Source organism: Alkalibacillus sp. S2W, assembly GCF_046764385.1.
Lineage (GTDB): Bacteria > Bacillota > Bacilli > Bacillales > Alkalibacillaceae > Alkalibacillus > Alkalibacillus almallahensis.
Genome location: NZ_CP177234.1, coordinates 576,318 through 633,988 on the forward strand (window position 1 = coordinate 576,318; position 57,671 = coordinate 633,988).

General features: G+C 38.9%; 58 protein-coding genes and 2 riboswitches (2 of these 60 cut by a window edge). Of the genes, 39 read left to right on the plus strand and 19 right to left on the minus strand.

Translation table 11 applies throughout. The features are described from left to right. The 6 genes from ACKXGF_RS03140 to ACKXGF_RS03165 all read left to right on the plus strand — a co-directional run. Window positions 1–948, plus strand: the 3' portion of a protein-coding gene (locus tag ACKXGF_RS03140) for an AAA family ATPase (protein WP_411954824.1). The gene continues 9 nt to the left of window position 1, outside the view; the window shows 948 of its 957 coding nt (coding positions 10–957); its start codon lies off the left edge, out of view; its stop codon occupies window positions 946–948. 4 nt (window positions 949–952) lie between these two features. Then, the gene (locus tag ACKXGF_RS03145; protein WP_411954825.1) at window positions 953–2,221 is read left to right on the plus strand and encodes a DUF58 domain-containing protein; all 1,269 of its coding nucleotides are present in this window, start codon (window positions 953–955) and stop codon (window positions 2,219–2,221) included. After that, on the plus strand, window positions 2,218–4,452 hold the full coding sequence (locus ACKXGF_RS03150; RefSeq protein WP_411954826.1) for a DUF4129 domain-containing transglutaminase family protein: 2,235 nt from the start codon (window positions 2,218–2,220) through the stop codon (window positions 4,450–4,452). Before ACKXGF_RS03145 ends, ACKXGF_RS03150 begins: the two co-directional genes overlap by 4 nt. 43 nt (window positions 4,453–4,495) lie before the next feature. Further along, window positions 4,496–4,597, plus strand: a riboswitch (purine riboswitch). Between the two features lie 122 nt (window positions 4,598–4,719). Beyond that, a complete protein-coding gene (locus ACKXGF_RS03155; protein ID WP_411954827.1) occupies window positions 4,720–6,057 on the plus strand; it encodes an NCS2 family permease in 1,338 nt (445 codons plus the stop codon). Window positions 6,058–6,552: 495 nt separating this feature from the next. Continuing rightward, window positions 6,553–7,119 (plus strand): DUF2179 domain-containing protein, encoded by a 567-nt coding sequence (locus ACKXGF_RS03160; protein ID WP_411954828.1) that lies wholly within the window; start codon window positions 6,553–6,555, stop codon window positions 7,117–7,119. Continuing rightward, window positions 7,091–7,273 carry an NETI motif-containing protein gene (locus tag ACKXGF_RS03165; RefSeq protein WP_411954829.1) on the plus strand — a complete coding sequence of 61 codons (183 nt, stop codon included), beginning with the start codon at window positions 7,091–7,093 and terminating at the stop codon, window positions 7,271–7,273. The genes ACKXGF_RS03160 and ACKXGF_RS03165 overlap by 29 nt, the downstream gene beginning before the upstream one ends. 74 nt (window positions 7,274–7,347) lie before the next feature. Here the strand turns inward: ACKXGF_RS03165 and ACKXGF_RS03170 are convergent, their stop codons facing one another. Next, window positions 7,348–7,674 (minus strand): DUF2892 domain-containing protein, encoded by a 327-nt coding sequence (locus ACKXGF_RS03170; RefSeq protein WP_411954830.1) that lies wholly within the window; start codon window positions 7,672–7,674, stop codon window positions 7,348–7,350. An 81-nt stretch (window positions 7,675–7,755) separates the two neighbouring features. Here ACKXGF_RS03170 and ACKXGF_RS03175 point away from each other — a divergent pair, with 81 nt between their 5' ends. From ACKXGF_RS03175 to ACKXGF_RS03195, 5 genes are all read left to right on the plus strand, one after another. Continuing rightward, window positions 7,756–9,504, plus strand: a complete 1,749-nt coding sequence (locus ACKXGF_RS03175) for an adenine deaminase C-terminal domain-containing protein (RefSeq protein WP_411954831.1) — start codon at window positions 7,756–7,758, stop codon at window positions 9,502–9,504. Window positions 9,505–9,540: 36 nt separating this feature from the next. Further along, on the plus strand, window positions 9,541–10,626 hold the full coding sequence (locus ACKXGF_RS03180) for a DUF3048 domain-containing protein (protein WP_411954832.1): 1,086 nt from the start codon (window positions 9,541–9,543) through the stop codon (window positions 10,624–10,626). Window positions 10,627–10,641: 15 nt separating this feature from the next. Then, complete coding sequence (locus ACKXGF_RS03185; protein ID WP_167261812.1) at window positions 10,642–10,947, plus strand: YerC/YecD family TrpR-related protein; 306 nt, start codon at window positions 10,642–10,644, stop codon at window positions 10,945–10,947. A 226-nt stretch (window positions 10,948–11,173) separates the two neighbouring features. Next, window positions 11,174–11,458 carry a hypothetical protein gene (locus tag ACKXGF_RS03190; protein ID WP_411954833.1) on the plus strand — a complete coding sequence of 95 codons (285 nt, stop codon included), beginning with the start codon at window positions 11,174–11,176 and terminating at the stop codon, window positions 11,456–11,458. Between the two features lie 107 nt (window positions 11,459–11,565). After that, window positions 11,566–11,868, plus strand: coding sequence for a GRAM domain-containing protein (locus ACKXGF_RS03195; RefSeq protein WP_411954834.1), 303 nt, complete (start codon window positions 11,566–11,568; stop codon window positions 11,866–11,868). Between the two features lie 119 nt (window positions 11,869–11,987). On the opposite strand, the gene ACKXGF_RS03200 is transcribed toward ACKXGF_RS03195, so the two are convergent. Continuing rightward, a complete protein-coding gene (locus tag ACKXGF_RS03200) occupies window positions 11,988–13,085 on the minus strand; it encodes a branched-chain amino acid aminotransferase (RefSeq protein ID WP_411954835.1) in 1,098 nt (365 codons plus the stop codon). A 240-nt stretch (window positions 13,086–13,325) separates the two neighbouring features. Here ACKXGF_RS03200 and ACKXGF_RS03205 point away from each other — a divergent pair, with 240 nt between their 5' ends. Together ACKXGF_RS03205 and ACKXGF_RS03210 are read left to right on the plus strand one after the other, a co-directional pair. After that, entirely contained in the window at window positions 13,326–14,774 is a 1,449-nt protein-coding gene (locus ACKXGF_RS03205) for a carbon starvation protein A (RefSeq protein ID WP_411954836.1), read from the plus strand. A 12-nt stretch (window positions 14,775–14,786) separates the two neighbouring features. Next, the gene (locus ACKXGF_RS03210) at window positions 14,787–15,536 is read left to right on the plus strand and encodes a 2-keto-4-pentenoate hydratase (protein ID WP_411954837.1); all 750 of its coding nucleotides are present in this window, start codon (window positions 14,787–14,789) and stop codon (window positions 15,534–15,536) included. 214 nt (window positions 15,537–15,750) lie between these two features. Here ACKXGF_RS03210 and ACKXGF_RS03215 read toward each other — a convergent pair whose 3' ends face one another. Together ACKXGF_RS03215 and ACKXGF_RS03220 are read right to left on the minus strand one after the other, a co-directional pair. Beyond that, the gene (locus ACKXGF_RS03215; protein ID WP_411954838.1) at window positions 15,751–16,098 is read right to left on the minus strand and encodes a fluoride efflux transporter FluC; all 348 of its coding nucleotides are present in this window, start codon (window positions 16,096–16,098) and stop codon (window positions 15,751–15,753) included. Further along, window positions 16,095–16,457 (minus strand): fluoride efflux transporter FluC, encoded by a 363-nt coding sequence (locus ACKXGF_RS03220; protein WP_411954839.1) that lies wholly within the window; start codon window positions 16,455–16,457, stop codon window positions 16,095–16,097. The genes ACKXGF_RS03215 and ACKXGF_RS03220 overlap by 4 nt, the downstream gene beginning before the upstream one ends. A 118-nt stretch (window positions 16,458–16,575) precedes the next feature. Further along, window positions 16,576–16,740, plus strand: a riboswitch (M-box (ykoK) riboswitch). Between the two features lie 148 nt (window positions 16,741–16,888). On the opposite strand from ACKXGF_RS03220, the gene mgtE reads away from it, so the two are divergent. The 4 genes from mgtE (at window position 16,889) to ACKXGF_RS03240 (ending at window position 20,548) form a co-directional block, all read left to right on the plus strand. Continuing rightward, window positions 16,889–18,256: a magnesium transporter gene (gene mgtE, locus ACKXGF_RS03225; protein ID WP_411955548.1), complete on the plus strand. Its 1,368-nt coding sequence runs from the start codon at window positions 16,889–16,891 to the stop codon at window positions 18,254–18,256. Window positions 18,257–18,532: 276 nt separating this feature from the next. After that, window positions 18,533–18,967, plus strand: a complete 435-nt coding sequence (locus tag ACKXGF_RS03230) for a PH domain-containing protein (RefSeq protein WP_411955549.1) — start codon at window positions 18,533–18,535, stop codon at window positions 18,965–18,967. Between the two features lie 110 nt (window positions 18,968–19,077). Further along, complete coding sequence (locus ACKXGF_RS03235; RefSeq protein ID WP_411954840.1) at window positions 19,078–19,326, plus strand: hypothetical protein; 249 nt, start codon at window positions 19,078–19,080, stop codon at window positions 19,324–19,326. A 343-nt stretch (window positions 19,327–19,669) separates the two neighbouring features. Next, window positions 19,670–20,548, plus strand: coding sequence for a GNAT family N-acetyltransferase (locus ACKXGF_RS03240; protein ID WP_411954841.1), 879 nt, complete (start codon window positions 19,670–19,672; stop codon window positions 20,546–20,548). A 152-nt stretch (window positions 20,549–20,700) separates the two neighbouring features. Here ACKXGF_RS03240 and ACKXGF_RS03245 read toward each other — a convergent pair whose 3' ends face one another. The 3 genes from ACKXGF_RS03245 to ACKXGF_RS03255 form a co-directional block, all read right to left on the minus strand. Beyond that, window positions 20,701–21,450: a GNAT family N-acetyltransferase gene (locus tag ACKXGF_RS03245; protein ID WP_411954842.1), complete on the minus strand. Its 750-nt coding sequence runs from the start codon at window positions 21,448–21,450 to the stop codon at window positions 20,701–20,703. A 298-nt stretch (window positions 21,451–21,748) separates the two neighbouring features. After that, a complete protein-coding gene (locus tag ACKXGF_RS03250; protein ID WP_411954843.1) occupies window positions 21,749–21,913 on the minus strand; it encodes a hypothetical protein in 165 nt (54 codons plus the stop codon). Between the two features lie 219 nt (window positions 21,914–22,132). After that, entirely contained in the window at window positions 22,133–23,515 is a 1,383-nt protein-coding gene (locus tag ACKXGF_RS03255; RefSeq protein ID WP_411954844.1) for a glycine--tRNA ligase, read from the minus strand. Between the two features lie 403 nt (window positions 23,516–23,918). On the opposite strand from ACKXGF_RS03255, the gene ACKXGF_RS03260 reads away from it, so the two are divergent. The 5 genes from ACKXGF_RS03260 (at window position 23,919) to pruA (ending at window position 31,809) form a co-directional block, all read left to right on the plus strand. Further along, window positions 23,919–24,614, plus strand: a complete 696-nt coding sequence (locus tag ACKXGF_RS03260; RefSeq protein WP_411954845.1) for a heptaprenylglyceryl phosphate synthase — start codon at window positions 23,919–23,921, stop codon at window positions 24,612–24,614. Between the two features lie 14 nt (window positions 24,615–24,628). Continuing rightward, entirely contained in the window at window positions 24,629–26,875 is a 2,247-nt protein-coding gene (gene pcrA, locus ACKXGF_RS03265; protein ID WP_411954846.1) for a DNA helicase PcrA, read from the plus strand. Between the two features lie 16 nt (window positions 26,876–26,891). Next, window positions 26,892–28,892, plus strand: a complete 2,001-nt coding sequence (gene ligA, locus ACKXGF_RS03270) for an NAD-dependent DNA ligase LigA (protein WP_411954847.1) — start codon at window positions 26,892–26,894, stop codon at window positions 28,890–28,892. 12 nt (window positions 28,893–28,904) lie between these two features. Then, window positions 28,905–30,083 carry a CamS family sex pheromone protein gene (locus ACKXGF_RS03275; protein WP_411955550.1) on the plus strand — a complete coding sequence of 393 codons (1,179 nt, stop codon included), beginning with the start codon at window positions 28,905–28,907 and terminating at the stop codon, window positions 30,081–30,083. Between the two features lie 178 nt (window positions 30,084–30,261). Further along, the gene (gene pruA / locus ACKXGF_RS03280; RefSeq protein ID WP_411954848.1) at window positions 30,262–31,809 is read left to right on the plus strand and encodes an L-glutamate gamma-semialdehyde dehydrogenase; all 1,548 of its coding nucleotides are present in this window, start codon (window positions 30,262–30,264) and stop codon (window positions 31,807–31,809) included. A gap of 172 nt (window positions 31,810–31,981) precedes the next feature. On the opposite strand, the gene ACKXGF_RS03285 is transcribed toward pruA, so the two are convergent. Beyond that, window positions 31,982–32,344 (minus strand): SLAP domain-containing protein, encoded by a 363-nt coding sequence (locus tag ACKXGF_RS03285; RefSeq protein WP_411954849.1) that lies wholly within the window; start codon window positions 32,342–32,344, stop codon window positions 31,982–31,984. 99 nt (window positions 32,345–32,443) lie between these two features. On the opposite strand from ACKXGF_RS03285, the gene ACKXGF_RS03290 reads away from it, so the two are divergent. Both ACKXGF_RS03290 and ACKXGF_RS03295 read left to right on the plus strand, forming a co-directional pair. Beyond that, window positions 32,444–32,896: a DUF2269 family protein gene (locus ACKXGF_RS03290; protein ID WP_411954850.1), complete on the plus strand. Its 453-nt coding sequence runs from the start codon at window positions 32,444–32,446 to the stop codon at window positions 32,894–32,896. A 25-nt stretch (window positions 32,897–32,921) separates the two neighbouring features. Then, on the plus strand, window positions 32,922–34,037 hold the full coding sequence (locus ACKXGF_RS03295) for an NAD(P)/FAD-dependent oxidoreductase (RefSeq protein WP_411954851.1): 1,116 nt from the start codon (window positions 32,922–32,924) through the stop codon (window positions 34,035–34,037). Window positions 34,038–34,092: 55 nt separating this feature from the next. Here ACKXGF_RS03295 and ACKXGF_RS03300 read toward each other — a convergent pair whose 3' ends face one another. The 3 genes from ACKXGF_RS03300 to pepF all read right to left on the minus strand — a co-directional run bounded on the left by ACKXGF_RS03300 (window position 34,093) and on the right by pepF (window position 37,199). Continuing rightward, window positions 34,093–34,527 carry a VOC family protein gene (locus ACKXGF_RS03300; protein WP_411954852.1) on the minus strand — a complete coding sequence of 145 codons (435 nt, stop codon included), beginning with the start codon at window positions 34,525–34,527 and terminating at the stop codon, window positions 34,093–34,095. A gap of 75 nt (window positions 34,528–34,602) precedes the next feature. Beyond that, complete coding sequence (locus ACKXGF_RS03305; RefSeq protein ID WP_411954853.1) at window positions 34,603–35,280, minus strand: diphthine--ammonia ligase; 678 nt, start codon at window positions 35,278–35,280, stop codon at window positions 34,603–34,605. Between the two features lie 110 nt (window positions 35,281–35,390). Continuing rightward, window positions 35,391–37,199, minus strand: coding sequence for an oligoendopeptidase F (gene pepF, locus ACKXGF_RS03310; RefSeq protein ID WP_411954854.1), 1,809 nt, complete (start codon window positions 37,197–37,199; stop codon window positions 35,391–35,393). Window positions 37,200–37,461: 262 nt separating this feature from the next. Here pepF and gatC point away from each other — a divergent pair, with 262 nt between their 5' ends. The 9 genes from gatC to ACKXGF_RS03355 all read left to right on the plus strand — a co-directional run bounded on the left by gatC (window position 37,462) and on the right by ACKXGF_RS03355 (window position 46,249). Next, a complete protein-coding gene (gatC, locus tag ACKXGF_RS03315) occupies window positions 37,462–37,752 on the plus strand; it encodes an Asp-tRNA(Asn)/Glu-tRNA(Gln) amidotransferase subunit GatC (RefSeq protein ID WP_411954855.1) in 291 nt (96 codons plus the stop codon). A 17-nt stretch (window positions 37,753–37,769) separates the two neighbouring features. Continuing rightward, complete coding sequence (gene gatA, locus ACKXGF_RS03320; protein WP_411954856.1) at window positions 37,770–39,248, plus strand: Asp-tRNA(Asn)/Glu-tRNA(Gln) amidotransferase subunit GatA; 1,479 nt, start codon at window positions 37,770–37,772, stop codon at window positions 39,246–39,248. Then, window positions 39,245–40,675, plus strand: a complete 1,431-nt coding sequence (gene gatB, locus ACKXGF_RS03325; RefSeq protein ID WP_167261756.1) for an Asp-tRNA(Asn)/Glu-tRNA(Gln) amidotransferase subunit GatB — start codon at window positions 39,245–39,247, stop codon at window positions 40,673–40,675. Before gatA ends, gatB begins: the two co-directional genes overlap by 4 nt. Before the next feature lie 31 nt (window positions 40,676–40,706). After that, a complete protein-coding gene (locus tag ACKXGF_RS03330) occupies window positions 40,707–41,075 on the plus strand; it encodes a VOC family protein (protein ID WP_411954857.1) in 369 nt (122 codons plus the stop codon). A 56-nt stretch (window positions 41,076–41,131) separates the two neighbouring features. Beyond that, window positions 41,132–42,019, plus strand: coding sequence for a diacylglycerol kinase (locus ACKXGF_RS03335; protein WP_411955551.1), 888 nt, complete (start codon window positions 41,132–41,134; stop codon window positions 42,017–42,019). A 310-nt stretch (window positions 42,020–42,329) separates the two neighbouring features. Next, on the plus strand, window positions 42,330–43,715 hold the full coding sequence (gene rlmD, locus ACKXGF_RS03340; RefSeq protein ID WP_411954858.1) for a 23S rRNA (uracil(1939)-C(5))-methyltransferase RlmD: 1,386 nt from the start codon (window positions 42,330–42,332) through the stop codon (window positions 43,713–43,715). Between the two features lie 323 nt (window positions 43,716–44,038). Next, window positions 44,039–44,620 carry a hypothetical protein gene (locus tag ACKXGF_RS03345; protein ID WP_411954859.1) on the plus strand — a complete coding sequence of 194 codons (582 nt, stop codon included), beginning with the start codon at window positions 44,039–44,041 and terminating at the stop codon, window positions 44,618–44,620. 180 nt (window positions 44,621–44,800) lie between these two features. Continuing rightward, the gene (locus tag ACKXGF_RS03350) at window positions 44,801–45,091 is read left to right on the plus strand and encodes a hypothetical protein (RefSeq protein WP_411954860.1); all 291 of its coding nucleotides are present in this window, start codon (window positions 44,801–44,803) and stop codon (window positions 45,089–45,091) included. A 156-nt stretch (window positions 45,092–45,247) separates the two neighbouring features. Then, window positions 45,248–46,249: a tRNA dihydrouridine synthase gene (locus ACKXGF_RS03355; RefSeq protein WP_411955552.1), complete on the plus strand. Its 1,002-nt coding sequence runs from the start codon at window positions 45,248–45,250 to the stop codon at window positions 46,247–46,249. A 170-nt stretch (window positions 46,250–46,419) separates the two neighbouring features. On the opposite strand, the gene ACKXGF_RS03360 is transcribed toward ACKXGF_RS03355, so the two are convergent. Next, window positions 46,420–46,689 (minus strand): YesK family protein, encoded by a 270-nt coding sequence (locus tag ACKXGF_RS03360; protein WP_411954861.1) that lies wholly within the window; start codon window positions 46,687–46,689, stop codon window positions 46,420–46,422. A gap of 70 nt (window positions 46,690–46,759) precedes the next feature. After that, window positions 46,760–47,146: a DUF3021 family protein gene (locus ACKXGF_RS03365; RefSeq protein WP_354219770.1), complete on the minus strand. Its 387-nt coding sequence runs from the start codon at window positions 47,144–47,146 to the stop codon at window positions 46,760–46,762. Between the two features lie 239 nt (window positions 47,147–47,385). Here ACKXGF_RS03365 and ACKXGF_RS03370 point away from each other — a divergent pair, with 239 nt between their 5' ends. Further along, entirely contained in the window at window positions 47,386–48,135 is a 750-nt protein-coding gene (locus tag ACKXGF_RS03370; RefSeq protein WP_411954862.1) for an SDR family NAD(P)-dependent oxidoreductase, read from the plus strand. A 149-nt stretch (window positions 48,136–48,284) separates the two neighbouring features. On the opposite strand, the gene ACKXGF_RS03375 is transcribed toward ACKXGF_RS03370, so the two are convergent. The 5 genes from ACKXGF_RS03375 to ACKXGF_RS03395 form a co-directional block, all read right to left on the minus strand. Next, complete coding sequence (locus ACKXGF_RS03375) at window positions 48,285–49,097, minus strand: hypothetical protein (RefSeq protein ID WP_411954863.1); 813 nt, start codon at window positions 49,095–49,097, stop codon at window positions 48,285–48,287. A 321-nt stretch (window positions 49,098–49,418) separates the two neighbouring features. Then, window positions 49,419–49,844, minus strand: a complete 426-nt coding sequence (locus tag ACKXGF_RS03380; RefSeq protein ID WP_411954864.1) for a DUF3997 domain-containing protein — start codon at window positions 49,842–49,844, stop codon at window positions 49,419–49,421. A gap of 153 nt (window positions 49,845–49,997) precedes the next feature. Further along, window positions 49,998–51,095, minus strand: coding sequence for an MFS transporter (locus tag ACKXGF_RS03385; RefSeq protein ID WP_411955553.1), 1,098 nt, complete (start codon window positions 51,093–51,095; stop codon window positions 49,998–50,000). Between the two features lie 4 nt (window positions 51,096–51,099). Further along, window positions 51,100–52,223, minus strand: a protein-coding gene (locus ACKXGF_RS03390) for an IS3 family transposase (protein WP_411954786.1) whose coding sequence is annotated in 2 segments (ribosomal slippage) — window positions 51,100–51,974 and window positions 51,974–52,223 — 1,125 coding nt in all. Because the reading frame shifts where the segments join, the coding sequence is not laid out codon by codon here. A 381-nt stretch (window positions 52,224–52,604) separates the two neighbouring features. Then, window positions 52,605–53,642 carry a DUF2332 domain-containing protein gene (locus ACKXGF_RS03395; RefSeq protein WP_411954865.1) on the minus strand — a complete coding sequence of 346 codons (1,038 nt, stop codon included), beginning with the start codon at window positions 53,640–53,642 and terminating at the stop codon, window positions 52,605–52,607. Between the two features lie 493 nt (window positions 53,643–54,135). Between ACKXGF_RS03395 and ACKXGF_RS03400 the strand changes: the two genes are divergently transcribed. The 4 genes from ACKXGF_RS03400 to ACKXGF_RS03415 all read left to right on the plus strand — a co-directional run bounded on the left by ACKXGF_RS03400 (window position 54,136) and on the right by ACKXGF_RS03415 (window position 56,475). Further along, window positions 54,136–54,579, plus strand: a complete 444-nt coding sequence (locus tag ACKXGF_RS03400; RefSeq protein ID WP_411954866.1) for a LytTR family DNA-binding domain-containing protein — start codon at window positions 54,136–54,138, stop codon at window positions 54,577–54,579. A 13-nt stretch (window positions 54,580–54,592) separates the two neighbouring features. Then, window positions 54,593–54,997: a DUF3021 family protein gene (locus ACKXGF_RS03405; RefSeq protein ID WP_411954867.1), complete on the plus strand. Its 405-nt coding sequence runs from the start codon at window positions 54,593–54,595 to the stop codon at window positions 54,995–54,997. A 257-nt stretch (window positions 54,998–55,254) separates the two neighbouring features. After that, the gene (locus ACKXGF_RS03410) at window positions 55,255–55,617 is read left to right on the plus strand and encodes a DUF488 domain-containing protein (protein ID WP_411954868.1); all 363 of its coding nucleotides are present in this window, start codon (window positions 55,255–55,257) and stop codon (window positions 55,615–55,617) included. 132 nt (window positions 55,618–55,749) lie between these two features. After that, the gene (locus tag ACKXGF_RS03415; protein WP_411954869.1) at window positions 55,750–56,475 is read left to right on the plus strand and encodes a hypothetical protein; all 726 of its coding nucleotides are present in this window, start codon (window positions 55,750–55,752) and stop codon (window positions 56,473–56,475) included. Between the two features lie 140 nt (window positions 56,476–56,615). Here ACKXGF_RS03415 and sda read toward each other — a convergent pair whose 3' ends face one another. Beyond that, entirely contained in the window at window positions 56,616–56,750 is a 135-nt protein-coding gene (sda, locus tag ACKXGF_RS03420) for a sporulation histidine kinase inhibitor Sda (protein ID WP_411954870.1), read from the minus strand. Window positions 56,751–57,041: 291 nt separating this feature from the next. On the opposite strand from sda, the gene ACKXGF_RS03425 reads away from it, so the two are divergent. Next, window positions 57,042–57,671 carry the start of a protein adenylyltransferase SelO gene (locus ACKXGF_RS03425; protein ID WP_411954871.1) on the plus strand. It continues 828 nt past the right edge of the window, so only the first 630 of its 1,458 coding nucleotides appear in the window; its start codon is at window positions 57,042–57,044; the stop codon falls past the right edge of the window.

Here is a 57,671-nt window from a genome sequence, read left to right on the forward strand (position 1 = left end):
GAAGTTACGGAGCAACAATCACAAATTCAAGCTTTAATTGATAATATCGAAACGGTTGTTGTGGGGAAACGAGAAACGGTTGAACTGACAATCGTAGCATTATTAGCTAAAGGGCATGTATTACTAGAGGATGTACCTGGTGTCGGAAAAACAATGCTCGTCCGTGCGATTGCTAAATCACTTGATTTGGATTTTCGCAGAATTCAATTCACCCCAGATTTATTACCATCAGATGTGACGGGCGTGTCGATTTATAATCAACGTGATATGCAGTTTGAATTCCAACCAGGTCCGATTATGGGGAATGTTGTACTGGCTGATGAAATTAACCGAACGTCTCCCAAGACACAATCTGCTTTACTAGAAAGTATGGAAGAAAAACATGTTACGGTCGATGGCATGACGCGGGAGTTAAGTAGTCCGTTTTTCGTTTTAGCTACTCAGAACCCAATTGAATATGAGGGAACATATCCCTTACCTGAGGCTCAGCTTGATCGCTTTCTTTTAAAATTAAAAATGGGTTATCCCGTCAAACAAGAAGAAATGATGATGTTAGATCGCACAACACATGAACATCCGATTGAAACAGTTCAACCTGTCATGACACAATCAGAGCTACTTGCGAAACAAGAAGAGGTGCAAGGGATTCATGTGAGTCAGTCGGTTAAGCAATATATTGTTGAAATTGTTGCGAATACGCGCAAGTACCCACTTATTCAGTTAGGTGCGAGCCCTCGTGCTTCTATTGCCTTAATGAAAGCAGCTCAAGCTTATGCGTTAGTCCAAGGCCGTGATTACGTGATTCCGGATGATGTGAAATATATGGCTCCTCATGTTCTTGCTCACCGTCTGCAATTAACGGCTGAAGCGAAGTTTGAAGGCAAGTCTGATAAGCAATTATTAGAAGATCTGATTAAGAAAACAATGATTCCTGTAGAAAGAGGATAAAACAATGATTCAATCCATTAAAACAATCGTTACCTTATCCTTAGTAATAGCGCTGATGGCGCTATTATTTACATATAGTATGTTTCAAGGTGGTTTCGTTAGTTGGTTCTTGTTTTTTAGCTTTATCCCCATATTATTATATGCGATTTTTATGATTTTCTATCCAATGGGTTTAATGAAGGTTGAAAGACATGTGCATCAACATTATCTGAAAGCCGGGCAGACTTTGAGAGTAACAGTCACAATTAGAAGACGTATTCCTTTTCCCTTGTTTTATTTAATCGTTGAGGACGAACTTCCAGAAATGGTGACATGGCATGATACGAAGCAGTATAAGTATCGGTTTTTAGGGTATCCAGACCAGTTAAAGAATCGAAATAAGGCGAAGACGGTTATGTTTCCATTCTTGCGTCAAAAATTGCAATTTAATTATGAAATTGATGCAATTCCGCGTGGGCGTCACCACTTTAATCAAATTAAAGTCGTAACAGGTGATTTGTTAGGATTTGTGAGAAGAGAACAACTGGTGAATGTTGATACTTACGTATTAGTGGAACCCGGCGAAATTCCGCTCACTCTGGGTATTGAACAATCGACTTTTGAAGAAGGCCAACAAACGAATTATACGGTGAAAGCCAATCATACGAATCTTGTCTCAGGTGTACGTGACTATGCTCCAGGTGACCAGATGTCTTGGATTGACTGGAAGACGACAGCTCGGAAGCATGCGCTAGTGACAAAGGAATTTGAAGAAGAGAAACAAAAGGACCTCACGATCATTCTGAATGGTCATGCAGAAGAGGATCAGCGTTGGCTGGCATTCGAAGCAGGTGTTGAATTAACTTATTCAATTTCGTTACAAGCGTATGAGGATTATGGAGATGTTAGTGTTGTAGCGTTAGGCAAAATACGCGAAGACGTGACATTAAAGCATGGGAAACAATCATTTGAAAAATTGACTCGCATGCTTAGTCAGATTCAAATGGTGAAAGAGAATCAATTCGCTAAACAGTTGAAGCGAGAAGCGTGGCATTTATCGAAAGATCGTCACCTTGTCATTGTGACGCATGATTTATCAACATCTATTTATCAAACGATCTTACAATTAAAACAACAACAAGTTGATGTACAGCTCGTCTTTGTACGTAGTAAGCATTTAATAGGTCATGATGAGCATCATGGTATGGATCAACTCCATTATGGGGGCGTGCGTGTTACTTGGTTGAATGAGGACCGTTTGATGAAAAGGCAGATTGAGGTGAGCGCATCATGAAGCTAAAACTAGAACAATCGAATCGTTTAGTTAGTTTAGCGCTCTTTGTCGGAAGTATGTTTCTCTTAATGGAATGGGTCTATCCACTAGATATAGTCACAGATACGGGGCAGTCTCATTTATTTATTGTTTTTATTGTTGTCATGTTTGCCTTGTCATTGATTCATTTACCATTCGGGCTAATTTCGGTCATCAAAACAGGGATTTTGCTATTATTTATTCATCATGTCTTTTTCGATACAGCTTTCTTTTCGACTGAATGGTTGAAGCTGTTCTTTGAAGAAATGGTGTTTAATGTCCAAGAATCGGTTCAGCAAAATTGGCAAACATTAACGCCCGTTTTTCGGACGTTTCTCTTTTTAATATTACTATGGATGTTAAGCTATTTATTATATTACTGGTATGTGGTTGTTAAACGTCCACTTGCGTTTATTTTTCTAACAGTATTATATGTGACGGTATTAGACACGTTTACGGTGTATGAAGCTAATATGGCTATTATTCGTGTCTTTAGCTTAAGTGCGCTGTTACTCGTGTTAGCAAACTTTCACCGGATTGTTGAAAGTGAGAGCCTAACAGAACCTAAAGCTCGCCAATTTATTAAATGGTTGGCTCCGATGATCTTAGTGATTGGCATAAGTGCTGCTATTGGTTATGCTGCGCCGAAATATGAACCGCAATGGCCAGATCCAGTCTCATTTATACAATCAGCTTCAGAGAATGGCTTTGGAAGTGGAGCTGGATTTGGCGGCGTTCAGCGTGTCGGTTATGGGGAGCATGATGACCGACTAGGTGGTGGCTTCCAGATGGATGATACGACCGTTTTTTATGCAACAGCTAGTGCTGAACGCTATTGGAAAGTCGAAACGAAGGATGTCTATACAGGCCATGGTTGGGAGCGTTCCAGTGAAGGTGAACGAATCGCGAGTGAGACAGGTCAGTTTCCAGAGATTTCGCAATATGGCGATGTGGTAGCGCGAGAAGAGTCTGGTTTAGATTTACAAATGATTGAACCAGGTAATTTAACTAAAGTTCCTTATATATACGGTACAGAACAAGTGGGAACAACCAATGACCAAATCAATTTTGAATATAATCTCGTAACGAATGAGCTCTTGTCTTTAGATCATGGTGACCAAACGCTTGTAGAGGAAGATTATTCAATACAGGCTGATCGTCCTGATTTCCCAAGGAATGCTATGCGCGAAGTTCCGGTTGCTTATCAAGAGGAATCAGGCATTGATGAATCTTATTTACAGGTTCCAGAAGATTTACCTGACCGTGTTAGTAATCTTGCGGGTATGATTGTATCTGAAGAAGATCAGAATCGTTATGATTATGCCATGGCCATTGAAAACTACTTCAGTGAAAGCGATTATGAATATGCGACTGAAGACGTCGCTGTTCCAGATGAAGATGAGGATTATGTCGATCAGTTCTTGTTTGAAACGAAGCGAGGTTATTGTGATAATTTCTCAACGTCGATGGTTGTGTTGTTACGATCATTAGATATTCCGGCACGCTGGGCGAAAGGGTTCACAGGTGGTGACCGAGCTGTAGAACAAGATGCATTCCCTGAAGCAGGATCCAATGTTTATGAAATTCAAAATAATAATGCCCATTCTTGGGTAGAAGTTTATTTTCCTGACGTTGGTTGGGTTCCATTTGAACCGACGATCGGATTCCAGAACCAAGTTGACGTCTCTACTGGTGAATCGATTGATGATATCTTAGATGACAATCAAGATGATGCACTCGATCAACCAGAATCATCTGAACAACCTGATGTTAATAATCAGCTTGAAGAAGGTGAAGAGGAAAATGATTCTGAAGCGGCTGGTACTAGTGGTGACGCATCTGTTTCACCATGGATTGTTATCTCAATAAGCGTCATCATCGTCGTTCTTGTCGGATTATTGATTTATTATCGTGACCGGTTAGTCTATGCATGGCGAAAACAACGCCTTAAACATCATGTTAACCAGGCGACCATAACTGAATCGTATCAGTTTGTCATGAAGTTACTGGCGAAAAAAGGATATCCATTTAAATCTGGGGAAACATTACGCGAGTATGCTAAACAAGCCGATCAAATTTTAGACGGTCGTAGTATGAGCGAACTAACACATCACTATGAACAATTTATTTATCGCGAAGACTCTTTCCAATCAGAGCAAGCGGAATATTACCGCCTTTGGAAGAAAGTCACGGATTTGATTTTGTCGAAATAGCGGTTGACTAAAGCCTTGTATAAAGATAAAGTAATAGTGTAAACAAAATTTGATATGGAACACTTATATAATATTGGGAATACGGCCCAAGAGTTTCTACCGGACTACCGTAAATGGTCCGACTATGAGTGACTAATAAACGACAGCAGAGGTGTGTGACGTTCTATGCGTTGATACCTTTGTGTCGGTTTGTCCTCGTATGCACTCTTGGCGATTACGCTCAAGGGTGCTTTTTTTGGTGTTTCATAAATGGGGGAGGACAGATTGTTGAAAAATTATTTTCGTTTTGAAGAGTTAGGTACGAATTACCGCCGCGAAATCATGGGTGGGATCACAACGTTTTTAGCGATGGCGTACATATTGTTCGTCAATCCATCCGTACTAGCTTTGTTGGATGTAGAAGAATTACCTGAAGGGGTTACGCGGATGGATCCAGATGCGGTGTTCGTCGCAACAGCTCTAGCCGGTGCAATCGGTACGCTTGTCATGGGGTTAATCGCACGTTATCCGATTGCTTTAGCTCCAGGGATGGGGTTAAATGCGTTCTTTGCTTACACGGTTATTTTACAATGGGGCATTCCATGGGAAACAGCGCTAGCTGGTGTCTTAGCTTCTGGATTAATATTTATGGTCTTAACATTAACGGGTGTGCGTGAGAAAGTTATTAATGCAATCCCGAATAATTTAAAACTAGCAGTTGGTGCAGGTATTGGTGTTTATATTGCGTTTATCGGTTTAACCAACGTAGGGATTATTGAAGCGGATCAAGACACGTATTTAACGCTTGGAAACCTTGAAGATCCATATACATTACTTGCGGTTTTCGGAGTGGTTGCAACAGTTATATTATTAACGCTCGGCTTTAAAGGGGGCGTGTTTTACGGCATGATCATCACGGCGGTGGCTGGAATGCTAGTCGGCTTAATCGACCCACCGTCTGGCATGAATGATGTGGTCAGTGGTGTGCCAAGTTTAGAGCCAACATTTGGAGCGGCATTTGGCAACTTTGGTGAGATTTTTACGCTGCAAATGCTCGTGGTCATTATGACGTTCTTATTCGTGGACTTCTTCGATACGGGTGGAACACTTGTCGCTGTTGCCACACAAGGTGGTATGATGAAAGACGGTAAATTACCACGCGCGAACCGTGCATTATTCTCAGATTCAACAGCAACAGTAGCCGGGTCGATTCTTGGTACATCAACGACGACGTCATTTATCGAATCGACAACAGGTGTTAGTGCCGGTGCTAGGACAGGCTTTGCCTCAGTGGTGACAGCCATTTTATTCCTACTCGCGTTATTCTTCTCACCTCTGTTAGGTATTGTCACGTCAGAAGTGACAGCACCAGCACTGATTATAGTTGGAATTTTAATGGCAGCCAACTTGCGTCATATTGAATGGGATCAATTCGAAATTGCAGTGCCAGCGTTCCTGACGTTAATTGCGATGCCACTGACTTACAGTATCGCAACAGGGATTGCAATTGGTTTTATCTTCTATCCAATTACGATGTTGGTGAAAGGTCGAGCGAAAGAAATACATCCTGTTATGTATATCCTATTCGTGATTTTCCTACTATATTTTATTTTCTTACCTGAATAAAATTTATTAGCTCATGTTCTTCCTGTAGGAGCATGAGCTTTATTTTATCTGAGCTCTTATTTAACTAGGTCGCCGATATTTCAGCTGATCTCGCTGATAAAAATGGGATGGCGCTGATAAATCTTAAATGGCGCTGATAAATTAAGAAAGTCGCTGATATAATTAGAATTGCGCCGATAAATTTAGCTGAGTCGCTGATAAAATTCAAAAGTCGCTGATAAAATCAGAATGCCACTGATATATTCCGCGAGGCACCGATTCTAGAAAAAAGTAGGCTGATCAACAGTTCCTAGCTTAAAATTTTTTGTCACTCATTAGTGAAACATGCAAAAGATCATTTATCATGATTAATTGGTGCAAGCCGTATAATAAATGTTGTGTACAATAATGATGAAGTATTGATAATAAGGGTATTCGCTTGTAATCTGACCGAAAAATCGTTTACGATATGCACTATACAAGCGTTTGGATCTTATTGGAAGAGGAGGGCCCTGAATGTTAGAATCTGGACTTATAATGCTATTGATTATCTTTAGTGTTAACATTGTTTATGTATCCTTATTGACAGTTAGGACTATTTTTACGCTAAAAGGGCAAAAATATATTGCAGCATCCGTTGGTGTATTTGAGATCACCTTTTATACAGTTGGTTTGGGCTTAGTTTTAGAAAATTTAGGCGAAATTCAAAACTTAATCGCTTATGCACTCGGTTTCGGTGTTGGTGTGATTAGTGGTATGAAAGTAGAAGAAAAATTAGCAGTTGGTTATATTACGGTAAATGTGATTTCTTCCGATCCGAGCATCCCATTTACGGAGTCTTTAAGAAATCGTGGTTATGGTGTGACGAGTTGGTATGCTTATGGCATGGAAGGTGACCGTTTAGCGATTCAAGTGCTAACGCCGCGTAAATATGAATTAATGTTATATAAATCAATTAAGGAAATTGACCCGAAAGCATTTATTATTGCTTATGAACCGCGACAAATTCATGGCGGTTTCTGGGTTAAGAAAGTTAGAGGGAGTCGATTGAAGCGTGAAGAAGAAAAAATTCAGAGTGAATGATTATCAATCGATTGATGATTGTTTGAATCAGATGGAATCAGAAGGTTATCGACCGATCAAACGTATAGAAAAGCCAGTGTTTGAAGAACAACAATCAGGTGAAGCTGAGCCTGTTGAACAGGAAATTGTTTTTCAAGCTGTAAAGGATGAATAATTCGATTATGAAAACATACAAAAATCCGAACACGTACAGAAGACGGTTCGGAGTTTTGTATTTGATAGTTGTATTTAATCCGTAACTGGACGATCAGTGGATTGGGATGTTTGGTTTTCTTCCGACGATTGATTATCTTCAGTTGAATCGCCTTCGATGTTCGTTGGATCAGAAAATAAGTTAAATGGTAAATTGGCATTGATTTGCTTTTTCGCCATGTCGGTTACGGGACAATAGCGTACAATACCTTCAGCGACCTTCATAGCTGCCGCAAGAATCAAGAGATAATAACGTTGATGCCACGGACGTTTAGTCGCTTTAATTGTTCCGTAGCTAATAAAAAACAATCCTAATGTTATTCTTACTAATGCATTAATGGTTCCGATGTTTTGTTTTCCCATTTTACCCTTCCCTTCAAGAGTTTAATGTATTAAAATTTTACATAAGTGGATAGTGCACGTTAATAAACGGAGGCATGGATAATGAAAGAACAATTATACAGATGGCGAAATAAACAAATTAGACAACATACCGCCGTGGTTAATGGCGACATTGCACCTACTCTCGTATTAAAAAATGCGACCTACTTAAATGTTTTTCTAAAACAATGGGTAAAAGCGAATATTTGGATATATGAAGATCGCATTGTGTACGTTGGTGACGATATGCCAGACTACGTGTCAGATCGAACGGAAATTAAAGATTGTTCTGGACAGTATCTTGTACCTGGATATGTGGAACCTCATGTGCACCCATTTCAGTTATATAATCCCCATTCATTTGTGGAATATGCATCAAAGCGAGGAACGACAACATTTGTTAATGATAATTTGATGCTTCTTTTATTATTGCAAAAAAAGAAAGCGTTTTCTTTATTGGATGATTCGCAAACATTACCAGTATCCATGTTTTGGAGTGCACGTTTTGATTCGCAATCAGAGTTAAGAGACGAGGAAGAATTAATTAATGATGAGACAGTTTTAGATTGGCTCTCACACGATGCTGTCATGCATGGTGGTGAGTTGACGAATTGGCCTGAAATACTGAGTGAAGATGATCGTGGTTTATATTGGATGCAGGAAACGAAACGTCACCGCAAAGTAGTGGAAGGTCATTTTCCAGGTGCTTCGGTAAAAACATTAGCGAAATTAAAATTACTTGGAGCAGATGGTGACCATGAGTCGATCTCAGGTGAAGAGGTTTATAATCGCGTTAGTTTAGGTTATTATACTGGTTTACGCTACTCTTCTATTCGACCTGATTTACCTAATATTCTGGATGATTTAAAAGCATATAATGGCGATTATTATGATTATTTATTTTTCACAACAGATGGTTCAACACCGTCATTTTATGAACAAGGTGTGATCGATCGCTGTGTAGAAATTGCAATAGAGAAGGGCGTTGAGCCAGAACAGGCTTACGCGATGGCAACCATCAATTCAGCGCGCTATTTCGGAATTGACCATCGACTCGGTAGTATCGCCCCTGGTCGAATCGCGCATATCAACTTCTTAGAAGCCCCAGATCAACCCAAGCCAACAGCTGTATTAGCTAAAGGCGAATGGATTACGTTTGATGGTTATGCATTTCAGCGATTAACGCCTGATATTGAATGGTTGCGTTACGGATTTAATGAGTTGAATATCGATTGGTCGTTACGTAAAGATGATTTGATCTTCTCGTCACCAATTGGTATGAAAATGTTAAATGACGTGATCTTGAAGCCATATCCTGTGAAATCAGAGTCACAAAGCCAGCATTTGCCTGAAGAAGATGATACAGCATATGTGATGCTAATGGACCGCGATGGCGAATGGCGTATTTCTTCATTCTTAAAAGGATATACGAAATCAATCGGCGGTCTCGCGAGTTCTTATTCTAACACAGGTGATATTGTCTTAATTGGCAAAAACACAGACGATATGAATATGGCATTTGAGCGGATGAAAGCGTTAGGCGGTGCGATTGTTGTTGTGAATGATGGTGAAATTATTTACGAATTAGCACTCCCGTTACAAGGGGTGATGTCGGATTTACCAATGGATGAATTGATGGAAAAAGAACGTGAACTAAAAACGCTGATTAAGGATCATGGTTATCCTTATAGTGATCCTGTTTATACATTGTTGTTTTTATCATCAACGCATCTACCTTATATTCGTATTACGCCAAAAGGTTTAATGGATATTAAGAAAAAAGAGATACTCTTTCCTTCTGTTATGCGTTAAAATAAAACTAGACCATTCACAAAAAGGGTGTTGGATATGAAAAAGATGATTTGGCTATGGGCGCTAGTGCTTACAGTAGTGTTAGTAGCTTGTAGTGACGGGGAAGAAAGTGAGAAAGACCAATCAACAGAAGATGAGTCAGCAACAGAAGAGCAAGAGACAGAAGAAACGAATGAAAACGAAGAAACATCGGATGAATCAGAAGAAACGTCAGAACTAGAATTCACGTATCCGTTAACAGGTGAAGAAGCTGACGAAGAAATTAATCGAAGAGCACTTGCGGTAATGGTTAATAATCATCCATCTGCAAGACCGCAAACTGGATTGACAGATGCTGATGTTGTTTATGAGTTTTTAGCTGAAGGATGGATTACCCGATTAGTAGCGTTGTATCATAGTGAAATACCAGAACAAGTCGGGCCAGTTCGAAGTGCGCGTTCGTATTATATTGAAACAGCTAAAGCTCATGATGCACTATACGTTTATCATGGAGCGGCTAACTTTATTGAAGAAGATCTTCGTAATGGCTGGGTTGATAATTTAAATGGAGCCTATCATGATGATGATAAACACTTGTTTAGACGTTCATCTGATCGTCGGGCACCACATAATTCATACGTCTTTTTAAATAATGCCTATGAGGTAGCGTCGAACAAAGGTATAGAAACTGAAATGGATCATGAAGGGTTTAATTTTAAGTCGGTCAATAATGAAGAACCTGTTGAAGGTGAAACAGCTGAATCGGTTAGTGTTAGTTACTCATCTAATCGAAGCGTGTCTTATCAATATGATGAAAGTGAAGGTGGATACATTCGATCAAGTGACGGCCAACAGAACAGTGATTTAGTGACAGGGGACCCGATTGTCCTCGAAAATGTGTTAATATACGAGACAGGGCATGAAGTCATTGATGATGTTGGTCGCCGTGATATCGATATTCAATCAGGTGGCCAAGGATATGCCTTGCAAGAAGGTAAGCTAAAAGAAATCCAATGGGAAACCGTGAACGATGTCATGACACCAATGGTTGACGGTGAACCGTTAGAATTACTACCTGGACAGACATGGGTTAACATCGTACCAGAATCGCCAGGATTAACTGAATCCGTTACATATGAGTAACGAAGGAGGCAAAACATGCAAATTGATAAATTACGCGGTCGCGAATTAGACCAATTATTTGAAGCGATTTTACAATTAAAAGATGTTGAAGAATGTTATCGATTTTTCGATGATGTGGCAACAGTGAATGAGATCCAAGCGTTAGCACAACGTTTAGATGTCGCACGTATGTTACGCGAAGGCCATACGTATCAACGCATTGAGGAAGAAACAAGTGCTTCAACAGCGACAATCTCGCGTGTTAAGCGCTGCTTAAACTATGGCAATGACGCTTATGAATTAGTGCTTGACCGCGTTCATGAAGAAAAATCACAATCATAAATTAAAACTTACCCATTAAGTTTCAGTAGTACAATTTTGGAGAACAAATATTCATTTTCCTTGATTGTACTACTTTTTTTATATGATAAATCGCAAGTAAAACGGTAAAATAATAGTAGAAATTAAAGGATTAAAAGTACATATATGGTAAAATAAGTGGAACAAACTATTCAACGAACATAAGCGAATGATTGTGCATGGGAACAAGATATTTAGGAGGAGTAAGATGCAAGAAAAAGCCAACTTTTGGTCATTTATCTTTTCTATTATTTGTATATTCTTGTTTCTAACAGCAGCATTCTCAGGTTGGATTAGTGATTCTGTAGCAGGGATCCACCCTTTGACCATCGTTTTATGGATAACATTAAGTACATTTCTGCTCGGTATATTTGGTTTATCTGGGATTAGAAACTTGAAGGGACTCTCAAGAAGTGTATTTACAGTCGTTATTACACTTAGTTTATCAATTTTTCTAGGTGTTGTTTTATTAACTGGGAGTTTAGTTAACTAACGGGTGCTTTAGTTGAACATGAAGTTGTTGCATGGATTGTTCCTATTACTTATTGATGTGAATTTTTTAATAGGGTAAGAAAATTAACTTTTAAAGGATGATGTTTTATGTCAGAAGCTTATGAGCATAAAGATGGTGCTAATCTGTTTAAAGGAATAGAAGCTGTTGGCGGAAAATTATATTTAACCAAGGAAGCATTAATTCATCGTCCTCATAAATTCAATATCCAATCAGGAGAGACTGTTATTGAACTAAAAGATATCGCTGAAGTCTTAACCAGAAATACGTTACTAGTTATACCTAATGGATTACTTGTTAAAACAACAGGTGGGAATAAATATAAATTAGTAGTGTTCGATCGAGATAATTGGATCGAAAAAATCAACTTATTCAGACAGGTTTGGAACTGAAAATTTAAGTACAGGCTTCAAAAGGTTGATGTAAAGTTTTTAACGCTGATTTAAGTGGCGCCTGAATCTTAATCAATAAAAACGACCAGCTTAGCTCATTAAGCTGGTCGTTTTTATGTTTAGGACACCTTAGTTGCAACAGTGTTATTCACATTGATAACCCAATCAAACGGATCATCAACTTTTCCGTATTGGATTCCCATGAGTGTATCGTATAGGTTTTTCGCGAGGTGACCAGTTTCGCCATTATTAAACAGCATTTTCTTTTCACCCCAATCGAGTTGTCCAATTGGAGAGATCGCCGCAGCTGTTCCTGTTCCAAAGGCTTCAATTACATTTCCTTTTTCATATTCTGTATAAAGTTCATCAATTATAATGGCGCGCTCTGTCACATGATAGCCCCAATGTCGTAGTAAGGCCATGGCTGAATCACGAGTGATACCGTTTAAGATACTACCGTTTAACTGAGGTGTGACCACTTCATCGCCAATTTTGAAAAAGACGTTCATACTGCCGACTTCTTCGATATATCTCTTCTCAACACCATCAAGCCACAGCACTTGTGCGTAACCATCTTTAGCTGCAACTTCTTGTGCCTTTAAACTCGCAGCATAGTTACCACCTGTTTTCGCTTCACCTGTGCCTCCTCGAACTGCTCGTACGTAATCATTTTCAACAGCAATTTTGACAGGGTTAATCCCTTCTTTATAGTAAGCGCCGACGGGTGAGAGAATAATCATCAATGTATAATTCGTTGAGGGTGCAATACCTAGAAACGGCTGGGTTGAAATAACAGTCGGACGAATATATAGAGACATGCCCTCGCTAGTTGGAATCCAATCTTTTTCAATCTGAATTAATTGTTTTAATGCATACAAAAGAAAATCTTCATCAATTTGAGGGATACAGAGTCGCTCGTTCGATTGATTAAAACGTTGAAGGTTTTTCTGAGGGCGGAAGAGTAGTGGTTCGCCTTCAGGGCTAAGGTAGGCTTTTAGTCCTTCAAACACGGATTGACCATAGTGGAATACCATTGCAGCAGGGTCGATTTGAAGCGGTTGATACGGTGTGATTCGCGCATCATGCCACCCTGATTCCTCGGAGTAATCCATGAGAAACATGTGATCAGTGAATGTTCGACCAAATGAAAGTTCATGATCGAAAGGTTTTTCTTGATAGGAAGTGGTTTTAAAAACAGATAGTGATTGTTCAGCCATGTTGTCATCCCCTTTTAGTCAGAAAATTTTAATGATTATCATAATACACGTTATCGCAGGTTTCAACCCCTTTTATAAATGTAAGCGTTTTTATTTGAAAATTTTAAAAATTCATCATCAAAGGGTTGAAAAGGGTAGGAGATGGGAGTAGAATACAGGTTAAATTTTCTAACGCAAAGCTAAGAAGCATTAATGTTTTAAAGCTTTCTAAAACTAAAGAATTTGAAAGGAGGTCCAGTGATGCTTACATTTCTTGCATCTATCTTATTTTTAATTGTAGGTTACATAACGTACGGAAAGGTGGTTGAACGAATTTTTGGGGCAGACGATTCTCGCGAAACGCCTGCTTACGCGAAGCATGATGGTTTTGATTATAGTCCAATGAGTTGGTGGAAAGGTAGTTTAATCCAGTTATTAAACATCGCTGGGCTTGGTCCGATTTTCGGTGCCATTATGGGTGCCTTATACGGACCAATTGCTTTTGTGTGGATCGTATTAGGATCGATATTTGCGGGGGCTGTGCACGATTATTTCGCTGGCATGATGTCCTTAAGACATAATGGCGAGCAATATCCGGCGCTGGTCGGGAAGTACTTAGGAAAATATGCACAATCATCGATTAATATCGTTTCCATTGCCTTAATGGTGCTGGTGGCAGCAGCGTTTACGGCGGGGCCAGCAGAGCTGATTGCTCAATTAACGCCTTTGACCTTCACTGTTGCGATCATCCTTGTCTTTGTTTATTTATTAGTCGCAGCGGTACTACCGATTAATAAAATTATCGGAAAGGTTTATCCCGTGTTTGGTGGCATATTAATATTTATGGCTTTAGCGATTGGATTCGGCATGTTGTTTTTATTCGAACATCCGATTCCAAATTTAACTTTTGCGAGTATGCATCCTGGTGAATTACCAGTATGGCCACTCATGATGGTGACGATTTCGTGTGGTGCAATTTCAGGCTTTCATAGTACTCAAAGCCCGATTCTCGCCCGAACGATCAAAAAAGAATCAGAAGGTCGTAAAGTGTTTTACGGTGCGATGATTGGTGAAGGTGTGATTGCGCTCGTTTGGGCTGCAGCTGGTATGACGTTCTTTGGAAATACGGGCGGTTTACAAGAAGCAATCACTGCTGGTGGTGCTGCAGGAGTAGTCAACGAAATTAGCCAGACAACGCTTGGGACTTTGGGGGGAATATTGGCGATTTTAGGTGTGATTATTTTGCCGATTACAACTGGCGACACAGCACTCCGATCATCGCGAATGATGTTAGGGGATGTCTTGCGTCAGACGACTAAAAAGTCATTTAATGGTCGCAAGGCAAAGTTGTTTTTAATTATTCCAGTGGCTCTTCCGGCTTTTCTATTATCTCAAATAGACTATTCATTTTTATGGCGTTATGTCGGATGGACCAATCAGCTCGTCGCCACAGTGATGTTGTGGACAGGAGCTATGTATTTGTTAAAACAAGCTAAATTTCATTGGATTTGTAGTGTGCCGGCAACATTTATGACGGGAGTGGTCTCGACGTATATCTTTTATGCGCCAGAAGGGTTTGGCTTAGACTACGGATTATCAATGATTCTCGGTTCGATTATATGGCTAGCTGTGATCAGTTGGTTTGCTTGGCAAGTTTATCAAGAGAAGCGACAAGACTATCCTGCTGTTGCTCGTTCGAACGCAAATTAGGGAGGTGACAAGATGAGCGTAGTTGATCAATTATATAGAGCCTATCATGGAGGCCCTTTGTTATCACGTGTTGAAGTGGGTGTGGAATCGTTAGAGCAAGCCTATGACGTACAAGAGCAACTCGTTGAGAAAGAGGAGAAGCAAGGCAATCCTCTTGCAGGGTATAAAATTAGTTTAACAAGTAGCGAAACACAAGATTTATTTGGCGCAACAGAACCGCTTTATGGTGCTTTGTTAAAAGATTCGATTGCAAATAATGTTGTGGAAATTAATACGCTCAGAGAACCACTGATTGAAGTCGAATTAATGTTTTTAATTGATTCACAGATTGATTCAGATGACGATGAAACAACCATTTTAGACAAAACACGGATTGCACCAGGCATTGAAATTCCTGATTCGCGTTATGAGGATTGGTTTCCAAAGTTAGCTTTGAATCAAATTGTGATGGACCGAGCAGTAGCAGGAAAAGTGGTTGTCGGTGAAGTGCAAGAAGGGTTAACAAAAGCTGATCTCAATGACCTGACCGTACATGTTTTTTTAGATCATCAGTTGTTAGTCACAGGAACGTCTGAAGATGTGATGGGAAATCCGTTAAATGCGGTGAAGTGGCTGGTGGATGCATTAGCTCGAAATGGACAGCATTTAGAAGCTGGCATGGTCGTTTCATCAGGCACCTTTATGCTACCGAAGCAGCTTGAAAAAGGTGTTTACCGAGCAGATTTTGAGCGAATCGGTCAAGTTCAGGTGGAGATCGTTTAGTTTGACGCAACCATATTGAAAAATGATTCAAGTGATTTGAATTATGGTGCAAGGAATTTGAACTTTGAAGCAAGAAACAAAAAGATTGACGCAAGCCATTCGAAATGTGAAGCAATGAACCCAAATTATGGTGCAAACAATCCATAGCAAGATGTACCTCATTCATAAACTTAATCCTAAAAACGTTCATCACCCAAGCGGCGATAAACGTTTATTATTGAATCATCCATGTTGTTAGCGAAAACAAACTGATAGAGCCGAGAATCGTGACGAGTGTGTAAATCCAAAACTGGGTAAAAAAACGTTTCTCAATTAACTGGATGGCTTCAACGCTAAAGGTTGAAAATGTTGTAAATGCACCGAAGAAGCCGACTCCACCTACTAGATAAAAGAAACCTTCTAATTGACTGACCAACGCTAATCCAACTGCACCCAATAAATTCACCACAATCATTGCGAGGGGGAGTGCCTGTTTGGAACGATTTTGCATAATTATTTGACCGATCATATAGCGACTAGCTGCACCTAAACCACCACTGATTGCTAGTAAAAGAATAGTCATACGCGTTCACCTCGACGGCTAAAACCGTATCCGACTAAAGCTAGAAGAAGCCCGCCTGCGACAGATACAAAACTGTAGCCAACTGATGTTAGCCAAGCGTCGTTACTAGCTAAGGCATGCACGTCGCTCGCAAAAGTAGACATAGTCGTAAAACCACCTAAAAGGCCAACGCCGATACCGACTTTAAGCCATTCAGGGATAGATTTTTCAATTGTATAAGCGGTGAATAGCCCTAGAAAGAGACTACCGACCAAATTGACAATCAGTGTAGAGGTGTTTGGAAAGGATAAATCAATCGAATATCTTAATAAAGTCCCTATTGCTCCACCTAAAGCTACAAATAAAGCATTTTTATACATAAAGATCCCTCGAAGTGAGTCATAATGGTTTATTATAGCATATTCGTTAAAGGCACGTGTAGCGTGGTTTAATTGACGTTAAGTTTGTTTTTCATGTATGATATAAAAGTAAAAGTTAATATATCCTCGTTAGGTGAGGCTCCTGTGCGGAGATATGCTACTGCCCAAAAACGTCCAAAGACGCCAATGGGTCAGCAAAAACGATCGACATAAGGTGGTTTTTAACGTAGCTGGTTCATCCTATGCCGCTCAGTGCTAAAGCTCAAACGATTGGAGGAAAAATGCCTGAAGTTAATGATCGTTAGATATCCACTCGCTTTTCTCCATGTTTGAGAGAGGCGAGTTTTGTTTTTATTAATGCTGAATTAATCAAAGTTAATGTAATAACTAAGTGGAACAAAAACAAGCGAGTATAGGAGGTCACAAACTTGATGGTTATGCGACGTAGTACGAAATTAAATTTATATCAACAGTTACAAGAATTGTTACAACAAGGCCATATTGAAACGTTTAGAGAATCGCTCTTATCCTTGCATATTCAAGATCAAGTGGAATGGTTTGAGGGCTTAGAGGATTTAGAATTTAGACAGCGCGTCTATGATACGTTAACCCCCGAAGAATTGGCAGACATATTTCAAGGTTTAGAAGTCGATGAGCAACAAAAAATTATGTCGGAAATGAATCGTGACAAATGGATCTTAACATTGAATGAGATGGCCTCCGATGATGTCGCGGATTATTTGGAAGAACTAGAAGATGAAGAAGTGTCCACTGCTTTAAATGAAATGGATGAAGAAACAGCTGAAAAAGTTCAGCAGATTATGGAGTATCATGAAGAAACAGCTGGTGCGTTGATGGCGACAGAATTCATCGCGATTAAAACGACAGATACTGTTCAACAAGTGATGCTTAATTTAAGAAACGATGCGCCTGAAGCGGAAACGATTTATTATCTATATGTTGTCGATACAGATGGGCGACTTGTAGGCGTTGTCTCATTGCGTGATCTAATTACGAGCGACCCGAGTGAAGTGATCGAAAATGTGATGAGTCAGCGTGTTGTATCGGTTAAATCTTACCAAGACCAAGAAGAAGTCGCGCGCCTTATGCAAAAATACGATTTCTTAGCGACACCAGTTGTCTCAGAGGAAAATCGATTAGTCGGAATTATCACGGTCGACGATATTATCGACGTCATTGAAGATGAGACAACAGAAGACTTTGGCGAAATCTCAGCTGTGCGTGGTGCAACAGGTGCAGATATTACAGCCTGGGAGTCTACGAAAAAACGCGCCCCGTGGATCATTATGCTGATGTTTTTAGGGTTGATCACGGCTGAAGTGATCGGTTATTTTGAGGATACGTTACAAACAATCGTGATCTTAGCTGCGTTTATTCCGTTATTAATGGATGCTGCAGGTAATACGGGAACACAATCACTAGCTGTCATGGTGCGTAATATTGCGCTTGGAACGTTCGATAAACGTAACGTCTGGCAAGTGCTACGACGTGAATTGTTAACTGGGATTATGATTGGAGCCGGAAGTGGCGTAACGATTGCCTTATTAATTATCTTATTCTATGAACAAAACTACGTCATTGCTGGAATCGTCGGCATTTCAATTATGCTGACTTTGAGCGTGTCGACTTTAACTGGTTCAATCATTCCACTCATCATCAATCGATTGAAAATAGACCCAGCTGTCGCATCAGGACCGTTCATTACAACATTGAATGATATATTTGGATTGTTGATTTACTTTACGATAGCGACATCGATGATTGAGTATTTGATGTGATTTAGTGGAGAAATACTTACCATTGATGGGTAGATAGATCAGTGATTTTTTGCGATTATCGGCGAAAATTACGGTTCATCGGCGAAAGTTTCAACTCTATCAGCGAAAATCTTGAACGTTACGGCGAAAATGAGCAGTTTATCAGCGAAATTTATGATTTTATCGGCGAAAGCCGAAATTGACTAAAAAGGACTGCATGTTTAACTAAATAGTTCAATCTTGTAATGTAAACAAAAACAGTAACCCAAAAGGTTAATAGAGAAGAGTGGTTAAGTGATGTATTTTCCAACTAAAAAGGATGTTTTGGCTAGATTATTTTTCTATGGCTTTTTAGCCTTTATTTTATGGATTTATAGCTTTGGTTTTGAGCCTTTTGGTTTGCAGTTGATTATCTATAATAGTCCATTGGGTTTCATCATTACGGGAGCATTATTAGTATTGGTGATCTGGATTTGGTTTGATACGAAATATTATTTAAATAGTGGAGACTTAATAATTAAATTCGGACCATTTAAATGGGTTATTGATATGAATGCTATTAAAAAAATAAGTTATGAAAGAAGCCCTTTTACAGCACCTGCTCTTTCAATTGATCGACTATCAATTCTGTATGGCAATTATAAGGTTATAAGTATTTCACCTAAAAACAAAAATGAATTTATTCACTTACTAAAAACTAATAATCCAGATATCATCTTTGAAGATAATTAAGTATTTGCCATATTTTTAAACCCATTTTTAGACTTTGCCAGACAAAATTTTATTAATCAACTGCCCTAGTATGGTTTAAGTAAACTATAAAAGTAAGGAGAAGATGTTAGATGAACAGTTCAAAACTGCATTATTTAATCGCCTTAATTTCTTATCCCACAATCATCTTGCATTTTCTTTTTAGTGATTATGAAAGTGAAAAGACTGTAACGGGAATTTCATTTTTTTCAATTGCTACTGTTATTTATCTGGTTTTTGTTTATCTGTATTCCAAGAGTGATTTAGGCAAGAAAATAGTGTTATTTGGCTTAATGTTACTTGGTATAGTCTCGGTTATACTGGCTATTGTGACTGTTTAATTCAACTGCAATGACGATTACTGAGCTTGATTCATTGATACAGAATGATCGACTAAACCTGGCCACGATTATTTTTATAAATTGCAAAAACGAGAATCTGCCTGTATTAAGTAGTTCAGTTTAGGAGTACAAATAAGAGATTTGTACTCCTAATTGAGCTGCTTTTTTTATAAGTGAGTGTAGGTTAAACTATCGGCTTTTTGCAATTCAAATTTGATCATTAATCGAGAAAATGTAAAGGTGATATTTTATATATGGTAAAATAAGTTAGAAGACGTTGTTCAACTAATTGAGTAGGATAATTTAACAAGAGATATCTTGTATTTGAGAAGAGGGAGTTAAATTGTTAGAAATTCGAATGATTGATAAAGAAGATCTTGGGTTAGTGTCGGATTTTATATCACAAATGAATGCTAGTGAAGAATCACATATTGGTTATTGCGGGAAAGATAAGAACGAAATTGCAAAATATATGATAAATGATATTTCAGATATTAAATATACTGATAGTTTCGTTGTAGCATACGAAGGTAATAAATTGGTGGGGGTTTTGGGATTTGATGCAGACCTCGATGATAATAGTGCCGAAATATGGGGACCATTTATTTTACGAGAGAAGTGGGATATTGTTTATGAAATGTGGAAGAAAATGACTGATATGCTTCCAAAGAAAATAGACTCATTGGAGATGTTTCCGAATGTGAAAAACACCCGAGTGTGTCAATTATCAAGCTCTCTTTCATTTAAAAAGTATAGTTATGAAACAATATTGGTCTTCCAGTGTAATAATAGCCATGAGTTAAAAAGTACTTCTATAGAAGAGTTGACTCCTGAGTATTACTTAGATATGGTACAACTTCATGATGAAGCTTTCCCTAACACTTATTATAGTGGACAACAAATTATTAAACGTTTAGATGATCATAAAAAAGTTTTTATAATAACTAATGAAGGTCTACTCTGTGGATATATTTATGTTGAGGCGGAACCCGAATTTGGTGAAGCAAGTATTGAATTTTTTGCTGTTGAGAAGTCCGAAAGAGGTAATGGAATTGGAGCGCAATTATTAACTGGTGCTTTAAAGTGGTTATTTACATTTGAGGGCATGGACTCTATCACACTATGTGTCAACTCCGCTAATGTTAATGCTATTAAGTTATATAAAAAAGTTGGCTTTGAACATCTACATGACTTGTACACATTCACTAAAAACATAGGATAAAATTAGTTGGTGATAAATGTGAAGTTGGTTGTGAATAGAATATTATACTTCGATTAACCGGGGCGTTAGTTTTTCCTGACCATCAATAAATATTGTAGATTTGCATATGGAACCACAGTTCCTGTGTAAATCTTGGTCTAACAATGTTTGTTTTAATCCAAATAATGCCTCATCCATACATTAGGTTCAATGTAGACACCCCTATTAGTTGCCTTATCTACATCTAGTGGCGCTAATCCTTCATCTATGATATAGCTTCCCGAAGAAAGTAACTTCATACCAATCCACTCTTCCCATTCTTCAACTGATGCTGGAATGATCATAGAGTTTTCTGCGACTTTTATTATAGAAGCACCAGTCTTGAAATGTGTTCTAATCCAAGGGTCAAAAGGTGTTCCGTCATCTCGAATCCAACTAATGTATTCTTTCATAGGAACAAGCGGGTATTTGTGCTTTAATGAAGGGCGAATAGGAGCTACCATATATTTAAGATTATTTCTAATGGATAAACTTTTCATTTCCTTAACCATTCTCACACTCAAACCATTCCCTCTACACTCTGGATGAATGACAATAGCTAATGCTGACAGTGAATTAGGTTGTAAACTGTTTTCGTCACCTAACATTCCTTTTTCAAAGACTTCATCCCATCCTGTTGGTAAGTTGTCTTCATCACCATCCCAATTAAAAGGAATTGAATTTCCGCAAGCCATGGGTTTAGATTCCTCATTCAAGAGAATGAATTGAAATTCAGGGAACCGGGAAAGTAATTTGTTCCAATACTTTACTGCTATCGGATCCTCTCCCATAAACTTTGGCCACCCTATACTATGTAACTGATCTAATTCACCTTCTAAATCAGGACGCTCTTCTAATGTAACTACGGTATATTTTTCATCCATAAATACAACCTACCTATTCGCTCATTCTTATTAAACAATCATGTCTTTTTAGTTGGACAAGTACTTTATATTAGTTTATTAAAAATCACCATTTATTTGTAATGCTTTTAACGGACTGTTAGACTTCTGAATTGATTTATTCTCGTCTCTAAACAATTCACTATTAATTTAAATGGTTAAATCAATTATAACGCTTTGTTTCAACAAAAAATGAACACCCTCATTCACATAGAACAAGCGTGTTTATAAGGTAATAATATTCATTGATTGCCTGACAGTATTTAAAATTGCCGTTATATTACTCTCTTTCATTTTCCACCTTTTTTTGCTCTAAAGCTAGTTTTTCTCGTTCTAATTTAATTTCTTCAAGTTTCACTTCATTTTTCTTTTTTGATTCATATAAACCAAAGGTGAAAATTCCAATAAAAAGTATCCCCATCAGTAGATAAAATGGAATATCCATACGATCCCCCCCTAATTTGAGTAAGTTATTTAACTTATTTTACCATATAAATGTTAACCATCAAAAAACTTCCTCAAAAGCTACACAAATTGTATTACAATAAGTCTTACGTTTATGACTAATGATTTCGTATTAAAAAAGTAGTTCAATTAAGGGTACAAAATAAAATTTTGTACGCCAAAACTGAACTACCTAATACCAGAATGCTGTCCTTCTTGATTAGTATTGAATTTTATCTTGTAAAAAGTCTTTTAAATCCGCGATTGGCATGCGGGTTTGTTCCATCGTATCACGGTTACGGACAGTGACTTGGCCGTCTTCTTTGGAATCGAAATCGTAGGTGATGCAATAAGGTGTACCGATTTCGTCGTGACGGCGGTAACGTTTACCGATTGAGCCAGCGTCGTCGTAGTCGACCATGAAGTCTTGGGCTAAACCTTGGAAGACTTCTTGTGCTTCGTCAGCTAATTTTTTCGATAATGGGAAGACAGCTGCTTTAAATGGTGCGACAGCTGGATGGAAATGCATCACAGTACGCGATGAACCATCTTCAAGTTCTTCTTCCTCGTAAGCGTCTGTTAAAAATGACAGTGCTAGACGATCTGCGCCTAAGGCTGGCTCGATGACATATGGGATATAACGTTCATTTGTTTCTTGGTCAATATATTCCATGTCTTCACCAGAATGCTCGGCATGTTGTTTTAGGTCGTAATCTGTACGGGAAGCAACACCCCATAGTTCGCCCCAACCGAATGGGAATTCGTACTCTAAATCAGTTGTTGCGTTACTGTAGTGGGATAGCTCGTCTTCATCGTGTTCACGGCGACGAACTTTCTCTTGATCTAGACCTAAGTTGAGTAACCAGTTATGGCAGAAGTCGAGCCAATAATCGAACCAGTTATGTTCTTCACCTGGTTTGCAGAAGAATTCCATTTCCATTTGTTCGAATTCACGAGTACGGAAAATGAAGTTACCTGGTGTGATTTCGTTACGGAAACTTTTACCGATCTGAGCGATTCCGAATGGTAGCTTCTTACGCATCGTACGCTGAACGTTTTTGAAATTGACGAAAATCCCTTGTGCGGTTTCTGGGCGCATATAAATTTCGTCAGATGAATCATCCGTCACACCTTGATACGTTTTGAACATTAAGTTGAACTGACGAATATCCGTGAATTCACTTGATCCACAGTCAGGGCACGTAATGCCTTCTTCTTCAATAATTTTCACGAGTTCATCGAATGGTAAACCGTCAACAACACGCTCTTCACCTTTTGCTTCGAAATGGTTTTCGATTAAGTGGTCGGCACGGTGGCGTGATTTACAGTCTTTACAGTCGATCATTGGGTCGTTGAAGTTACCTAAGTGACCACTTGCTTCCCATGTTTTTGGATTCATTAAAATTGCTGAATCAAGTCCGACATTATACGGTGATTCCTGCACGAACTTTTTCCACCAAGCGTCTTTTAAATTTTTCTTTAGTTCAACACCAAGTGGTCCATAATCCCATGTGTTTGCTAGGCCACCATAGATTTCGGAGCCTTGGAAAATAAAGCCGCGATGTTTACAGTGATTGACGATATGGTCCATTTCTTGAGCCATTTGAAAACCTCCCAAAATAGTTCTTGCGATAGCATTAAAAAACTCCCGCCCATGAGCTAATCGAATAGCTCAGGGACGAGAGTGTATTTCCCGCGGTTCCACCCTGATTGATGTGACGAGCACATCCACTTTCAGGCGATCACTCCAGATTGCCGTTTCACATCACCTTACTTCAGGCTTACACCATCCCTGAATCGCTTGTTGGTAGTGGGTTATGCTACTATTTAATCCTTCATTGTCATCATACGTTTATTAATTTTATTCTCATATATACTAGCATACCATATGTGTTTTCTCAACGTTTTAGCTAACAGATTGTCACTTTTTCTCGTATTGGACAATGAAAGATGAGGGGGTTTTTTGGTATAATAGATAAGGTTAGAAGGATGTTGGAGGAATGACTGTGAGTGAACCGTTTAATAATTGGCGTCACATGTTTAAATTAGACCCGAACAAATACATAACAGAAGATGACCTAAAAGCGGTTTGTCAGTCTGGCACAGATGCGATTATGATTGGTGGCACGGATGATGTCACGTTAGACGATGTTATTCATTTATTAGCACGAGTCAGACAGTATCCCATCCCATGTTTGTTAGAAGTCTCTAATCTTTCGTCGATTGCACCAGGGTTTGATCATTATCTAATCCCGACCGTTTTAAACAGTGGTCATAAACAGTGGATGATTGATCTGCATCATGAAGCGGTGAAAACGTATGGTGATTGGATAGAATGGGACGAGCTGTTTATGGAAGGTTACGTTATGCTAAACCCAGCATCCAAAGCTTATCAATATACGAATGCAACAGCCGTCACTACTGAAGATGTCGTCGCTTATGCGCGCTTAATCGAACATTTAATGCCACTACCGATTATGTATTTAGAATATAGTGGTATTTATGGCGATCCAGCATTAGTAAAGCGGGTGAGTCAGGAACTTGAAAAGACAGTTTTAGTTTATGGTGGCGGAATAGAAACGGCTGAGCAAGCAGAAGAAATGGCTGCTCATGCCCAGATCATTGTCGTCGGTGATGTGATTTACCGCGATATTAACCGAGCGATTGAAACGGTAGAAGCCGTGAAGCAAGTAGAACAATAAAAGGTGGGAACGTCATGAGTATGACAATGAACGATATTCTAAATGCGATGAACCCTGAACAACAAAAAGCGGTTAAACATACAGAGGGACCACTCCTCATTATGGCGGGAGCAGGTAGTGGGAAGACACGCGTCCTCACTCATCGTATTGCTTATTTATTAGCGGAAAAAGGAGTTCAACCTTACAATATATTAGCGATAACCTTTACGAATAAAGCAGCACGCGAAATGAAGGACCGTGTGGAGAAACTAGTTGGCGATGACGCTAAAAGCATTATGATGTCGACGTTCCACTCCCTTTGTGTACGGATTTTACGACGTGATGGTGATCGTATTGGTCTTGATCGTAACTTTGCAATCTATGATGCGACCGATCAGAAGACAGCAATTAAAGAAGCACTACGCATTCAGAATTTAGACCCGAAACAATATGATCCACGTGCGATGCAAGGTGCGATTAGCCAGGCGAAGAACCAACTAATCACACCAAAACAGTTAAAACAAGAAGCGAACAACTATTACGATGAACAAATCGCTTCCGTTTATGACACATACGAGACGATTTTACGTAAAAACAGTGCACTTGATTTCGATAGTTTAATCATGGAAACATTCTTCCTATTCGACCGCGTGCCTGAGGTGCTTAATTATTATCAAAATCGTTTCCAATACATTCACGTGGATGAGTACCAAGACACGAACAAAGCGCAATATCAGCTCGTGAAAAAGTTAGCGGATCGCTTTCAAAATTTATGTGTTGTTGGTGACTCGGACCAGTCGATTTATAAATGGCGTGGGGCTGATATTTATAATATTTTATCCTTTGAGAATGATTATCCCAATGCAAAAACGATTTTCTTAGAACAAAACTATCGTTCAACGAAAACGATTTTGCAGGCAGCAAATGATGTGATTGAACGTAACACGTCACGTAAGCCGAAAGAATTGTGGACGGATAATGATGGTGGCGAACGGATTCGCTTATATGAAGCGCGCGATGAGAAACAAGAGGCGCGATATGTGCTTGATCAAATTCAAGAACTCACGCAGGAACACAGTTTTAGCTATGATGATATTGCGATTTTATATCGAACGAATGCCCAGTCACGTGCGATGGAGGATGTGTTCGTGAAATCCGATATCCCGTATCAAATTATCGGTGGCACGAAATTCTACGACCGTAAAGAAATTAAAGACTTACTTGCATACTTACGATTAATTACGAATCCGAATGATGATATTAGCTTCCTTCGTGTCGTGAATGTTCCGAAGCGCGGTATTGGTAAAACATCAATCGATAAGCTACAAATGCACGCAGAAATGCATGATTTATCACTGTATGAAGCAGTGAAAGATATCGCTCTAGTAGGTGTCAGTAAAAAAGCTGGCCAACAACTGCAAGCGTTTCGTCACCTCATTGAAAACTGGCGATCTCAACAGGAGTTTTTAGGGGTAACTGAAATTGTTGATGAGGTACTATCACGTTCTGGCTATGAGGATATGCTGAAGCAAGACAAATCGCTTGAGTCTCAGAGTCGTTTAGAAAACATAGAAGAATTCAAGACGGTGACGCGTCAGTTTGAAGAAGCGAATGAGGACACGAGTTTGATTGGTTTCTTAACGGATTTAGCTTTAGTGTCGGATTTAGACCAATCAGATGATGATGCGCAAGAACAAGTGACACTTATGACATTGCACGCAGCGAAAGGGCTTGAGTTTCCAGTTGTATTCTTAATCGGACTTGAGGAAAATATTTTCCCACATAGTCGTTCCATCTTTGATGAAGAAGAGATGGAAGAGGAACGTCGTTTAGCTTACGTAGGAATTACCCGTGCGGAACAGCGATTGTATTTAACCTATTCATCGATGCGAACATTATTTGGACGGACACAGTTTAATCAAAAAAGCCGATTTGTCGACGAAATTCCAGATGAATTACGTCAGCAGGAAGGTCAAATTAGTCAAGGTTCTGGGTCATCAAACGAGTCTTTTGAAGACGCCATCCAAGCATTGGCTGATAACAAGAACCAATCCCAGCAGGAGCAAGACAAGCCGAAACGACGGGCGAAGACGATTAAAGAACAACCGGCTGATCCGTCGACATTCCAGGTCGGTGACAAAGTAAAACACCAAAAATGGGGAGAAGGCACAATTGTAAGGGTTGAAGGCACTGGTGGTGACGCAGAAGTTGACATCGCCTTTCCATCACCTGTAGGTATTAAACGATTGTTAGCCCAATTTGCTCCGGTTGAAAAATTATAACGAGGAGTGGCAAGCCATGAATCGCGATGAAGCGAAACAACGTATTGAAGCGTTACAAGATGAGTTGCACCAATATAATTATGAATACCATGTACTAGATAAGCCGAGTGTTACCGATGAGTATTATGATAAAGCATTACGTGAACTGATTAACCTAGAAGAAGAATTTCCTGAGTTTCAAACAGCTGATTCCCCGTCTCAACGTGTAGGTGGACAACCGCTCGATCAGTTCGTTAAAGTCGATCATAATGTGCCGATGCTAAGCTTGGGGAATGCGTTTAATGCCCAAGAATTACGCGATTTTGATCGGCGAGTGAGAGAACGTGTGGGCGATCAAGTGCGTTATGTGTGCGAACTAAAAATCGACGGATTAGCGGTTTCACTTTTGTATGAAAACGGTCAGTTTGTTCGCGGCGCTACTCGCGGTGACGGGAAAACGGGTGAAGATATTACCCAAAACTTAAAAACAGTTAAAAGCATTCCGCTTAAAATTCGCGAAGAGGAAACGATTGAAGTGCGCGGTGAAGTGTTTATGCCTAAGCAATCGTTCTTGTCTCTCAATCAAGCCCGCGAAGAAAACGGGGATGAACCATTTGCTAACCCGCGTAACGCTGCAGCTGGTTCGTTAAGACAGCTTGACCCGAAGATTGCTGCTCGTCGTAATTTGGATATCTTTTTATACAGTGTAGGTGAATGGGAAGCAGCGACAACAGCTTCTCATAGTGAACGACTTGATTATATGAAGGAACTTGGCTTTAAAATTAACCCGCAAACACAGACTTTCGAATCGATTGAGGATGTGATTGCGTATACCGAAGAATGGACGGTTAAACGCCACGAATTGGATTACGAAATCGATGGCATTGTCGTTAAAGTTGATTCAATCGACTTGCAAGAGCGTCTTGGTTTTACAGCGAAAAATCCGCGCTGGGCGATTGCTTATAAATTCCCGGCTGAAGAAGCGGTGACGACGCTTCATGATATTGAATTAAGCGTTGGACGTACAGGAGCAGTGACACCGACAGCCATTTTAGAACCCGTCCAAGTGGCTGGGACAACCGTACAACGGGCGTCCCTTCATAACGAAGATTTAATTATCGAAAAGGATATTCGCTTACATGACACGGTCGTGATTAAGAAAGCGGGCGACATCATCCCTGAAGTCGTACGAGTTGTAACAGAAGAACGAACGGGTGATGAGAAAGTATTCCGCATGCCAGAAAACTGTCCAGAATGTGGTGAGCCACTAGAGAAGGTTGATGGAGAAGTCGCATGGCGCTGTGTTAATCCAAATTGTCCAGCTCAATTAAAAGAGGGGCTCATCCATTTCGTTTCACGTAATGCGATGAATATTGACGGTTTGGGTGAAAAGGTGATTGAGCAACTCTTTGACCACCAATTAATTCAGACGATTGCTGATTTATATAAATTAACGCCAGATGATTTGTTACCACTTGAACGTATGGGTCAGAAATCTGTTGATAATTTACTCAAAGCGATTGAAGCATCGAAGGAGAATTCACTTGAACGTCTGTTATTCGGCCTTGGCATTCGGTTCGTTGGTAGCAAAGCAGCTGATACATTAGCTGCAGAATTTGGTACAATGGATCAGCTCATGACGGCTAATAAAGAGGATCTTGAAGCTATTCCTGATATTGGTGATAAAATGGCGGCATCAATTGCGATGTATTTTGAACAGGAACAAGTCAAACAGCTGATTACGGAGTTGAAATCACTTGGATTGAACATGACGTATTTAGGTGAAACAGTTGAAGCGAGTGAGGACTCACCATTTTATGAGAAAACCATTGTCATCACGGGTAAATTTACGGATATGAGCCGACAAGATATTAAGGCGCAAATAGAAGCATTAGGTGGACAAGTTACGGGTAGTGTTAGCTCGAAAACGGATTTATTAATTGCTGGAGAAGATGCAGGTTCGAAATTTGATAAAGCCCAGGAATTAGATGTGACGGTTTGGGACGAAGCGCAATTGTTAGAAGCATTGGAGGCGTAGTGATTGACACAAATGAGTAAATGGCTTGGATTGCCGTTATTAGTTCTATTAATGGCGGCGTGTAGTCCGAAATTTGATTCGGAAGAGGAAGTCGTTCAAGAAACGGATGAAGAGGAACAAACTGAAGAAGATCAGCAAATGATTGTCTCACCTGATCAGTTAGATACGAATGACTATCGAATGGTTTTACCGTATCAGCCAAGTGCTGCTAGAGGGACAATCACCAATCAAATATCCAACCGTTATGATATAGATGAGTTTGAACAAGGATTGACGCGATTATCGAAGGAGCCTTTTTCACCAGATGACTATCTATTTCAAGAGGGACAATATTTAGATGAAAGTACAGTTTTTGATTGGATTAATGAATTTAACCCTGAACAACCAGAAGATTTAGAAGAAGATTTGGAAGATGCTAATGCAGAAGATGAAGTTGAAGCTTTAGAAGATGAGTTAGAAACATATAAAGAAGAGAATCCACGAGTCGTTTCGCATATTCTAGAACAAAATTATCTAACTCGAGCTGAAGAGAATCGGGTCGAGCTCGGCGGTGTTTCAATCGGCATTGCGCTTAAATCAGATTACCAATTTAGTGTGAATTATGGTCCGACTAATAATGTCGCTATTGATAAAAGTGAAATGTTACAGAAAGGTAAGGAAACAGCGGGACAAATATTAGAGCGTGTTCGTGGAATGGAAGAATTACAAGATGTGCCGATTATGATCGCCCTTTACCGTGAAAATAGTCCAAACGCTTCGGTACCAGGTAGTTTTGTTACAAAAACGGTTGTCGAACCAAATGATATGACGGTTAATGAATGGCAGTCGTTGGATGAGAAAACCATGCTTTTTCCATCAAGTGAAGCAGAGGACAATCATTATGAAGATTCCGAAATGTTCACAGGGTTTAGTCAAGATGTCTCAGACTATTTTCCAAATTATATCGGTGTGATTGGCAGAGGTTTTTATAAAGATGGAGAGCTACAGGAATTGTCGATTAATATTCCGGTAGAGTTTCATGGTAAACAAGAAGTCATCGGATTTACTCAACACGCCTCTTCCTTAATGGCCGAGCACTTTCCGTCATATTTTGATTTGGAGGTAACGGTTGAATCAGCTTCACGTCAGGAAGCTGTACTGTTTAGGGATGCTGGAGCAGAAGACATTACACATCATATTTATCATGACTAATAGATTATCATGAAATTTTATGAGCATACGCCCTCTTATAACACGGCTGTTATGAAGAGGGCGTTACTTTTTATCTGAAAAAACTGCAATTTTATTTGATTAGCTAACAGTGTTCGTTTAAAATAGTTTATGGAAGCGCTGTTATCGGCGCAAAATCGTTTAGAGGAGGCATTTTTCCATGGTACAAGCTTATAAGCATGAACCTTTTACGGATTTTTCGGTAGAAGAGAACGCTAAAAAACAAGAAGCGGCTCTTCGTCAAGTCGAACAAGAACTCGGAAAAGATTATCCACTTATTATCGGTGGAGAACGTATTTATACAGATGCGAAAATTACTTCAATTAACCCTAACAACAAAGGTGAAGTAGTGGGTACAGTATCGAAAGCAGATAAAGAACTAGCAGAAAAATCGATGAATGTGGCGGATGAAACATTTGAATGGTGGCGTAAATCTACTGCAGAGATGCGCGCTGATATTTTATTCCGCGCAGCAGCAATCGTTCGCCGTCGTAAGTATGAATTCAACGCTTGGGCAATTAAAGAGTCTGGTAAAGCGTGGAAGGAAGCAGATGGTGATGTGGCTGAAGGTATTGACTTTTTAGAATATTATGGTCGTCAAATGCTAGAAATCGATAAAGGCGGCGAAGTAAACAGCCGTCCAGGTGAGAACAATCGTTTTGAATATATTCCATTAGGTGTTGGTCTTGTCATTTCACCATGGAACCTACTATTTGCGATTATGGCTGGTACAACGGTTTCACCAATGGTTACTGGAAACACAGTACTATTGAAACCAGCGTCTAACTCACCAGTGATTGCCTATAAGTTTATGGAAGTATTAGAAGAAGCAGGCATGCCATCAGGCGTTGTGAACTACATTCCTGGTAGCGGTAGTGAAGTCGGTGATCACTTAGTTGAACACCCTAACACACGCTTTGTTAGTTTCACTGGTTCACGTGATGTAGGTGTCGGTATCCATGAAAAAGCAGCGAAAGTTCAACCAGGTCAAAAATGGTTAAAACGTACTGTGATTGAAATGGGCGGTAAGGATACGATTGTAGTTGATAGTGAAGCGGACTTAGAATTAGCAGCTCAATCAATCGTACAGTCTGCCTTTGACTTCTCAGGTCAAAAGTGTTCATCTGGTTCACGGGCCATCGTTCATCAAGATGTCTATGATCAAGTGCTAGATCGTGTAGCAGAAATCACAAAAGGACTATCAATCGGTGACACATCGAAAGAGAACTATTATATGGGTGCTGTTATTGATGGTAGTGCTTATGAAAAAATTATGGGCTACATGGAAGTTGGTAAAGAAGAAGGCCGTCTTGTTGTAGGTGGCGATGGTGACGATACAAATGGTTATTACATCAATCCAACCATTTTTGCGGATTTAGATCCAAAATCCCGCATGCAACAAGAAGAAATTTTCGGACCAGTTGTTGGCTTCACGAAAGCAACAGACTTTAACGAAGCAATCGATATTGCGAACAACACGGATTACGGTTTAACAGGTGCTGTAATTTCGAATAATCGCAACCATATAGAAATTGCTCGTGAAGACTTCCACGTCGGTAACCTTTACTTCAACCGTGGTTGTACAGCGGCGATTGTTGGTTATCATCCGTTTGGTGGTTTCGATATGTCTGGTACAGATTCGAAAGCCGGCGGACCTGATTACCTTTACAACTTCATGCAAGCTAAGACAATGTCTGAAATGCTATAAAATTAGTGAAAAACCTCTCAAGGGCGAGCCTTTGAGAGGTTTTTATTCTTTATGCTTCGTTGCATCAAAATATGTGACGCTTGCACCAAATTGAGAGGAATTGATTCAAATTTCATAAGTCTTGCGCCAAAATGCAACAAGCTTGATGCAAAAACGAAAATAGTTGCGCCATTTAGTTATTACCGATCATTTTTAATGCAGCATCTTGGTCAATGTCGCTTGCATAATCTGTGAAAATAAATGTCCACGGCATAGAATGGTGGGCATCTATTTCAATAGGGAGTGTAAATGTACCTGTCGCTTGAGTACCCCACGTCATAGATTGATTTTTAATTGTCACAGGTTGATCCGTACAATTATGAACAAGAGCAGTCACGAGTAAATGATGACGATGATTAAAAGCGTAATTTAATACTGTGAAACTTATTCCTGAGTGATCTTCAAACGATAGGTTTTCAAATTGTGATTTGACCCTTGTTCGGTCCACTTCGGCAATTGTTTTGTCCCATTTTTCTTCAAACATCAACTGTTGCATATCGATCACTCCTTATTACTTGAAATTGTACGCTTGTTGTCATGATTTGTCACGAACAAGGGGGTGTTTTCACGCTATAATAACCTTGGAGGTGTTCCCGTGTCTTTATATGAAAGTTTAGTCCTGATACATATCTTTTCTGCCATTATTGGGATGGGGCCTGGATTCGTTTTAACGCGGGTGACGAAATCGGCGAAAACATTGGCTGAATTAAGACACGGCTATCAAGTCAAACGTCAACTGCACTATTTTGTTATGGTGGGTGGGACATTGCTTCTTGTAACTGGCCTTTGGATGGGAGCATTAAATCCAACGTTATTTCAACAAGGCTGGTATGTCGTCAGTCTCATATTATATTTAATCGCTTTAGCTATGGGCCCGACTGTTTTAAAATGGTACTCGACGCCAATTAAACACTTGTTGGCAGGTGCGACAGGAGACACAATTCCAGCTGATTATGATCGATTAGCCAAAAGATTATACACTGTTGAATATTTCGAAAACACGATATTTATTGTTATTATAATACTAATGATTACAAAACCATTTTAACTGATGAAAAGAAGGGAATGAGCTTATGACAACCGTTGTTGTCGGTGGTGGTATACTAGGTGCTTCAACCGCCTATCATTTAGCCAAAAAAGGTGAAGACGTGACACTAATTGATCGAAAAGATGAAGGTCAAGCGACTGACGCAGCGGCAGGAATTGTTTGCCCATGGTTGTCACAACGTCGAAATAAAGCGTGGTATGAGCTTGTCAAACGAGGTGCGCGCTATTACCCAGATCTTGTCGACCAATTACGTGCGAACGGTATGCGCAAGACAGGTTACAAACAAGTGGGTACGATTAGTTTACATACCGATGAAAATAAGTTAGATCAAATGGTAGAACGCGCAGAGAAAAGAAAAGAAGATGCGCCAGAAATAGGCGAGATTAAACGCTTAACACCAGATGAAGTGCGCGAGATGTTCCCACCTATTTCTGAGGAATACGGTGGCGTCTATGTTAGTGGTGGTGCAAGAGTGGATGGTCGTGCAATGCGCGATGCTCTATTAGCAGGTGCCATTCATTATGGTGCGACCATTCGTACAGGTGAAGCAAGGCTCGTCGCTAAGGGCAATCAAATTAAAAAAGTCGGTATTCAAGGTGAGATTCTTGAAGCTGATCAAGTTATTGATACAGCGGGTGCTTGGTCGAAACAATTAGTCAAACCAGTCGGTATTGATTATGAAGTGACACCACAACGTGCACAAATTGTTCATTTGGATTTAGTTGGAGAAGATACGGGTGATTGGCCAGTTGTCATGCCACCTAGCAACGGTTATTTGTTAACATTTGCAGGCGGTCGCATTGTGGCAGGTGCTACGCGGACTGACTATGCTGATTTCGATCATCGTACGACCGCAAGTGCTATTCGTGATATCTTGGATAAAGCATTAACCATTGCGCCTGGCTTAGAAGACGCCTCGATTTTAGAAACGCGTGTTGGCTTTCGCCCTTACACACCAGGGTTTTTACCGATTATTGGGCCGATGCCAGGCTATGAAGGGTTGTTTGTCGCCAATGGACTTGGCGCAACTGGCTTAACAGCAGGGCCATATCTCGGTTCAGTTTTAGCCGATTTAGCATTAGGTGAAGAGATTGATTTAGATTTATCGCAATATGATGTGAGTGAAGCGTTGAACTCATAAAAAAAGCCTTAAGATTGAATGGATTATCAATCTTAAGGCTTTTTCCATACTAGCATTATTGTTCTTGAGAATTCTCCCACATAGCTGCACGTTCTTCAAAGGTCGTTTCTTCATGCATTTCATGTAACATCCACACATAACCAAATGGATCCATGAAAATCGCATTGGATATACCCATATCAGCCATTTCAGTCACTGGTTGGATTTCGGTACATGCTTGATCCATTGCAAACTGATAGGTCTTATTGATATCCTCAACGGTTACATTGACCCAACTTGTCTTAGGGACCTCAGGTGTTGGTGCTATTAAATACGCCTCGCGATTTTCATCTAATAAATGAAACTGCATGTTGTATAGTGTGAATAAGACTTCGTTCTGACCTTTGGGTAAGTTGGTCGCTTTAACTTCCTCAAGGTCAAACACGTATTCATATAATTTTAAAGCTTCTAAACTGTCGCTTACCACCATATCTAATTCAATACTACCCATAAAACATTCACCTCTGTATGTGTTCAAATTTATCTACTAGTTACTATTTCGTAGTCAATCTATTTTATCCTGCTCTTATGTTGATGAATCCTTGAGTTGTACATCGCGATAAGTGTAAAATGCTCCTTCTATGACTGCGTTACTTAATTGAACAGGTAAGACTTGATGAAATAGAGGACCATCTACAACTAGCGTATGAAATTCTCCGTTTTCACCACAAGGGTCAATTGAATCTGGAAATGCTTGTAATGTTTCGTGATCTAATTGTACTCCTAAGAAGTCGTTAGGAACTCTGGTTGGATCAATGGTGGTGATCCACGTTTTAAAGCCCAATGACAAAAATTCGTTGATTAAGGTTGTGGTTGATTGTTGCCAAAGTGGAAAGATTGCGTCGAGTTGCAAGTTTTCTAATTGATCCTCCCGAAAAGCGCGCACATCAGCTAAGTTAATATCCCCATAAACGATATGAGTGACTCCGTCTCGCTCAGCTTGCCTCAAACCATCATACATACGATCATGATACTCAACGTTTGACGGTGTTGAAGGGAGGTAGATTTTCTGTAGTGGAAGTCCAAGTGCGTCGGCTTGCAGACTAAGTAAAGATTCCTTAGTTTCATGAACACTAGTACGGCGATTGTTCTCATCAATTGTGGCGATTAAACGGTCCACGATGACATCGTCTTGATTTAACATATAGTACAAAGCTAACATCGAATCTTTTCCACCACTATGGGATACGGCTACACGTTTCATAGCTGCTCGCTCCTTGCTATTCATTATAAATATACCATAACATAACTAGTCTATAGTTAGAGAAACTAAACCCCCGCTTAATTTAGTTATTGAGCGGGGGGATAATTAATTTATTGTGTTTGATAACTCTTTTCGACTTCTTTCACAAGTGAATCGACGTATGAAACAGCCTTCTTAATCGGTTCTGGCGTTGTCATATCAACACCTGCATATTTCATAAGCTCTTGTGGCGTTTTCGAGCCGCCAAGTTTTAATACTTCTAACCAACGATCGATGGCAGGTTGGCCTTCTTCTTTAAAAAGTTGTGAGACAGCTGTTGAAGCAGTTAAGCCTGCTGAATACGTGTATGGATATAAGCCCATGTAATAGTGAGGCTGACGCATCCATGTGAGCTCAGCGCCTTCATCAATCTCAACATCATCACCCCAGAAGTTACGGAGCGTCTCACCTTTTTGTTGTTTTAATGTGCTGGCTGTTAACGGATCACCTTGCTCTGCTAATGCGTAAACACGGCGTTGGAACTCACCTTCAAGCAAGTGTGTGACGAAGTTATGATAGTACGTGCCTAATAGTTGTAGTACAATCCAACGACGCTTGCGCGGATCATCAGTATTTTCTAGTAAATGATCAGCCAATAATAATTCGTTCATCGTCGACGGTGCTTCGATAAAGTAAGTCGACGGACGTGTGTTGAAGAGGTGTTGGTTTTCATTAGCTAAATATAAATGGCCTGCATGACCGAGTTCATGTGCTAATGTAAAGGCACCACGCATTTGACCAGTAAACGTTAATAAAATATACGGGTGAACACCGTAAGGGCTCGCGCAGAATGCACCAGTTGATTTACCAACGTTATCAGCATAATCGACCCAACGTTCATTGAGACCACGCTCAATAATGCTTGTATACTCAGGCCCCATCACTTTTAGCGCTTCTAAGATTGTCTCGGAGACGTCTTCATAAGATGATTCAGGATTGAATTCGGGATCTAAAGGTGCTTTTAGATCAGCAAAATGAAGTTTGTCTAATCCATACGCTTCTTGTTTAAGTTTTGCAAAACGACGCATCACAGGAGCGAGTTCTTCTTGAATGACGTCAAGTTGGTTGTGATACATCTCTTCCGTTACTTTTTGTGGTTGTAATAACATTTGCGTCGCAGATTCATAGCCACGTGCTTTCGCAAGCGCGACTTCTTTTTTGACTTGTGTCGCGTATGTTGCGGCATAAGTATTTTCATATTGTTTTAAAGTGTTCACGAATGAGTCATAGGCTTTGTGACGGACTTCAGTGTCAGCTGACATTTCATATTCGTCTTCATATAACGCAAATGAATTGGTATATTCAGTTCCATCACTTGTTGTAAAGGATCCGAAATCCATATCCGATGATTTGCTTCGCTGATAAATCATATATGGAGCGGAGTGGATTTCGCCTAATGAGGCAAGTACTTCCTCTGTTTCAGGCGCTAACGTATAAGGTTTATCTTTTAATAAGTCTTCTAAACTGTTTTGATAGACTTTTAGTTCATCGTTTTCTTGTAAATAATCTTCGATCGTGCCATCTGGTAATGCTAAGACTTCAGAATTAAAAAACGCTAGTTCTGATTGAATTTTAGCAAATGTCGAGGATACTTTTGCTGACATCGCTTGATTTTCCGGATTTGTTCCGTCTTCAGATGAACGTAAATTGGCATACGTTCCAACAAGAATCATTTTCTTTTGGAGTTCTGCTTGTGCATCAAGGCAAGCTTTTAGCACATCAGCCCCTTCGTGTAACCTTCCTTTATATTGTGTCACGTTAGGTGTTAGATCTGTTAAGTCGTTCAGCGCTTTTTCCCATTCTGCATTCGATGTGAATAGGTCGTCTAAGAGCCATGTTTGTTCTGTTGGTACCTCTTGGCGTGTTAATCGATTAGCCATAAATTGAAAACCTCCTAAAAATACTTCGTAAGTCTAAATAATAGTATAAAATAAAAATTAAGTTATGTCACATAAATCAGAAAATTTTCATAATAAAAATTTCGACAGACAAATAAAGGAGCTCGACTTTTTCTTACAAATCACCACATATTTCCCGGGTAATAAATGGTATAATAAGCGTGGTGAAAATATTGCCATCATAACGGTAAATTTGCTATGATGAATAGTATTGTGAAGTGAAATATGTACGGAGGTGTAACGGATGTCGAAAATCTCAAAAGACCAGGTTAAACACGTTGCTGATCTCGCTCGTCTCGCTATTTCTGAGGAAGAAGCAGAGAAATACAGTGAGCAATTGAGTGCGATCATCGACTTTTCTGAGCAATTAAATGAGCTCGATACAACAAACGTTGAGCCAACGACACACGTATTAGATATGAAAAATGTCATGCGTGCAGATGAACCAAAAGAATGGATTTCAAAAGAAGATGCACTGAAAAATGCGCCTGATCAAAAAGACGGCCAGTTTCGTGTGCCATCAATTCTGGATTAAGAGGAGGGTTATAAACGATGTCTGTTTTAGATTTATCCATTAAACAGTTACAAGAGAAACTAAACAATCAAGACGTCACAGTAACAGAACTCGTCCAAGCAGTTTATGATCGTATTCGTGAAACTGATGATGAGATTCAAGCGTTCGTGACCTTGAATGAAGAGAATGCTTTGAACGAAGCAAAAGCATTAGATGAAGCAAATTCTAACGAGCAATTATTACCGTTATTCGGTATGCCAATTGGTATTAAAGATAATATTGTGACGAAAGGCATTCGCACAACATGTTCAAGTCAAATCTTATCGAATTTAGATGATCCATTATATGATGCGACAGTCGTCCAAAAATTATCAGATGCGAAAGCCATTAATATTGGTAAATTAAACATGGACGAATTTGCGATGGGGTCTTCAACAGAAAACTCTAGCATGCAATCGACTCGCAATCCATGGAATACAGATTATGTACCAGGCGGATCAAGTGGTGGTTCAGCAGCTGCTGTTGCAGCAGGACAAGTACCATTTGCGCTTGGTTCTGATACAGGTGGATCTGTCCGTCAGCCAGCTTCTTATTGTGGTGTTGTTGGCATGAAGCCTACATATGGCCGCGTATCACGTTTTGGTTTAGTAGCCTTTGCATCATCTCTAGACCAAATCGGACCATTAACACGAACAGTAGAAGATAACGCACGAATTTTAGAAGTCATTGCTGGACAAGACAAGATGGATTCCACAAGTGCGAATGTAGAGGTTCCGAATTATAGCGATGCTTTAACAGGTGATGTTAATGGGTTGAAAATCGCTGTTCCGAAAGAATACTTTGGTGATGGTGTAGATGAGAATGTCCAAGCTCGTGTTCGCCAAGCCCTTAGTATTTTAGAACAACAAGGTGCGACTTGGGAAGAAGTATCACTACCGCATTCAGAGTATGCTGTTGCGACCTATTATATGATTGCATCATCAGAAGCATCAGCTAACTTAGCACGTTTCGACGGTGTGCGTTACGGACAGCGTGCTGAAAATGCGGAAGACATGATGGATATGTTCAAGAAATCTCGTAGCGAAGGTTTCGGAGAAGAAGTAAAACGTCGTATTATGCTCGGAACATTCGCCTTGAGTTCAGGCTATTATGATGCTTATTATAAAAAAGCACAACAAGTTCGTACGCTCATTAAACAAGACTTTGATCAAATCTTTGAAAACTACGATGTCGTGATTGGTCCAACCGCACCGACAACTGCATTTAAAGTCGGTGATCAGATTGATGATCCATTAACGATGTACGCAAACGACATTATGACGATTCCAGTTAACCTTGCTGGTGTGCCCGGAATCTCAGTGCCTTGTGGTTTCCATCCTGAGAATGATATGCCAGTTGGTTTACAAATCATCGGCAAACACTTCGATGAAGCAACAGTCTATAGAGTGGCACATGCCTATGAACAAGCAACGGATCATCATAAACAACAACCACAACTAGGAGGTGCCAAGTCATGAACTTTGAAACAATCATTGGTTTAGAAGTCCACGTTGAGTTGAAAACAAAATCGAAAATCTTCAGTCCTAGTCCAAACGCGTTCGGTGATGATCCGAACAGCAACGTCAATCCAATCGACCTTGGCTATCCTGGTGTGTTGCCTGTTTTAAACGAGGAAGCAGTCAATTATGCGATGACAGCTGCGATGGCACTTAATTGCGATATTGCGACAGATACGAAATTCGACCGTAAAAACTATTTCTATCCAGATAATCCGAAAGCGTATCAAATTTCACAGTTTGACCAACCCATTGGTGAAAATGGTTATATTGAAATAGAAGTGAACGGTGAGACGAAGCGAATTGGTATTACTCGTCTTCATTTAGAGGAAGATGCAGGTAAATTAACTCACGGTGATGATGGTTATTCACTTGTTGACTATAACCGTCAAGGTACCCCACTGGTTGAAATCGTTTCTGAACCAGACATTCGTACACCTGAAGAAGCATATGCTTACTTAGAGAAACTACGTAACCTGATTCAATTTACAGGCGTATCTGATGTGAAAATGCAAGAAGGTTCACTTCGTTGTGATGCCAATATTTCACTACGTCCATATGGCCAAGATGAATTTGGCGTTAAAACAGAGTTGAAAAACTTAAACTCGTTTAACTTTGTACAAAAAGGACTTGAATTCGAAGAAAAACGTCAAGAAAAAGTTCTGCGCCAAGGTGGCGAAATGTTACAAGAAACACGTCGTTACGATGAAAAGACGAAAGAAACGGTATTAATGCGTGTTAAAGAGGGCTCTGATGATTACCGTTACTTCCCTGAACCAGACTTAATACCACTTTATATTGATGAGGACTGGAAGCAGCGCGTACGTGAGGCGATTCCAGAACTGCCTGATTCACGTCGTCATCGTTACGTGCATGATCTCGGTTTAGACGAGTATGATGCGAGTGTCCTGACTAATACGAAAGAAATGTCCGATTTCTTTGAAGCGACAATTGAGCACGGTGCCGATGCTAAGCAAGCAACGAACTGGCTCATGGGTGATATTTCCGCTTATATGAACAAGCAACAATTGGAATTAAATGAGCTACCGATTACACCTGAAGCTCTTACGAAGATGGTCGACCTAATCGAAGAAGGGACTTTATCATCGAAGCTTGCGAAGAAGGTGGTCACAGAGCTTGTTCAAAACGGTGGCGACCCAGAGCAAATCGTTAAAGATAAGGGTCTAGTGCAAATCTCCGATGAAAATCAATTACGTGAGATTATTACGGGTATTTTAGACAATAATGAACAATCGATTGAAGATTATAAGAATGGTAAAGACAAAGCCCTCGGTTTCTTAGTCGGCCAAGTGATGAAAGAAACGAAGGGACAAGCCAATCCACCAATGGTTAACAAGATCATCTTAGAAGAAATGGATAAACGCTAAAAATCCAATGACGGTGAGAGGAGGTGGTCAGATGTCGTTTGCTTTTAAACGCATTGACCACGTACAATTAGCAGCGCCGAAAGATTCAGAAGATGAAGCGCGTCAATTTTTTGCAGGGGTTTTAGGATTTCAAGAAATGGACAAACCTGAAGCGTTAAAAGCCAATGGTGGTGTCTGGTTTGCCTTTGGTAACCAGCAGTTACACGTTGGGGTGGAAGAACCATTTTATCCTGCAGAAAAGGCGCATCCAGCATTTGAAATTAAAGGTTTAGAAGCATTTAAACAGCACTTAGATGAAAAACGGGTGACTTATGCTGTAGATGATAAGTTACCTGGTGCCAACCGAATTTATGTTCATGATCCATTTGGTAATCGACTAGAAGTTTTAGAGTGGTTATAACTGTGTGGATTAATGTTGGTTGAAAACATATGGGGAATGAAGGTGAAGCTATGTCAATTAAGCGGGCACGCGTCATTTATAATCCGACTTCAGGTCGTGAAGCGATGCGGAAAGCCTTGCCAGACGTATTGGCACGGTTAGAACAAGCAGGTTTCGAAACGTCAGCTCATGCTACGACTGGAGAAGGTTGTGCGATGGATGCTGCTCAACTGGCTTGCGAGCGTGAATTTGACGTCATAGTGGCAGCAGGCGGTGACGGAACCGTAAATGAAGTAGTCGATGGTATTGCAAGACAATCACATCGCCCTAAGTTAGGCATTATTCCGATGGGGACGACGAATGACTTTGCACGTGCGATTCGTGTGCCACGTGATGTTGATCAAGCGATGAGCATTATCGAAAATGGTTATTCGAAAAAGTTAGACATAGGTCGTGCAAATGACAAGCATTTTATGAATATTGCTGGTGGCGGCAAATTAACAGAATTAACTTACGAAGTTCCAAGTAAATTAAAAACAGCTGTCGGACAACTTGCCTACTATCTAAAAGGAATCGAAATGTTACCATCCATTCGTCCGACTCATATGAAGATTGAGTATGATGGAGAGGTGTTTGAAGGTGACATCATGCTATTCTTAATTGCCAATACGAATTCAATTGGCGGTTTTGAAAAGTTAGCACCAGATGCCGAAATGGATGATGGTTATTTTGATTTACTAATCATGAAGTCTACTAATATCGCTGAATTCGTCATGATCGCCAATAAAGCATTAAGAGGCAATCATATTCATGATGACCATATTATCTTTAAACGCGCCCAACATATTACCGTTGAAGCTAAGGATGATGTGCAGCTCAATCTAGACGGTGAATATGGTGGAAAACTGCCTGGTAAATTTGAAAATTTATACCGACACATAGAATTCTTTTTACCTGAAGATTAAAGAGGCCTTAATGGAAGGTCTCTTTTTTCTTCATGAATGGTCCCTGTTTGTAGTCTAATCGGCGAAACTGTTATTGTATTCAGTGATCATGATCGTTCTATCAGCGAATTTGACACTCTATCAGCGAAATAGTGTGATCAATCGGCGAAAAAGCGCCATTCATCAGCGAAAATTGATAGTGTATCATCGAAATTCAACTTTTATCAGCGATTATAGTATGCACACCATATTTAGCAATAAGGACTTTAACTTTTAAGCGCATCAAGTTTTAGCTATAATAGAGGCAAGTTAAATAGAAGGACGGGTGACCATGGGAAAAACGAGTGCGCCAGTGAAGAAGAATGAATATATAGATTTAACGTTTAGTGATTTAACACACGAAGGGGAAGGCGTCGGTAAATTAGACGGCTACCCAATTTTTGTGCCGTACGGATTACCAGGTGAATCAGCAAAAGTAAAAGTCATTAAAGTGAAGAAAAATTTAGCGTTCGGTAAGTTGATTGAACGTTATGACACGAGTGAACATCGAATCGAGCCACCATGTGATGTGTTCTATAAATGTGGCGGCTGCCAAATCCAGCATATGACGTATGAACGTCAGTTAACGATGAAGCAAAACCAAGTCCAAGACGTGATGAAGAAGATCGCGCAAATGCCCGATGTCCCTGTACATCCAACACTTGGGATGAACGAACCATGGAACTATCGTAACAAAGTACAAATCCCAGTGGGTAAGCGTGATGGGAAAGTCATCACAGGTTTCTATCAAAAACGTACGCATAATATTATTGATATGGATACTTGTCCCGTTCAGAGCGACGCCAACGATGAAGTGGTTCGCGGCATTCGTGATATTATTGAAGAATTAAATATCCAGCCTTATAACGAAGAAACCCATGAAGGTGTGATCCGCCATATAGTATTACGCACAGGCTACCATACGAACGAAATGATGGTTGTCATCGTGACGAAGACAAAGGATCTACCTAAGCAAAAAGAATTTATTGAAAAAATTAAGGCTCTTCATCCAGGTATTAAAGGTATTATCCAAAATATCAATGCAGACAAAACCAATGTCATCATGGGTGACAAATCCCACACACTTTGGGGTAACGATGTCATTGTTGATCGCATTCACGATTTAGAATTTGCCATCTCAGCACAATCATTCTACCAAGTGAACCCAGAGCAAACTGAAAAACTTTACGACCAAGCACTAAAATATGCACAGTTATCAGGAAAAGAAACGGTTATCGACGCTTATTGCGGTATAGGTACGATCTCACTGTTTTTAGCCCAGCATGCGAAACAAGTTTACGGTGTCGAAGTTGTCCCACAAGCCGTTGATGATGCGAAAGCTAATGCCAAACGCAATCATATCGACAATGCAGACTTCTTCGTAGGTGAAGCTGAAAAAGTCATGCCATGGTGGAAGGCGCAAGGGCTTAACCCTGACGTGATCGTCGTTGACCCACCACGAAAAGGCTGTGACGAAAAGCTACTCCAAGCGATGGTCGATATGGAACCAGATCGAATCGTTTATGTATCTTGTAATCCATCGACGTTAGCACGCGATTTAGCAATTTTAGCGGATAGTGGATATGAAACGCAGGAAATCCAACCAGTCGATATGTTCCCTCAGTCTAGTCATGTGGAGAGTGTTACAAGGCTAATTCAAAAGGATAAAGTAAGTTGATAATCATTGAAGAAACCTGTAGCTAGGCACGAATACATTTGTGGACACAATAATATAAAAAATAGGGAAGCCTTCATTTCGTGATTGCTTCCCTATTTTTTATATTAGTCTTAAGTTTTCTTTCTGGTCTTACCTTGTATTCAAACCTATCACTGTTCGCGCAGAAATTTTAAAAATAAAATTTGTAATTTAATAAAATCTTTATTGGATATTTATGATAAAATAGTGTAAATATAGCAATAATTAATGAACATGAACTGAAGCTTGAATGACCGTGAAGCAACTAGCGTAGGAATAGATGTTTTTTAGTGAGGAGAATTTCAATGTATTTGCCAGAATCAGATTTGAAGCAAATGAGAACAAAACAAATCCTCGTAACGAATGCTTTATTTATATTACTAATGACTATTTTCGTAGTATTAGTAACTTTAGTAGATATGAGGATGACTTTATTTTTTCTAGTATTAGGTGTTTCATTACTGAGTCAATCAATTGTGGGTTTTATAAAAAAGCAACCGATAAAGTCATTGGTTCCTATTTTTAATCGAGTAGCAAACTATGAACAACAAAAATTGGGTGATGAGTGGGAAAAGCAACGAAAAATTGGACACTTCACGAACTTATTAATTAGTATGTTAATGTTATTCCAAGCGTATATTTATCATGGTTCAACAAATTATTATATTCAGATGGATATCATCATCTGGGCTTTTTTATTAACATTATTTCTTGTGGTCATTAATATTAGCATGATTATACATATTAGGAAAGTCGACCGAGCATCCACGAAATTGGAGTTTAAAGGATATTCATGGAGATCATTTCTTGTTGCTTTTGTTCTTGCTTTTATCTTAGTGTTTGTGATTATAGCATTTATTATTATATATTCGGTTTCAATACCTTAGTGCTTATTTGTTTATTAAAAATCCACACTTATTTTCAACAGATCTACGAAGATAAAGAAGCAGTAAGTTCTTTTCTTATCAATTAAGATGAAAAAATATAAGATTATAGTGTGTGAAAAGTTAATTATTTTTTGAATAACTTTCGTATATCTTTAAAACTAGTGGCGAGGAGGACAAATTATGTCTTTTTTACTAGTCATAATAGTGCCATTTTTTATCATAGCGTTATATGTTCATCAAAAGTTCGAGTGGGGATCTGAATCCAAGGATGATCGAGGGAAGAAAATACGATCAGAAGCTGCAAACAAAGCTATTCCGATTTTTCCGATTGGTTGGTTATTGATTGAGCTTTATAATGATTATATAGAAGTTGTGTCTTTTGAGTTATATAGAGATTATATAGCGATTTTAGCTCTACTCACATTAACAGTGGTCGGTTTGTCAATTTGGTTTTTAAAGCAGAAATACTAATACTTACATAGACGAAATCTAATTATAAACACATGTGAGAAACTTTTCCCTTGCACTTTGAGCCTGAACCCATTAAAGTATATAATGGTTTTAGTGAAGAGATCATTAATGACTTTATTTTATAAATGAAATTGCAAGGAAAGGGTTCGAAACATGATGACAGATAATTTTTGGCATGAGTTGCCGAAGCCGTTTTTCGTGTTGGCGCCAATGGAAGCGGTGACGGATGTCGTTTTTCGTCACGTGATTAGTGAAGCGGCTCGGCCAGATGTGTTTTTTACGGAGTTTACGAATTCAGAGAGCTATTGTCATCCAGAAGGTCGTGCGAGTGTGCGCGGTCGGTTAACATTTACGGAAGATGAGCAACCAATTGTGGCGCATATTTGGGGCGATAAGCCTGAATATTTCCGGCAAATGAGTATTGGCATGGCTGAGATGGGCTATCGTGGCATTGATATTAATATGGGATGTCCAGCACCGAACGTGGCTACTAAAGGCAAAGGATGTGGCCTCATTCGCAAGCCTGAGTTAGCGGCTGATCTTATTCAAGCAGCTAAAGCAGGTGGCATTCCCGTTAGTGTGAAGACGCGTTTAGGCTATACGTACGTTGATGAATGGTATGATTGGTTAAAGCATTTGTTTGAACAAGATATTACGAACTTATCGATTCATTTACGCACGAAGAAAGAAATGAGTAACTACGATGCGCATTGGGAGCTCATTCCTGAGATTAAGAAACTTCGTGATGAAGTAGCACCTCATACGTTACTAACGATTAATGGAGACATTCCTGATCGACAAAAAGGCTTAGAACTTGTTGAAAAATATGGTGTTGATGGGGTTATGATTGGACGTGGTGTGTTCCATAATCCATTTGCTTTTGAAACAGAGAAGCAAGAGCATACGAGTGAAGAGTTACTGGATTTACTAAGACTGCAACTTGATTTGCATGACAAGTATTCAGAAGAGCTTGAGCCACGCATCTTTAAGCCGTTACGTCGCTTCTTCAAAATCTATGTTAAAGGCTTTCACGGAGCAAGTACGCTTCGAAACAAGTTGATGGAGACGGAATCGACTGATGAAGTTCGAGCGTTACTAGATGAATTTCAAGAACATCAAGGCATCAAAGAAGACCAGGCGTTTTCGGTATCGAATTAAATAGACTGATTTGAAAGAGGAGAGCTGAGTGCTTTCCTCTTTTTTGATGACATAGTCTTTTGGAAAAATTCATTATAATCTAATGAGATTTGAACTACAAAAGAGGGCAACCTTCTTCGCGGAAATGTTCACTTTTCTTCAATTAGCGCACTCGTTAGGACACTGCTTAACTACCGTTTAGCAGTGTCCTTATTACCGATTGTAAAAGATATCATAGCAAAAATAATTAAGAAGAAACTCAGAAAGCCATAAGCTGCCCCTTCGAAACCCCTAATGTGAACAAAACCGATATAGAAGAAAGTGGCAGCAGCTATAATTAGTAGGATTCCGGGCGATATCCTTATAAATTGATGAAACTCTTTTTTATTGAACCACCACGTAAGTGTCAATACAATAATCCCTGGTATTAAAGCCATTAAGAAAGGTGCTACAACCATCATCAAAATCCCTCCTTATTTATAACAATATTTCACAATTAAAAATGCTATTCTCGATTGTTCAATAACAAACTCATTCTGTTTTTACATGATTAAATTTCCTAATCAGCTTAGAAGCGAAGTATGTTGCGATAAACAAAATAATTCCTACCATATTAAACTCAATAAAAACTTTTACAAAATTCGTAACGGAATTCAGAGGGTAAAAACCACTAAGAAGTATAGTTGGGAAAACCGTAAACAGCATGACCCCATAATGAGCCAGGATTTGTTTTGAAAATGTCCATTGAGGGATTTCATATATGACACTGCTGAGTCCTAAGAAAAAAGCAATGACTCCGTAAAAGAAGAAGACATTTGATTCCTCTACTTGCCCTTGTAATCTATTCCATAAAGAAATGATGAATAATAAAACAAGCGGTATTAGCCCTCTAAACAATCCCTTTGATAATAACTTCAAATCAATCTTCCTTCCAATGGACCAATCATGATTATGTCATCATCGACATACTCACTGTGAAAAAATGGATATTTATTTTATGTCATTGTATCATATTAAATGAATCTCAAGTAGTTATAATTTTGCGCCCGAAATGACTAAACGCTTCATATATTCGTCACAACAAACTGACTCACTTTGTTTTAGTTCTTCAAAATAAAGGAATACTAAATATAGAGTCATTTAGAGGAGGTATAATCATGAGTCAAACAGCTATTATTACTGGTGGTGGCAGTGGTTTAGGTCAATCAACTGCGAAAAAGCTAGCAGAACAAGGCATTAATATTGCGGTCGTCGACATTGATGAAGAAGGTGGACAGGAAACCGTTGAAATCGTCAAACAAGCGGGAGCTAATTCAACCTTTATTAAAGCAGACGTGTCGAAAGAACAAGACGTCAAAAACTATGTCGATCAAACTGTTGAACAATTCGGTTCAATCGATTATTTCTTTAATAACGCCGGGATTTCCGGCAGTGGACAGTATTTCTTAGATACAGATATTGAAGAAATTGATAAGATCGTCGGCATTAACCTATTAGGTGCCCTTTATGGCATGCATTACGTGGCAGATGTCATGGTGAAAAACGGCGGCGGATCGATTGTGAATACATCATCAAGCGCAGGTGTGATCGGACAAGATACAGTCGTTACTTATTCCGCTACAAAGCATGGCATTGTGGGCATGACGAAAAGCATGGTTGCTGAATACGCAAAAGATGGTCTGCGTGTGAATGCGATTGCGCCAGGTCCAACTGAAACACCGATGGTTAAGCAGTATTTCGACAATAACCCACAAATGAAAGAAAACGCTGAACAAGGTATTCCACAAAAACGATTAGGCACACCAGAAGAAGTCGCAGAACTTGTGACGTTTTTACTGACGTCTAATGCTGGTTATGTGAATGGCGATGTCATTCGTATTGATGGTGGATTTACGAATACGAAATAGTCGCGGCTAGAGTACGGCCATTATAAAGTGACTTTATGTTCAAAAAGGAAATCTCAATTTGATTTGTTTTAATCATTTATCAAATTAACCGCTCAGAAATTATCTGAGCGGTTAATTTATATTTTAGAATCTCAAAAAAGGCCCCAGCTTTATTGCTTCACTCGCGCTATAAATAAATATCCAATCACTGCGAGTAGTCGAGTCTTATCATCCTCGTTCAACTTATCCGACAACTCTACGATGTCATTGTGCGTATCTCTAAACACATTGGTGTATTCGTGAGGAAATTTCCCGTTATAAAAGTAAGCCCAACGATTCCCATCTTCATCTTTCCAACTAAAATTCCCAGAAAATCCTGATGCCTTAATTGAGAGAATGGGTTCTTTTTTTTCGTTAAATAATTGTCCCTTTATATGGAATAGGGCATTTAATTCCTTCTGTATATATGTACCGATATCATTCTGTTCTTGGTTTGTGATATTCAGGTTAACTTGCTTAAGCCAACCTTTTTTATGGAAGGTGAATTGGGTTTTTCCGTCATGGGTTACAAACGAAAATGATAATGGAATGAATTCAATAAACGAATCCCGATAAAAGATTAATGGGTAAAGCCATGACGGTATTTTTATTGGTTTAATCATACCAATATACCTACCATTTTTCTCAAACAACAACAATCTAGGAATAAAAGTTGCATCCTTTTTTATAACGATGTGATCGAGATTTAAAAACTCTTGATCAGAATTTGGCAACTCGAAGTGTTTCACCTTATTGTACTGTGAACGACTTATAAAAATGACCGAGAAGATGAAGCCGATGGGAAAAAGAAAGAATAACATCTCCAGCCATTGCGTTGTCGTTTTAGGTGGGTGAAAAAGAGACCACCCTATTATAATAAGTAACAAAACTGCTAACAAAATATAACCTAATTTTTCTCTGCGCTTATACATGTCTGCAATCAAGAAAAAGCCCCCTTTACAATTTCATTTAATTTGCTTACTATTATGAGTATTTAGTAGGAAGAGTTAATAATTTTGGTGTAAATGCTATTAACCAATAATGTAAGAATTTAACTAGCTATTTGTTATAAACGATCATAGAAGTCGGATATAGCGTTTTTAACATCTTCGTCTTGAAAGGGCAGAAGTAGATTTCCCCTAAAAAATGAGTTGTTAATCCCAACAATGTATCAATAATAATCTGTTAAAGACTTCACGAACTAAAATCGAAAAAATAAATGTAATCAATATAATAACCTAAAGGCTATATAGTTTTTTAGGCAACTATTTATTTAACTCTTCAACTTCCTTTAAAACAATGTCTTCAGGGATTTTTAGCTCTTCTCTCTTTTTCTTAAAATCCTTATTATTTAAAGGCCCAATAACATTTGCTGTTTCTATCTCTAATATCCAAAAATTATAATTATTTTTATCTGGAACTAAATAATCACTCTCTGTTTCAGGATCGTCTTTTAATTTAGCTTGTTTTGCAATAATGTATTGATGATTCCCTGCAACTTCAACCACTTTAGCAGGAATAACACTGCTTTTCCATACACCATCTTTTTGGGGAGAAATCACTACATTATGCGAGGATGTTTTTACAATAGAATAATTGCCTGGTAAATCAATGCTATAATCAGAATGGCCTGCACATCCAACTAAAACAACTAAACTTGTAATTACTATTAATATTGGACGTAGTTTCAATTTAAATATCCCCCAAAATTTAGTGTATTTTTTACATAAACTTGGCTTTAATTTATATACACTACCCGGTCAAATAAGTTATTTTAATAAGCTGTACTTTTTGTGTTAGTAAAGAATTTAGGGTTTGATGCTTTACATCTGAGATTTAATAACCTAAACATTAATTTTATAAAGGTATTGAACAAGAATGCCTGAACACGCTGAAATTAAAACAAAAAACGAACTTGTAATCAAGCTGGCTTGAACGCCTATATAGTCAATAATGAAACCGAAAACATAATAACCAACTGGCAAAAAAAGCAGCCCGCCAAACATTTGTAAACTAGTAACTCTTCCTAAGTACTTTTCTTCGATTAGCTCTTGCACAGTACTGTCCCAAAGAATGACGAAGGAAGTAATTGAAAAACCTATTAACACCATAAGCAACATGGCAATAAATAAAGCTTGAACGATGGCTAATAACAATATACATAACCCCATGCCACACATAAACAGATAGTATTTTAGCATTCTGTTTTCAATATGTGTTTTTCTGCTAATAAGCAAGGCTCCTAAAAAAGCCCCGACAGCCATACTACTTAATAAAAATCCAAAGCTTTCAATTCCATCAAAATAGCGTTCTGCATAGAGAGGTAAAATAATAACATCGAAAGAAGCAACACCTATATTTACAAATGAAGCAATTAGAATGCTCAAACCTAGCCACTTATGTATCAGAAGTACTTTGAATCCTTCAACAAACTCTCTGAAAATCGAGGCTTGTTTTTCAACTTCGGTCCTTTTTTCAATAAAAATAAAGCAATAAAGCATGGCTGCTAATACAAAAGAAATTCCAGTGATGCCAAACGTCACGAATATACCAATGGCCCCCACTAAAAAGGCGGCAATGACGGGACCAACCATCTCCGAAATCTCCCTAGCCATTGAACGATATGAGTTTGCTTTAATCAAAAATTCTTTTTGGATGATCGCTGGTAAAAACGCTTTCAGTGTTGGTCTATAAATCGTATTAAGCAACCCTAAAGTGAAAGTAAGAACGAAAATGTGCCAAATTTGAATACTCATTGTAAAAATCAATGTCGCAATAATAAGAAGGCATGTTGCTCTTAAAATATCGATCACGATTATGACTGCTTTTTTTGGAAGTCGATCAACTAAAACCCCTCCGAAAAGGAGTATAAATATTTGAGGTAGTATAAACGTACTTTGTACCCCACTGATATCGCTTGCGCTCCCATGGTATGTCAACACTAAACTAGACAAAAACGTTAAGGTCTTTCGACTTGAATTCGGTAGGTGTTAAGTAATCCAGTGAACCATGGATGCGAATGTGATTGAACCAGTTCACAAAATCAAATAATTCAAGGTCAAGTTCTTGTTGGTTAATAAAATGGGAACCCCTAACAAACTCTATTTTGATGGCTTTAAACGTGGCTTCAGCAACAGCATTGTCATACGGATTACCTTTGTTGCTCAGGGATCGTTCAATATCGAACGAATTAAGAGCCTCATCAATGATCGTGTTTTTAAATTCGCTTCCCCGGTCCGTGTGAAACAATTGAAATTGACGAAGATCTTTTTGAACAGATGCAAATGCACGGTGAACTAACCCCGCATCCTTATGGGGGCCAGCACTATGTCCAATAATCTCACGATTATATAAATCGATAAGCACACAAATATAATGCCAGCTATGCCCAACACGAACATAGGTTAAGTCGCTTACCATCACTTTATGTGGTTCGGATTGATCAAACTCACGGTTCAATGAGTTGCCAATCTCAGATTCATTAGCTTGGGATTTCATGGGTTTAAATTGAGCAACCGTATACTTAGATACTAAACCTTGTTCTTTCATAATCCGTCCGATGCGACGTCGAGAGACGGTCCACCCTAATTTAGCGAGTTCAACTTTAATTTTTCGTTGACCATAGTTTTGTCGGCTATCTTTAAATAGTTGAACAATCTGTTCTACGAGTTCGTTCTCGGTGTTCTCACGAGCTTTAGATTCATAATAGTACGTACTTTTAGGAATTTGTAGGACGTCACACATTGCTGATACCGAGTATTTGTGACGGTTTTGACGAATCACATCTACTTTCGTCCCATAATCAGCGCGGCTTGCTTTAAAATATCATTTTCCATAGCCAGTTGTTGATTTTTATTGCGTAGTTGTATAAGTTCTTCCTGTTCAGGTGTCCGATTGTCTTTTTCTTCAAAGGACCCGCTATCACGGTATTGCTTGACCCACCTATCGAAGGTGGAAGACGTTAATTCGTATTCTTTAATAATATCAGCACGAGGTTTTCCTGACGTATAAAGCTGTACTAATTGTTCTTTGAATTCCTTTGAAAACGATCTTCTTTGACGTTTGGTCATATGTTTTCTCCTCAGTTTTTATATTTGAACCAAGTGTATATGACCTTAGTGAAACTGTCCAATTAAGTGTAACCGGTCCACCATCCAAATAAAGAACTAGATAAGGAAGGGATGTCGTAAATAACGCTAGCCCTATAAAGGCAATAATTTGGCCACTAAAAAAACGTACGAAATTTTTATTGTTCCACAATTAAATTCCTCCTAGATGTCGCTATAATCAAATGCGACATAGGGGTTGTCTTTTCTTTCATACTTTTGAGTTCTTTTATATTAGCAAGTGGCTTTTATAGCACTTTAATCATTTTTAAGTAACTGTATTGCTGAAATAATCCTAGAAGAGTGGATTCTACTTTTTAACATCGTTTAACAAGATTAAAAGATTTAATAATCCATAGACACCTCAACTAAATTCCATTCAAACCAACGACCATGACCATCTGTATCGCCAATAATTAATTTAGTTTCTTGTCCGTTGACCCAGTAATCGAGGTGTAAAGCTTGATCCCACATATTTTTGTAAACATGAATGACATCTCTTTCTTTGCCTAATTGCTTAATCTTATTTAATAATTCATGCTTTTGATCGTTTGGGATTTGGTTTGCCACATGTGTGTGGAAAATACATATTGCTTGATCGACAGGAATTTCCTTAGCAATGTCATCAAGCATGGATATGCCATCACCTTCGATCAGGTTGACTGATTGTTGGTTAAATAGTTCAACTGCTTGATCAAAGAGTTTTAATCTCTCGATATGTTCTGGCCAAATGAGTGATTTTAGCCAGCTAGATTTTTCGTCATCGTTAAGGTCAGTAATATTTAAATCGATGCCGAATTTGTGAGTGACAGGAGGAGCTGAACTTGGCAATTCCGGCATTTTACCTTTAACTTCTGATGTGATAAGTACTGTTGAATCAACATCCCCATATACCTCATCACTCCCATACGAATAGCTAAACTGATCCCACATTAATTGCAAGCCTGCACTGGTTCCAATTTCGATCATGGCCAAGGGCTTGTTTACTTGCTTGTAAGCATAATGAAATACTGGGTAAAGATAAGCGCATCGTCTCACTTCATTTGTCTGTACTAATTTACTGCTGAGCAGGTCTATAATTTGGTCTCGATTCTCTGTGCAAAAATCCTTAAAAACAGGAAAGCAGTCTTTGCTGTTTTTAGGTTGTTTGGTGATGTTGGGATAAAAGTTCTCTAACTCATGATCCGCACCTTGTAATAACAGATGATGGACAGCCCCAAATAACATATTCGGTTTTGGTTGCCCTTCTCTTGCATAGGTTGATAGTTCAAGTAGTTGTTCATCTGAAGCTATTTCTAACGATAGATACTCATATAATTCACTCGCCCCTTTGCATTCTTCGGCAAATCGTTTAAATCGTTGGGATAATGCTGCGTGATCCATATTGTTCCTCCTTTGCTTGTCGGGTATAGATTGTTATCAGATCCATTTACTGACTCGAGTTTGTTTTGGATTCCTTGAGAAATTTCGCGATTAATCCTGTGCCTACAACATTCGAAACAATACTTACAGCGAGCAAAAACCCCCATAAAATGTTTGGTGATTCTATTACAATCGATAACATGAGAAACATAAACCCCGTCGTGATGAAGGTTATCCCCATATTCTTGTTATTCATATGACCCACTCCCATTCGACTACTAGTACTTAAACAAAATTATTCCATTAACTGGAACTAAACGCAAGATGGAGACTGATTTTATTTACTGATTGGCTCACTTAATTATGATAGAAGGATCTTCATCAGAATCACTTTGCATTTCGTCACCTCAAAAGGACGTTTCATCTGAATTGCCTTCCGTTCTATTACGGCCTTTTATATAATGTGAATTAATTAACCACATAATTAAACGATTTACACAGAAAGGATGAGTTGATGGAATTAAAAGTTGAGTACGATGATTCATTGCCTGATGACTTAACGATTTTACGGACTAAATCGCATCATTCGTATGTGGATAAGGTCAGTCAGTTATTTGAAGATCCATTTCCGTCGAATATGATTATTACCCAAGAAGGATCAAGCTTTTCCCCGATCGAATTAAATCAAATTCATTTCTTTTTTACAGAAAACAAAGCAGTTTATGCCAACACTGAATCCGGAAAACAAAAGGTTCAGGAAAGGCTCTATGAAATTGAATCTCGTCTTCCTAACCATTTCGTAAGGATATCAAGATTTGAAATTGTCAATTTACAATGGGTTAAACGATTTGAGTATACGTTTGGCGGTCGGATTATTCTTCACCTCAAGAATGATGAAAAGGTTTATTCAACAAGGTCTTACACAAAGAAAATTAAAAATATCTTATTTAGAAAGTGAGGCATGTTTTAAGATGATTAAAAAGAAATTGTTAACTTTATTACTTGTTGTGTCTTTATCGGCGAATGCGATGGTTATTGTCACTTGGATCATCACAGATGCAATGGGCTATGATTTAATCAGTCCAATATTCTTGTTTAGAAATATAATTGCTACAGTGGGGATTGTAGGTATTAATACAGTGTTGGGTTGGTTTTATGAAAAAAGCGATAATTTGTTATTTGTTAGTAGTTTACATTTTATTGTGGCGATTACCACTTTCCTAAGTTTAGGTATATGGGCAGAATGGTTTCCATTAGAGTGGGGGATCCTTCTCACTGTTACGTTGATTTATTCGGGTATATTCATAGTCATTTGGCTTGGTCATTATTTTTATTGGAAGAACCAGATTGATCAAATTAATAGTAAACTCGGCTAATGCAGGTGAGACTGCAGACTTTAATAGAATGAAGAAAAACTTAAGTAGTTCAATTTTGTTGTATTTCATTTTTAATTGAACTACTTTTTGATATTTTCCTGATATACTACAGATAATTATATAGTTTACCTATATATTGCTGAAAGTGAAATGAATTCACAATAAATGGTAACTAATGGTTGTCATACAAGATCTGGTTTTATAAACTAAACTTAATAAGGTAGCGAGTATACTAGATATTTGGGAGGCAGTTCTTGATGGCATCGATTCTATTAAAACGTATATATGATGATTATGCTGAGACGGATGGTTATCGAGTGTTAGTCGATCGCTTATGGCCACGAGGGATCAAGAAAGAAAAAGCAAAAGTAGATTACTGGCCAAAGGTATTAACCCCGAGTAACGATTTACGGAAGTCGCTGCATAATGAAGACATGGACTGGGAGTCATTTAAGAAAGCTTATCGTGATGAGCTAGAAAGTACTGAAGGTGTACAGGAGGCAGTGAAAACAATTAGTGAACAACTAAAACAAGGTGATGTCACGTTACTTTTCGCCTCTAAAAACACGCAACAAAATCATGCGCAAGTGTTGAAGGGTTGGTTGGAGCAACGAGTTTGATCAAAGACATACGTATTTGAAATTAGCAGAATACACGATGTGATTTTATATAAAATTGGATAAGGCCGGTGTGTTTACACCGCCTTTTTTATTGTGTAGTTCTTGTTAAAAACGAATGAAAGGAGGAGAGAGATGACTAAAGTAATAGCGTTATTTATCGCAGCTTCTGTAGGGATTTTTCTAAGATGGCAAGTGACGGGTGAATTTGATATGAACCAATTACTAATAGCTTCACTCTTATTAATCGCAGCACCTGTTATTTACATTATATTTCGAACTGTAAGCCGCCGCGATGAACAATATGAACCCGAACATTCTCATAAGCCATGGGCGACATCCATTAGCGAAAAGTGGTTAACGGGGGAGAAATACATATTTCATTACGGTAGTCGTGAGGCGAGTTATCATCGTGTTTATTATCGTCAATGGCATAAAGTAGTGGCCGATTTAATGCGAACACCAGGATTATGGTTTTTGAATTTAAAGTTTAAATTTAACGATCCAGCTGCAGTGTATCATGTATCGACTGCTCAATCGGACTGGAAAAATGACGCATATCAAATATCTAAAGAAGATGAAAGTATTGCTAGAATCTCAACTGATGTTAATTTAAAAACAGCATCACGCTTTTTAGAGGTTATGCATCTTGAAATGGGTGGGCGTAAGTTTACTTTTCAAGCTAAAAGCATTCGTGCACATATTGAAGTGTATGAAGGTAATACTTTAATAGGTGAAATCTCTAAGGGAAAGTATGGTGAGAAATTATTTCATCCCAAAATCAACTCGGATGATGAAATAGAACGCGCTATAATCATGACTTGGATTGTATTTACCTATCGATTTGACAAATACAACTAATATTAAGAAAGCCTTAGTCGGACTATATTGTGTCACGACTAAGGCTTTCTTTGTGAGAAAAAAGGGGGAACTTTAATCAAATGTGTTGTGTTAATTATAATGTACCCCGTCCGCGTCCATTCTAAACACATCATATTAAATTATTTGATTTCATCTGGTTGAATACCTCGTATATGGAGTTCTTTTTCTATTAATTTGATGAAATCTTCAGCTAAGTTTTGTTTGATCGCTTGTTGATAAGCTTCGATTAATGTTGACTTACTTAAATCGTACACTACTAATCCTCCTGCTATGTCTGATAGGGCATCTTGCTGAAAATTCTTTTTTTTACTACAAGGAATAGTATACATGATGTTATAAAAATGTCCATATCTTTTAACGAATGTTCAAAAAATTATTTTAAGATAACATTTTTGTGGTGTTTGATAGGATGAGGGCATTATTTTTGTGAGTAAATTCGATAATATTCGAGTCCTTTTGTCGAATGAGTAATAAGCGATTTTTTAGACATCATTAATGATCTTGTGTTTATATAAAATTAAAGACGTAATTAAAGTAGGGATAATATGAGTCAGATAGGCTGGAATTTAGAACAAACATATACAGAATTACCGGAATTGTTTTATTCACATGTCGAACCAAATCCCGTAAAGGACCCGCAGCTGGTGTTCTTGAATGGGAGTTTAGCTCAACAGCTGGGGCTAGATCCTTATGTATTGCAATCAGATGAAGGTGTGCAGCAATTAGCAGGTAATGTGCTTCCAGAAGGAGCTGACCCGATTGCTCAAGCTTATGCAGGTCATCAATTTGGGAGTTTCACGATGCTAGGTGATGGTCGGGCACATTTATTGGGTGAACATGTGACGGGAGATGGTTCTCGTTACGATATCCAGTTAAAAGGTGCTGGCGCAACGCCATATTCGCGTGGTGGTGATGGTCGTGCAGCGTTAGGGCCGATGCTTCGCGAATATATGATTAGTGAGGCTTTATATGGCTTGGGGGTTCCGACTAATCGGAGTTTAGCTGTGACGATTACAGGCGAATCGATTCAACGTGATGCACCAGAAATTGGCGCTGTGTTAACACGTGTAGCGAAGAGTCATATTCGGGTAGGAACCTTTCAATATGCAAGACAGTTTGGAAGTTATGATGACTTAAAAGGACTGGCGGATTATGCGTTAGAACGTCATTTTACG

Coding starts and splice junctions, on each gene's coding strand:
- ACKXGF_RS03410 (WP_411954868.1), top strand. CDS start 55,255: ATGGCATCGATTCTATTAAAACGTATATATGATGATTATGCTGAGACG.
- ACKXGF_RS03195 (WP_411954834.1), top strand. CDS start 11,566: ATGTCAGAAGCTTATGAGCATAAAGATGGTGCTAATCTGTTTAAAGGA.
- ACKXGF_RS03370 (WP_411954862.1), top strand. CDS start 47,386: ATGAGTCAAACAGCTATTATTACTGGTGGTGGCAGTGGTTTAGGTCAA.
- ACKXGF_RS03205 (WP_411954836.1), top strand. CDS start 13,326: ATGCTTACATTTCTTGCATCTATCTTATTTTTAATTGTAGGTTACATA.
- ACKXGF_RS03230 (WP_411955549.1), top strand. CDS start 18,533: ATGTATTTTCCAACTAAAAAGGATGTTTTGGCTAGATTATTTTTCTAT.
- ligA (WP_411954847.1), top strand. CDS start 26,892: ATGAATCGCGATGAAGCGAAACAACGTATTGAAGCGTTACAAGATGAG.
- ACKXGF_RS03285 (WP_411954849.1), bottom strand. CDS start 32,344: ATGCAACAGTTGATGTTTGAAGAAAAATGGGACAAAACAATTGCCGAA.
- ACKXGF_RS03175 (WP_411954831.1), top strand. CDS start 7,756: ATGAAAGAACAATTATACAGATGGCGAAATAAACAAATTAGACAACAT.
- ACKXGF_RS03360 (WP_411954861.1), bottom strand. CDS start 46,689: ATGATGGTTGTAGCACCTTTCTTAATGGCTTTAATACCAGGGATTATT.
- gatC (WP_411954855.1), top strand. CDS start 37,462: ATGTCGAAAATCTCAAAAGACCAGGTTAAACACGTTGCTGATCTCGCT.
- ACKXGF_RS03400 (WP_411954866.1), top strand. CDS start 54,136: ATGGAATTAAAAGTTGAGTACGATGATTCATTGCCTGATGACTTAACG.
- ACKXGF_RS03350 (WP_411954860.1), top strand. CDS start 44,801: ATGTCTTTTTTACTAGTCATAATAGTGCCATTTTTTATCATAGCGTTA.
- ACKXGF_RS03405 (WP_411954867.1), top strand. CDS start 54,593: ATGATTAAAAAGAAATTGTTAACTTTATTACTTGTTGTGTCTTTATCG.
- ACKXGF_RS03150 (WP_411954826.1), top strand. CDS start 2,218: ATGAAGCTAAAACTAGAACAATCGAATCGTTTAGTTAGTTTAGCGCTC.
- gatB (WP_167261756.1), top strand. CDS start 39,245: ATGAACTTTGAAACAATCATTGGTTTAGAAGTCCACGTTGAGTTGAAA.
- ACKXGF_RS03200 (WP_411954835.1), bottom strand. CDS start 13,085: ATGGCTGAACAATCACTATCTGTTTTTAAAACCACTTCCTATCAAGAA.
- ACKXGF_RS03190 (WP_411954833.1), top strand. CDS start 11,174: ATGCAAGAAAAAGCCAACTTTTGGTCATTTATCTTTTCTATTATTTGT.
- ACKXGF_RS03250 (WP_411954843.1), bottom strand. CDS start 21,913: ATGGATATTCCATTTTATCTACTGATGGGGATACTTTTTATTGGAATT.
- ACKXGF_RS03215 (WP_411954838.1), bottom strand. CDS start 16,098: ATGACTATTCTTTTACTAGCAATCAGTGGTGGTTTAGGTGCAGCTAGT.
- ACKXGF_RS03395 (WP_411954865.1), bottom strand. CDS start 53,642: ATGGATCACGCAGCATTATCCCAACGATTTAAACGATTTGCCGAAGAA.
- ACKXGF_RS03210 (WP_411954837.1), top strand. CDS start 14,787: ATGAGCGTAGTTGATCAATTATATAGAGCCTATCATGGAGGCCCTTTG.
- ACKXGF_RS03170 (WP_411954830.1), bottom strand. CDS start 7,674: ATGGGAAAACAAAACATCGGAACCATTAATGCATTAGTAAGAATAACA.
- ACKXGF_RS03185 (WP_167261812.1), top strand. CDS start 10,642: ATGCAAATTGATAAATTACGCGGTCGCGAATTAGACCAATTATTTGAA.
- ACKXGF_RS03305 (WP_411954853.1), bottom strand. CDS start 35,280: ATGAAACGTGTAGCCGTATCCCATAGTGGTGGAAAAGATTCGATGTTA.
- ACKXGF_RS03160 (WP_411954828.1), top strand. CDS start 6,553: ATGTTAGAATCTGGACTTATAATGCTATTGATTATCTTTAGTGTTAAC.
- pepF (WP_411954854.1), bottom strand. CDS start 37,199: ATGGCTAATCGATTAACACGCCAAGAGGTACCAACAGAACAAACATGG.
- ACKXGF_RS03145 (WP_411954825.1), top strand. CDS start 953: ATGATTCAATCCATTAAAACAATCGTTACCTTATCCTTAGTAATAGCG.
- ACKXGF_RS03345 (WP_411954859.1), top strand. CDS start 44,039: ATGTATTTGCCAGAATCAGATTTGAAGCAAATGAGAACAAAACAAATC.
- ACKXGF_RS03330 (WP_411954857.1), top strand. CDS start 40,707: ATGTCGTTTGCTTTTAAACGCATTGACCACGTACAATTAGCAGCGCCG.
- ACKXGF_RS03300 (WP_411954852.1), bottom strand. CDS start 34,527: ATGGGTAGTATTGAATTAGATATGGTGGTAAGCGACAGTTTAGAAGCT.
- rlmD (WP_411954858.1), top strand. CDS start 42,330: ATGGGAAAAACGAGTGCGCCAGTGAAGAAGAATGAATATATAGATTTA.
- mgtE (WP_411955548.1), top strand. CDS start 16,889: ATGGTTATGCGACGTAGTACGAAATTAAATTTATATCAACAGTTACAA.
- ACKXGF_RS03415 (WP_411954869.1), top strand. CDS start 55,750: ATGACTAAAGTAATAGCGTTATTTATCGCAGCTTCTGTAGGGATTTTT.
- ACKXGF_RS03275 (WP_411955550.1), top strand. CDS start 28,905: ATGAGTAAATGGCTTGGATTGCCGTTATTAGTTCTATTAATGGCGGCG.
- ACKXGF_RS03220 (WP_411954839.1), bottom strand. CDS start 16,457: ATGTATAAAAATGCTTTATTTGTAGCTTTAGGTGGAGCAATAGGGACT.
- ACKXGF_RS03245 (WP_411954842.1), bottom strand. CDS start 21,450: ATGGATGAAAAATATACCGTAGTTACATTAGAAGAGCGTCCTGATTTA.
- ACKXGF_RS03295 (WP_411954851.1), top strand. CDS start 32,922: ATGACAACCGTTGTTGTCGGTGGTGGTATACTAGGTGCTTCAACCGCC.
- ACKXGF_RS03255 (WP_411954844.1), bottom strand. CDS start 23,515: ATGGCTCAAGAAATGGACCATATCGTCAATCACTGTAAACATCGCGGC.
- pruA (WP_411954848.1), top strand. CDS start 30,262: ATGGTACAAGCTTATAAGCATGAACCTTTTACGGATTTTTCGGTAGAA.
- gatA (WP_411954856.1), top strand. CDS start 37,770: ATGTCTGTTTTAGATTTATCCATTAAACAGTTACAAGAGAAACTAAAC.
- pcrA (WP_411954846.1), top strand. CDS start 24,629: ATGAGTATGACAATGAACGATATTCTAAATGCGATGAACCCTGAACAA.
- ACKXGF_RS03180 (WP_411954832.1), top strand. CDS start 9,541: ATGAAAAAGATGATTTGGCTATGGGCGCTAGTGCTTACAGTAGTGTTA.
- ACKXGF_RS03355 (WP_411955552.1), top strand. CDS start 45,248: ATGACAGATAATTTTTGGCATGAGTTGCCGAAGCCGTTTTTCGTGTTG.
- ACKXGF_RS03235 (WP_411954840.1), top strand. CDS start 19,078: ATGAACAGTTCAAAACTGCATTATTTAATCGCCTTAATTTCTTATCCC.